Source organism: Streptomyces sp. NPDC088766 (assembly GCF_044750845.1).
Taxonomy (GTDB): Bacteria; Actinomycetota; Actinomycetes; order Streptomycetales; family Streptomycetaceae; genus Streptomyces.
In genome coordinates, this window is sequence record NZ_JBIVKQ010000010.1 from 54,731 (window position 1) to 107,515 (window position 52,785).

The 52,785-nt window shown below is 71.0% G+C and carries 60 protein-coding genes and 1 pseudogene (1 of these 61 running past the window's edge); 33 read left to right on the top strand and 28 right to left on the bottom strand.

Annotated features, from left to right (window positions below; all coding sequences use genetic code 11):
• The 3 genes from ACIP5W_RS16050 to ACIP5W_RS16060 all read left to right on the top strand — a co-directional run.
• Positions 1–5, top strand: partial view of an aerial mycelium formation protein gene (locus tag ACIP5W_RS16050; protein WP_401472783.1) — the 3' end only. 574 nt of this gene lie to the left of the window's left edge; the window shows 5 of its 579 coding nt (coding positions 575–579); its start codon lies off the left edge, out of view; it ends in the stop codon at positions 3–5.
• 97 nt (positions 6–102) lie between these two features.
• Positions 103–1,359 (top strand): GNAT family N-acetyltransferase, encoded by a 1,257-nt coding sequence (locus ACIP5W_RS16055; RefSeq protein WP_401472786.1) that lies wholly within the window; start codon positions 103–105, stop codon positions 1,357–1,359.
• Positions 1,360–1,784: 425 nt separating this feature from the next.
• A complete protein-coding gene (locus ACIP5W_RS16060) occupies positions 1,785–2,624 on the top strand; it encodes a winged helix-turn-helix domain-containing protein (protein ID WP_401472789.1) in 840 nt (279 codons plus the stop codon).
• Here ACIP5W_RS16060 and ACIP5W_RS16065 read toward each other — a convergent pair.
• Positions 2,614–2,796 (bottom strand): hypothetical protein, encoded by a 183-nt coding sequence (locus ACIP5W_RS16065; RefSeq protein WP_401473306.1) that lies wholly within the window; start codon positions 2,794–2,796, stop codon positions 2,614–2,616. The genes ACIP5W_RS16060 and ACIP5W_RS16065 overlap by 11 nt on opposite strands.
• 164 nt (positions 2,797–2,960) lie before the next feature.
• Between ACIP5W_RS16065 and ACIP5W_RS16070 the strand changes: the two genes are divergently transcribed.
• The 6 genes from ACIP5W_RS16070 (at position 2,961) to ACIP5W_RS16095 (ending at position 10,013) form a co-directional block, all read left to right on the top strand.
• Complete coding sequence (locus tag ACIP5W_RS16070; protein WP_401473309.1) at positions 2,961–3,848, top strand: winged helix-turn-helix domain-containing protein; 888 nt, start codon at positions 2,961–2,963, stop codon at positions 3,846–3,848.
• Positions 3,848–4,612 (top strand): HAD family hydrolase, encoded by a 765-nt coding sequence (locus tag ACIP5W_RS16075; protein ID WP_401472792.1) that lies wholly within the window; start codon positions 3,848–3,850, stop codon positions 4,610–4,612. Before ACIP5W_RS16070 ends, ACIP5W_RS16075 begins: the two co-directional genes overlap by 1 nt.
• A gap of 66 nt (positions 4,613–4,678) precedes the next feature.
• Positions 4,679–4,876 (top strand): hypothetical protein, encoded by a 198-nt coding sequence (locus ACIP5W_RS16080; protein WP_401472795.1) that lies wholly within the window; start codon positions 4,679–4,681, stop codon positions 4,874–4,876.
• Positions 4,877–5,079: 203 nt separating this feature from the next.
• Complete coding sequence (locus ACIP5W_RS16085; RefSeq protein WP_401472798.1) at positions 5,080–7,251, top strand: phosphotransferase; 2,172 nt, start codon at positions 5,080–5,082, stop codon at positions 7,249–7,251.
• A gap of 30 nt (positions 7,252–7,281) precedes the next feature.
• Positions 7,282–7,899: a TetR family transcriptional regulator gene (locus ACIP5W_RS16090; protein ID WP_401472801.1), complete on the top strand. Its 618-nt coding sequence runs from the start codon at positions 7,282–7,284 to the stop codon at positions 7,897–7,899.
• Positions 7,900–7,970: 71 nt separating this feature from the next.
• Positions 7,971–10,013, top strand: coding sequence for a HelD family protein (locus ACIP5W_RS16095; RefSeq protein WP_401472804.1), 2,043 nt, complete (start codon positions 7,971–7,973; stop codon positions 10,011–10,013).
• Between the two features lie 111 nt (positions 10,014–10,124).
• Here ACIP5W_RS16095 and ACIP5W_RS16100 read toward each other — a convergent pair whose 3' ends face one another.
• A complete protein-coding gene (locus ACIP5W_RS16100) occupies positions 10,125–10,967 on the bottom strand; it encodes a GNAT family N-acetyltransferase (protein ID WP_401472806.1) in 843 nt (280 codons plus the stop codon).
• Between the two features lie 44 nt (positions 10,968–11,011).
• On the opposite strand from ACIP5W_RS16100, the gene ACIP5W_RS16105 reads away from it, so the two are divergent.
• From ACIP5W_RS16105 to ACIP5W_RS16130, 6 genes and pseudogenes are all read left to right on the top strand, one after another.
• Positions 11,012–11,233, top strand: coding sequence for a type II toxin-antitoxin system VapB family antitoxin (locus ACIP5W_RS16105; protein WP_401473312.1), 222 nt, complete (start codon positions 11,012–11,014; stop codon positions 11,231–11,233).
• Positions 11,234–11,573: 340 nt separating this feature from the next.
• Entirely contained in the window at positions 11,574–12,311 is a 738-nt protein-coding gene (locus ACIP5W_RS16110; RefSeq protein ID WP_401472809.1) for a class I SAM-dependent methyltransferase, read from the top strand.
• 153 nt (positions 12,312–12,464) lie between these two features.
• A pseudogene (locus ACIP5W_RS16115) lies at positions 12,465–12,833 on the top strand (FAD-dependent oxidoreductase); the annotation flags it as partial.
• Between the two features lie 383 nt (positions 12,834–13,216).
• On the top strand, positions 13,217–13,669 hold the full coding sequence (locus ACIP5W_RS16120; protein ID WP_401472812.1) for a helix-turn-helix domain-containing protein: 453 nt from the start codon (positions 13,217–13,219) through the stop codon (positions 13,667–13,669).
• Positions 13,670–13,758: 89 nt separating this feature from the next.
• Positions 13,759–14,436: a hypothetical protein gene (locus ACIP5W_RS16125; RefSeq protein ID WP_401472814.1), complete on the top strand. Its 678-nt coding sequence runs from the start codon at positions 13,759–13,761 to the stop codon at positions 14,434–14,436.
• 161 nt (positions 14,437–14,597) lie between these two features.
• Positions 14,598–14,936: a DUF2516 family protein gene (locus ACIP5W_RS16130; RefSeq protein ID WP_398096701.1), complete on the top strand. Its 339-nt coding sequence runs from the start codon at positions 14,598–14,600 to the stop codon at positions 14,934–14,936.
• Between the two features lie 74 nt (positions 14,937–15,010).
• Here the strand turns inward: ACIP5W_RS16130 and ACIP5W_RS16135 are convergent, their stop codons facing one another.
• The 3 genes from ACIP5W_RS16135 to ACIP5W_RS16145 form a co-directional block, all read right to left on the bottom strand.
• Positions 15,011–16,378 (bottom strand): PP2C family protein-serine/threonine phosphatase, encoded by a 1,368-nt coding sequence (locus ACIP5W_RS16135; protein WP_401472817.1) that lies wholly within the window; start codon positions 16,376–16,378, stop codon positions 15,011–15,013.
• Positions 16,379–16,767: 389 nt separating this feature from the next.
• On the bottom strand, positions 16,768–17,856 hold the full coding sequence (locus ACIP5W_RS16140; protein ID WP_401472820.1) for an NlpC/P60 family protein: 1,089 nt from the start codon (positions 17,854–17,856) through the stop codon (positions 16,768–16,770).
• Positions 17,857–18,410: 554 nt separating this feature from the next.
• Positions 18,411–19,202: a class I SAM-dependent methyltransferase gene (locus ACIP5W_RS16145; protein ID WP_401472823.1), complete on the bottom strand. Its 792-nt coding sequence runs from the start codon at positions 19,200–19,202 to the stop codon at positions 18,411–18,413.
• A 288-nt stretch (positions 19,203–19,490) separates the two neighbouring features.
• Between ACIP5W_RS16145 and mshA the strand changes: the two genes are divergently transcribed.
• The 3 genes from mshA (at position 19,491) to ACIP5W_RS16160 (ending at position 21,687) form a co-directional block, all read left to right on the top strand.
• A complete protein-coding gene (gene mshA / locus ACIP5W_RS16150; protein ID WP_401472826.1) occupies positions 19,491–20,828 on the top strand; it encodes a D-inositol-3-phosphate glycosyltransferase in 1,338 nt (445 codons plus the stop codon).
• The gene (locus ACIP5W_RS16155; RefSeq protein WP_401472829.1) at positions 20,821–21,354 is read left to right on the top strand and encodes a YbjN domain-containing protein; all 534 of its coding nucleotides are present in this window, start codon (positions 20,821–20,823) and stop codon (positions 21,352–21,354) included. Before mshA ends, ACIP5W_RS16155 begins: the two co-directional genes overlap by 8 nt.
• Positions 21,355–21,453: 99 nt before the next feature.
• Positions 21,454–21,687 (top strand): hypothetical protein, encoded by a 234-nt coding sequence (locus tag ACIP5W_RS16160; protein WP_401472832.1) that lies wholly within the window; start codon positions 21,454–21,456, stop codon positions 21,685–21,687.
• Positions 21,688–21,899: 212 nt separating this feature from the next.
• Here the strand turns inward: ACIP5W_RS16160 and ACIP5W_RS16165 are convergent, their stop codons facing one another.
• Positions 21,900–22,751: an AraC family transcriptional regulator gene (locus ACIP5W_RS16165; protein WP_401472835.1), complete on the bottom strand. Its 852-nt coding sequence runs from the start codon at positions 22,749–22,751 to the stop codon at positions 21,900–21,902.
• Positions 22,752–22,800: 49 nt separating this feature from the next.
• Here ACIP5W_RS16165 and ACIP5W_RS16170 point away from each other — a divergent pair, with 49 nt between their 5' ends.
• A complete protein-coding gene (locus tag ACIP5W_RS16170; protein ID WP_401472837.1) occupies positions 22,801–23,226 on the top strand; it encodes a DUF2000 family protein in 426 nt (141 codons plus the stop codon).
• Between the two features lie 73 nt (positions 23,227–23,299).
• On the opposite strand, the gene ACIP5W_RS16175 is transcribed toward ACIP5W_RS16170, so the two are convergent.
• Positions 23,300–24,715 (bottom strand): MDR family MFS transporter, encoded by a 1,416-nt coding sequence (locus ACIP5W_RS16175; RefSeq protein ID WP_401472840.1) that lies wholly within the window; start codon positions 24,713–24,715, stop codon positions 23,300–23,302.
• A 161-nt stretch (positions 24,716–24,876) separates the two neighbouring features.
• Between ACIP5W_RS16175 and ACIP5W_RS16180 the strand changes: the two genes are divergently transcribed.
• Positions 24,877–25,638, top strand: coding sequence for a phosphoglyceromutase (locus tag ACIP5W_RS16180; RefSeq protein ID WP_363086845.1), 762 nt, complete (start codon positions 24,877–24,879; stop codon positions 25,636–25,638).
• 80 nt (positions 25,639–25,718) lie between these two features.
• Here the strand turns inward: ACIP5W_RS16180 and ACIP5W_RS16185 are convergent, their stop codons facing one another.
• The 12 genes from ACIP5W_RS16185 to ACIP5W_RS16240 form a co-directional block, all read right to left on the bottom strand.
• Positions 25,719–26,012, bottom strand: coding sequence for a ribosomal protein L7/L12 (locus ACIP5W_RS16185; protein ID WP_401472843.1), 294 nt, complete (start codon positions 26,010–26,012; stop codon positions 25,719–25,721).
• Between the two features lie 14 nt (positions 26,013–26,026).
• Positions 26,027–27,265, bottom strand: a complete 1,239-nt coding sequence (locus ACIP5W_RS16190; RefSeq protein WP_401472846.1) for a tyrosine-type recombinase/integrase — start codon at positions 27,263–27,265, stop codon at positions 26,027–26,029.
• On the bottom strand, positions 27,265–27,504 hold the full coding sequence (locus ACIP5W_RS16195; RefSeq protein WP_401472849.1) for a helix-turn-helix domain-containing protein: 240 nt from the start codon (positions 27,502–27,504) through the stop codon (positions 27,265–27,267). The genes ACIP5W_RS16190 and ACIP5W_RS16195 overlap by 1 nt, the downstream gene beginning before the upstream one ends.
• Positions 27,497–28,783, bottom strand: a complete 1,287-nt coding sequence (locus ACIP5W_RS16200) for a replication initiator (protein ID WP_401473315.1) — start codon at positions 28,781–28,783, stop codon at positions 27,497–27,499. The genes ACIP5W_RS16195 and ACIP5W_RS16200 overlap by 8 nt, the downstream gene beginning before the upstream one ends.
• 159 nt (positions 28,784–28,942) lie before the next feature.
• On the bottom strand, positions 28,943–29,188 hold the full coding sequence (locus ACIP5W_RS16205; RefSeq protein WP_401472852.1) for a SpdD protein: 246 nt from the start codon (positions 29,186–29,188) through the stop codon (positions 28,943–28,945).
• Between the two features lie 25 nt (positions 29,189–29,213).
• The gene (locus tag ACIP5W_RS16210; protein WP_359061766.1) at positions 29,214–29,408 is read right to left on the bottom strand and encodes a hypothetical protein; all 195 of its coding nucleotides are present in this window, start codon (positions 29,406–29,408) and stop codon (positions 29,214–29,216) included.
• Between the two features lie 16 nt (positions 29,409–29,424).
• Complete coding sequence (locus ACIP5W_RS16215) at positions 29,425–29,616, bottom strand: mobile element transfer protein (protein WP_401472855.1); 192 nt, start codon at positions 29,614–29,616, stop codon at positions 29,425–29,427.
• Between the two features lie 11 nt (positions 29,617–29,627).
• Positions 29,628–30,239 (bottom strand): DUF2637 domain-containing protein, encoded by a 612-nt coding sequence (locus ACIP5W_RS16220; protein ID WP_401472858.1) that lies wholly within the window; start codon positions 30,237–30,239, stop codon positions 29,628–29,630.
• An 82-nt stretch (positions 30,240–30,321) separates the two neighbouring features.
• A complete protein-coding gene (locus ACIP5W_RS16225; RefSeq protein WP_401472861.1) occupies positions 30,322–31,698 on the bottom strand; it encodes an FtsK/SpoIIIE domain-containing protein in 1,377 nt (458 codons plus the stop codon).
• Positions 31,698–32,054 (bottom strand): hypothetical protein, encoded by a 357-nt coding sequence (locus ACIP5W_RS16230; protein WP_359061773.1) that lies wholly within the window; start codon positions 32,052–32,054, stop codon positions 31,698–31,700. Before ACIP5W_RS16230 ends, ACIP5W_RS16225 begins: the two co-directional genes overlap by 1 nt.
• 161 nt (positions 32,055–32,215) lie before the next feature.
• Positions 32,216–32,515, bottom strand: a complete 300-nt coding sequence (locus tag ACIP5W_RS16235) for a hypothetical protein (protein WP_401472865.1) — start codon at positions 32,513–32,515, stop codon at positions 32,216–32,218.
• Between the two features lie 28 nt (positions 32,516–32,543).
• Positions 32,544–33,332, bottom strand: coding sequence for a GntR family transcriptional regulator (locus tag ACIP5W_RS16240; RefSeq protein WP_401472868.1), 789 nt, complete (start codon positions 33,330–33,332; stop codon positions 32,544–32,546).
• A gap of 110 nt (positions 33,333–33,442) precedes the next feature.
• Between ACIP5W_RS16240 and ACIP5W_RS16245 the strand changes: the two genes are divergently transcribed.
• The 3 genes from ACIP5W_RS16245 to ACIP5W_RS16255 are packed head-to-tail and all read left to right on the top strand — an operon-like array spanning position 33,443 to position 34,705.
• Positions 33,443–33,850: an NUDIX hydrolase gene (locus ACIP5W_RS16245; RefSeq protein ID WP_401473318.1), complete on the top strand. Its 408-nt coding sequence runs from the start codon at positions 33,443–33,445 to the stop codon at positions 33,848–33,850.
• Between the two features lie 46 nt (positions 33,851–33,896).
• The gene (locus ACIP5W_RS16250; RefSeq protein WP_401472871.1) at positions 33,897–34,328 is read left to right on the top strand and encodes an ATP-binding protein; all 432 of its coding nucleotides are present in this window, start codon (positions 33,897–33,899) and stop codon (positions 34,326–34,328) included.
• Positions 34,322–34,705, top strand: coding sequence for a hypothetical protein (locus ACIP5W_RS16255; RefSeq protein ID WP_401472874.1), 384 nt, complete (start codon positions 34,322–34,324; stop codon positions 34,703–34,705). The genes ACIP5W_RS16250 and ACIP5W_RS16255 overlap by 7 nt, the downstream gene beginning before the upstream one ends.
• Before the next feature lie 195 nt (positions 34,706–34,900).
• On the opposite strand, the gene ACIP5W_RS16260 is transcribed toward ACIP5W_RS16255, so the two are convergent.
• The 3 genes from ACIP5W_RS16260 to ACIP5W_RS16270 form a co-directional block, all read right to left on the bottom strand.
• Complete coding sequence (locus ACIP5W_RS16260) at positions 34,901–35,623, bottom strand: HEPN domain-containing protein (RefSeq protein WP_401472877.1); 723 nt, start codon at positions 35,621–35,623, stop codon at positions 34,901–34,903.
• A gap of 7 nt (positions 35,624–35,630) precedes the next feature.
• Positions 35,631–36,770: a DUF262 domain-containing protein gene (locus ACIP5W_RS16265; RefSeq protein WP_401472880.1), complete on the bottom strand. Its 1,140-nt coding sequence runs from the start codon at positions 36,768–36,770 to the stop codon at positions 35,631–35,633.
• A gap of 463 nt (positions 36,771–37,233) precedes the next feature.
• Positions 37,234–37,563, bottom strand: a complete 330-nt coding sequence (locus ACIP5W_RS16270) for a hypothetical protein (RefSeq protein WP_401472883.1) — start codon at positions 37,561–37,563, stop codon at positions 37,234–37,236.
• A gap of 247 nt (positions 37,564–37,810) precedes the next feature.
• On the opposite strand from ACIP5W_RS16270, the gene ACIP5W_RS16275 reads away from it, so the two are divergent.
• The gene (locus tag ACIP5W_RS16275; RefSeq protein ID WP_401472886.1) at positions 37,811–38,164 is read left to right on the top strand and encodes a hypothetical protein; all 354 of its coding nucleotides are present in this window, start codon (positions 37,811–37,813) and stop codon (positions 38,162–38,164) included.
• 330 nt (positions 38,165–38,494) lie between these two features.
• Positions 38,495–38,866, top strand: a complete 372-nt coding sequence (locus ACIP5W_RS16280) for a GIY-YIG nuclease family protein (RefSeq protein WP_366052493.1) — start codon at positions 38,495–38,497, stop codon at positions 38,864–38,866.
• A gap of 290 nt (positions 38,867–39,156) precedes the next feature.
• Here ACIP5W_RS16280 and ACIP5W_RS16285 read toward each other — a convergent pair whose 3' ends face one another.
• From ACIP5W_RS16285 to phoU, 3 genes are all read right to left on the bottom strand, one after another.
• The gene (locus tag ACIP5W_RS16285) at positions 39,157–39,405 is read right to left on the bottom strand and encodes an SCO4226 family nickel-binding protein (RefSeq protein ID WP_401472889.1); all 249 of its coding nucleotides are present in this window, start codon (positions 39,403–39,405) and stop codon (positions 39,157–39,159) included.
• Between the two features lie 222 nt (positions 39,406–39,627).
• The gene (locus tag ACIP5W_RS16290; RefSeq protein WP_401472892.1) at positions 39,628–39,780 is read right to left on the bottom strand and encodes a hypothetical protein; all 153 of its coding nucleotides are present in this window, start codon (positions 39,778–39,780) and stop codon (positions 39,628–39,630) included.
• Positions 39,781–40,058: 278 nt separating this feature from the next.
• The gene (phoU, locus tag ACIP5W_RS16295) at positions 40,059–40,760 is read right to left on the bottom strand and encodes a phosphate signaling complex protein PhoU (RefSeq protein WP_363086840.1); all 702 of its coding nucleotides are present in this window, start codon (positions 40,758–40,760) and stop codon (positions 40,059–40,061) included.
• 223 nt (positions 40,761–40,983) lie between these two features.
• Between phoU and ACIP5W_RS16300 the strand changes: the two genes are divergently transcribed.
• Entirely contained in the window at positions 40,984–42,333 is a 1,350-nt protein-coding gene (locus tag ACIP5W_RS16300; protein WP_401472895.1) for a sensor histidine kinase, read from the top strand.
• The gene (locus ACIP5W_RS16305) at positions 42,330–43,010 is read left to right on the top strand and encodes a response regulator transcription factor (protein WP_073941673.1); all 681 of its coding nucleotides are present in this window, start codon (positions 42,330–42,332) and stop codon (positions 43,008–43,010) included. Before ACIP5W_RS16300 ends, ACIP5W_RS16305 begins: the two co-directional genes overlap by 4 nt.
• A gap of 188 nt (positions 43,011–43,198) precedes the next feature.
• On the opposite strand, the gene ACIP5W_RS16310 is transcribed toward ACIP5W_RS16305, so the two are convergent.
• Positions 43,199–43,852 (bottom strand): DUF461 domain-containing protein, encoded by a 654-nt coding sequence (locus tag ACIP5W_RS16310; RefSeq protein WP_401472898.1) that lies wholly within the window; start codon positions 43,850–43,852, stop codon positions 43,199–43,201.
• A gap of 652 nt (positions 43,853–44,504) precedes the next feature.
• Here ACIP5W_RS16310 and ACIP5W_RS16315 point away from each other — a divergent pair.
• The 6 genes from ACIP5W_RS16315 (at position 44,505) to ACIP5W_RS16340 (ending at position 51,052) form a co-directional block, all read left to right on the top strand.
• Positions 44,505–44,987, top strand: coding sequence for a CarD family transcriptional regulator (locus ACIP5W_RS16315; RefSeq protein ID WP_003953493.1), 483 nt, complete (start codon positions 44,505–44,507; stop codon positions 44,985–44,987).
• 307 nt (positions 44,988–45,294) lie between these two features.
• Entirely contained in the window at positions 45,295–46,047 is a 753-nt protein-coding gene (gene ispD, locus ACIP5W_RS16320; protein WP_401472901.1) for a 2-C-methyl-D-erythritol 4-phosphate cytidylyltransferase, read from the top strand.
• Positions 46,037–46,543, top strand: a complete 507-nt coding sequence (ispF, locus tag ACIP5W_RS16325) for a 2-C-methyl-D-erythritol 2,4-cyclodiphosphate synthase (RefSeq protein WP_401472904.1) — start codon at positions 46,037–46,039, stop codon at positions 46,541–46,543. Before ispD ends, ispF begins: the two co-directional genes overlap by 11 nt.
• 171 nt (positions 46,544–46,714) lie before the next feature.
• Positions 46,715–48,115, top strand: a complete 1,401-nt coding sequence (gene cysS, locus ACIP5W_RS16330) for a cysteine--tRNA ligase (RefSeq protein ID WP_401472907.1) — start codon at positions 46,715–46,717, stop codon at positions 48,113–48,115.
• A gap of 111 nt (positions 48,116–48,226) precedes the next feature.
• Complete coding sequence (gene rlmB, locus ACIP5W_RS16335) at positions 48,227–49,168, top strand: 23S rRNA (guanosine(2251)-2'-O)-methyltransferase RlmB (protein ID WP_401472910.1); 942 nt, start codon at positions 48,227–48,229, stop codon at positions 49,166–49,168.
• 183 nt (positions 49,169–49,351) lie between these two features.
• Complete coding sequence (locus ACIP5W_RS16340) at positions 49,352–51,052, top strand: DoxX family membrane protein (RefSeq protein WP_401472913.1); 1,701 nt, start codon at positions 49,352–49,354, stop codon at positions 51,050–51,052.
• Positions 51,053–51,181: 129 nt separating this feature from the next.
• On the opposite strand, the gene ACIP5W_RS16345 is transcribed toward ACIP5W_RS16340, so the two are convergent.
• Positions 51,182–51,913, bottom strand: a complete 732-nt coding sequence (locus ACIP5W_RS16345; RefSeq protein ID WP_401472915.1) for an NDP-sugar synthase — start codon at positions 51,911–51,913, stop codon at positions 51,182–51,184.
• A gap of 143 nt (positions 51,914–52,056) precedes the next feature.
• The gene (locus ACIP5W_RS16350) at positions 52,057–52,512 is read right to left on the bottom strand and encodes a hypothetical protein (protein WP_401473321.1); all 456 of its coding nucleotides are present in this window, start codon (positions 52,510–52,512) and stop codon (positions 52,057–52,059) included.
• Positions 52,513–52,785 lie beyond the last annotated feature (273 nt).

The following is a 52,785-nucleotide window of genomic DNA, read 5'->3' on the forward strand; positions in this document are numbered from 1 at the left end:
TGTGAGACCGCCGGCCGGTCGCCGGGCAGGGACGAAAAGGGGCGGGCGGGGGCGGAAAAAAATCCCCCGCCGCACCGCCTCCTCCCCGCCTACCGTGGCCCCATGACGACCACCTCCGCCGACACGGACATACGCCGGATCACGGACGCCGAACTCCCCGCGTGGATGCGCGCCGCGAAGACCGGCTTCCTGCGCACCCCCACCGTCACCGAAGCCGACGTCACCGCCCGCCGCACCGCGCACGTCGGCTCCCGCACCTACGGCGCCTTCGACGCGGGCACGTGCGTGGCCACCTTCCGTTCCTTCCCCCAGGAGCTGACGGCGGTCGGCGGCACCGCCGTCCCCGCCGACGCCATCTCCAACGTCGCCGTCCTCCCCACCCACCGCCGCCGCGGCATCCTCACCCGCCTGATGACCGAGGACCTGACCGCCGCGAAGGACCGCGGCGACGTCGTCGCCACCCTCATCGCCGCCGAGTACCGCATCTACGGCCGCTACGGCTTCGGCCCGGCGACCAGCGCCGCCGAGTGGACGATCGACGTGCCGCGCACCGGCCTCGACCCGCACTGGCCGGGCCCCGGGGACGGCGGCCGCATCGACCTCGTCGGCCCGGAGGAGGTCCGCAAGATCGGCCCCGAACTGCACGAGCGGCTGCGCCGCAGCAGGCCCGGCGCGGTCAGCCGCACCGACGTGTGGTGGGACTCGGACACCGGTGTGCTGCGCGTGTTCGGCGAGTGGAGCGAGCCGTTCTACGCCGTCTACCGCTCGGCCGACGGCGAGGTGCAGGGGCTGGTCTCCTACAAGGCGGACGACCACTGGGGCGACGCCAAGCAGCCGTTGAACACGGCGACGGTGGAGTGGCTGATCGCCACCACGGCGGCCGCCGAGCGCGCCCTGTGGCACTACCTCTGCTCGATCGACTGGGTGGTGCGGGTCAAGTCGGGCCCCCGCGCTCCCGACGACCTGCTCCCGCATCTCCTGCCGGACCCGCGGGCCGCGAGCATCACCACGCAGACGGACTGGCTGTGGGTGCGGATCCTGGACGTCGTACGGGCCCTGGAGGCGCGCACGTACGGCGGGTCGGGCTCGTTGGTGCTGGAGGTGACCGACCGCGCCGGGTTCACCGGGGGCCGTTTCCTGCTGGAGGCCGGCCCCGACGGGGCGTCCTGCACGCCGACCGGCCGCGGCGCCGACCTCACCCTGGACGTGGCCGTGCTGGCCTCGCTGTGGCTGGGTGACGAGTCGGCGCCGCGGCTGGCGGCGCTGGGACGGCTCGGAGAAGAACGAGCGGGCGCCGCCCTGGAGGCCGACGCCCTGCTGCGCACGCCCGGGCGCCCTTGGTGCCCGGACATGTTCTGAAGTCTCCTCCCTGCCGCGACCGTGCGGCCGGCCGTCCTGCGTGGTTCTGCGTCCGTAGCTGTTCGGTTGTGGCTGTGCCGGTGGGGCTGTTCGGTTGTGGCTGTGCGCTGATGCCGTGTGAAGTTGTGGCTGTGCGGCGCTCTGAAGTTGTGGCTGTGCGTCGGTGTCGGCCGTCCGGGCTCCCGGCTCCCCTCCGGAAGGGAGCCCGACCGGCCAACCGTCTGGAAGTTTGACCATGTTGTGGAAGTTGGCAGCCAACTTCACTGTTCTTATGTCCGCTTGGAAGCGGCCTATAACCATCTCTCCGCGAACTGCCGCAAGATGGCGAGAAGTTGTACGGTTTTGCCGTGGAGCCGGAACATGCCTCCGTCAAGGGGCGGAAGAGACCGGAGCGGTCGCCACGACCGCAGCCGTCCCCCCGTGACGTGGCCGACGAGCTGCGCACCCGGATCAGGACCGGGGTGCTGCGGCCGGGCGAGCGCATGCCCACCCAGGCACGGCTCGCGGACGAGTTCGGCATCGAGCGCGGAGCCGTCCGCCAGGCCCTGCGCATCCTCCAGTCGGAGCACCTGCTCACCAACGTCTCCAAGGGCGCGCCGGCGACGGTGGCCCCGGACCTGGGTGCCGGCTCCCTCCTGACCGGCCCCGGAGCCTCGCCGCAGCCCACGATGGTGGCCCTGACCCCGCGCATCGCGGAGGCCTTCGCCGCCCCGCACGTGGAGATCGACGCGCTCTGCCTGACCGCCGTGTCGCTCACGCTGGCGATCGGCGAACCGCTGCGCCGGATCCACGCCGGAGAGCTGAAACCGGCCAAGATCGACGTCCGGGTCCTGCTGCCGTCGCGGAACATCGACCTGGCCTTCCCGGCGGCGGTGGACGGCGCGGCGACCGGACGGCTGCAACGGCACTGGCTCGCCCACCGCAACGCCCAGGGCCAGGTGCTGCGGCACAACCTGCTGACGCTGCGCGCCACCCACGGCATCGACGTCCGCGTCAGCTTCCGCGCGCTGCCCTTCACTCCGCCGGTCAAGCTCTACCTCCTCAACGGGACGGAAGCGCTGTTCGCCTACTACACGGTCGAGCGGCACGAGCAGCAGATCGACCACGAGCAACTGGAGATGTACGACGCCGAGGGCACGCGTTCGGTTCTGTTCGCCTTCGCGCAGGGCGCCGGGGCGCGTGACACGACGTTCGTGGAGCAGTCGCTGCTGTGGTTCGACGCCCTGTGGGAGACGATCAGTTCGGACCTGGTGCTCACGAGTTGACGGCGGGCCCGGTGACCAGGAGGGCGAGGATCACGGCGCCCGCGGAGCTGAGCGCCGGCCGTCCGGACCGGATGCCGGCGGTGAGCAGGAGCAGGCCGATGGTCCCGGCGGTGCCGTACTTCCACCGGACGGTCTGTTCGAGGACGGCGGAGACGAGGGTGAGGGCGGGCACGGTGTTCCTCCCTTCGGAGGCGGGAAGCGCGGGGGAGGTGCTGGGCAGAACGTCCGCCGACTCGTCCAAGTTGGCAACCAACTTCACTTATGTTGTCCCCTCTTGGTGACAACTGCTAAACAACTTCCGGGTAACTCCCGCCAGATGGATCGAAGTTGTACCGTTTGGTCGTGACCCAGGAGAACGTGGCAGCACACGTGGCGGTGAACGGCAGCCGCAGGCTTTCGCCCCAGGAGATCGCCGACGTCCTGCGCGAACGCATCCGCGTCGGGGATCTCAAGGCCGGCGACCGGCTGCCCACGCAGGCCGAACTCGCCGACGAGTTCGGCGTGGAGCGCGGTACCGTGCGCCAGGCCCTGCGCGCGCTCCAGGACGACGGTCTCCTCACCAACGTGAGCAAGGGCAGCCCGCCGCGCATCGCCGAACAGGCGCCGGCCCGGGAGGAACCCCAGCCCACCATGGTGGCCCTGGCCCCCCGGCTGACCGCGGCCTTCTCCGCCCCGCACGTCCGCATCGACGCCGCCTGCCTCACCGCCGAGAGCCTCATACCGGCCCTCGGCGAACCCCTCCGGCTGATCCACGGCGGCAGCCTCCGGCCGCGGAAGATCGACGTCCGTATCCTGCTGCCGTCCCGCGACATCGACCTCGCCTTCCCGGTCCCGGTGGACGCGAGCAAAAGCGGCGACCCCGTCCACGAGCGCTGGCTGGCCATGCGCAACGCCCAGGGGCACGTCCTGCGCCACAACCTGCTCACGCTGCGCTCGCACGGCATCGACGTGAGCGTGTCCTTCCGGGCGCTGCCCTTCACCCCGCCGGTGAAGCTGTACCTCCTCAACGGCGAGGAGGCGCTGCTGGCGTACTACATGGTGACGCGCCGGGAGGAGCCGACGGACACCGGAGTGCTCGACATGTACGACGTGCTGGGCACCGAGTCGCTGCTGTTCTCCTTCGAGAAGGCGACCGGCGCGCGCGAGGCCACCTTCGTGGACGAATCCCAGAAGTGGTTCGACGCCCTCTGGGAAACCATCACCTCGGACCTGACACTCTCCTAGTGACTTCTGATACGACGCGGACCGAACAGGTGGCATCCGAGACCGAGAACGACAGAAAGCCGGCGCTGGACGCACTGCTCGCGCCCGCCCGCGTGGTCCTCTGGGACTTCGACGGGCCGATCTGCCGGCTGTTCGCCGGGCACTCGGCGGAGCGGGTGGCCGTCGGCCTGGTGGAGTGGCTGGAGGGGCAGGGCCTGCGCGGCCTGCTCACCGAGAGCGAGCGGGAGTCCCCCGACCCGCACGCCGTCCTGCGCGCCGTGGACCTGCGCCACCCCGGCAGCGACCTGGTCGCGGAGCTGGAGGAGCGTCTCACCCAGGAGGAACTGCGGGCCGCCGCCTCGGCGATGCCCACGGCCTGGGCCGACCCGCTGATCCGCACCCTGACCGCGGTGGGCCGCCGGCTCGCCGTCACCACGAACAACTCGCCGCGCGTCGTCACCACGTACCTGACGAGCCGCGGCCTCACCTCCTGCTTCGCCCCCCACATCTACGGCCGCACCCTGGACCTGCACCTCCTCAAGCCCGACCCGGACTGTCTGAACCGGGCCCTGCGTGCCGTGGGCGTGGCGCCGTCCGCCGCGCTGATGATCGGCGACACCCCGTCGGACTGCCTCGCCGCCCGGCGGGCCGGTGTCCCCTTCCTCGGCTTCCTCGGCCACGCGCGCAACAACAAGAAGAAGGAGGAGCTGCTCAGGGCCGCGGGCGCGACCCACGTGGTGGACTCGCTGGAGCCGGTGCTGGCCTCGGTCAGACGTCACGCCTGAGTCGTCACCACCAGCACGGCGGCGGCCCCGACGGCCGGGTCGGCGCCGGTCGGGTCCGCCCCGGCCGTGCCGGGTTCCGGGACCTTCCCCACCCACCGCGTGAAGGACGAGGACGGCACGTCACCCGGCTCGGTCTCCGCCGACAGCCGGCGGGTCCGGTTCGACCCGGTGGGGGAGCACATCGCCGAGCAGGCCGGGCGGGTCGCCGAGCAGGCCGGGCGGATCGCCGAGGAGATCGCCGAGGAGGCCGAGCCGGTGCGCTAGCATGCCAGAATCGCGCGAGCCACGGCTTCCACTCCTCCGTGTGAGACGGCGAACCGGCCGGTCTCGGACGGCCGGCCCGGCGCGGACGAAGGGCGGACCACCCGTTCGGCTACTTCCCCGTCGCTCCCGGTCGTTCGGCGCCCCGTCCGGCGCTTAACGTTTGCCGTACCCATCCGATCGAGTGTGAGCAACCGGAGCGGCCAGTGGTCGAGCCCTTCGTTCCCCGTGACCTGCTCGGGGTTCGACCCGCCGGTGACCGGTCCGACGCCCTGCTCCGGCGGTTCGTCGCGGTCGCCGAGTCCACTCCCGCGACCAGCGGACACCACAACCGGAACCATGTGCTGCCCCTGACGGAGGACGTGGCGGCGCTGCTGGGCCGGCCGGCCGGAACACCGGTGACCGTGCGGATCCCGCGCGCCGGCGCCCTGCCGGTGGTGATCAGGACCTGGCGGGACGAGGCCGCGATCCTCGACGCGGTCCACGACGTCCTGCCCCACGTGCCCGAATGCCTGGTCAGGCGGCCGGGCTTCGCCCTCCACAGCTATGTGGAGGGTGTTCCGCTCTCCGCCGTCTGCGGGAACGGCAAGCCCGTCGACGCCCTGCTGATAGAGGCACTGGCCGAACTGCTGTGCCGGATGACCGAGGTGCGCCGGTCCGCGCTGCCGCCCCTGCCGGCCGACTGGCCCGGCAACCACACCGACAGCCAGGGCTTCCTGAAGTCCCTCGCCCACCTCGCCGACCGGCAGATCCGCCGCCCCAACTGGGAGCGGTTCGGCGGCCTCTTCAAGGCCCTCGGCATCCCCGAGGACGCCCTGCCGGCCCTCGCCGACCGGATCCCCCCGATGGCGCGGCGGCCGTACAGCCTGCTCCACGCCGACCTGCACCGGGACAACCTGATCATGTCCTACGACGGCTCCCCGCCGCTCGTCTGCGTCGACTGGGAACTGGCCACCTACGGCGACCCCCTGCACGAACTCGCCACCCACCTGGTGCGGATGCGCTACCCGGACAGCCAGTGGCCGGAGGTGGTGGAGGCGTGGGCGCGCGCCATGGGCCGCCACCGCCCGGCCGCGGTCAACGGCCTCGCCAAGGACCTGCGGCACTACCTCGACTTCGAACGGGCGCAGTCGGTCTACCCGGACGTCATGCGGGCCGCGCGCGCGGTCCAGGACACCTTCACCCAGCAGAGTCTGGACGAGGTGACGGCCGAGGTGGGCCGGGCCCTGGAGGCGGCGGCAGAACCGCTGCGGCTGCGCAGCGTGCCCGCCCGCGGGGAGATCGAGGGTGCCCTCTTCCGCTGGCTGGCGTCACGCGGCGACGTCAGCGGCCGGTCCTGGGCGGCGAAGGCCTACGACTGGCGGCCGGACCCGCGCCTGCCCGAGCGTGACGTCTTCCCGGCGTCCGCGGTCCGCGAGGCCCTGCTGGCCGAGGGCGCCGCTCCGGCCGACCGCGTCTTCAAGGGCACCGCCCACCTCAACTCGGTGGTCTGGGCCGGGAACCTGGGCGCCCCCGTCGTCGTACGGCGCAAGCTGCCCGACGTCACACGGCGCGAGCCCAGTTACCTGAGCGAGCACGCCGTCCTGGAGGCCATCCAGCGGTCCGGAGCGAAGGTCGCCGCGCCCCGGGTGCTCGCCCTGGGCGAGAGCTACCCGAACGAGCCGTTCGCGATCCACACCTACGTCGGCCCGCCCCGGCACCCGGTCAACGGCCTGCTCCCGCACGAGGCGGACGCCCTCGTCGACCAGCTCTGCGAGCTGACCAAGGTGGACCACGGCCTGGTCGAGCCCGACGCCGACCAGGTCGACTTCCACCGCTGGCTCACCGAACAGCTGGTCGGTCTGGTGCGCAGCCTGCCGAAGGAGTCCCTCCGACTCGCCCGGACGCTCGGTCTGCCCGACGACACCCGGCTGCGGCAGCTCCTGTCCCGGCACCGGCTGAGCCGCCGCGAGCCCGCCCTGCTGCACGGCGACCTCAACCCGTGGAACCTGGTGCGGCGCGAAGACCGGCTGGCGCTGACCCTCATCGACTGGGAGATGGCCCTCGTCGGCGACCCCCTGTACGACCTGGTCCGGCACATGCACCTGACCCCGACCAGGCCGGAGATCCGGGAACGCATGTTCTCGCGCTGGGAGCGGAAGCTGCCCGGCACCTGCACGAGGGACTGGCGCGCCGACTGGCGGGTCTACCGGTGGATCGAGATCGTCCGCTCGGCCTACATCGACCTCGACCGGCTGCGGACCGGCACCGGCCTGGACGCCCCCAACGTCCGCCGCGCCGTCGACTCCTACGCCGACACCCTGGCCGCCGCGACCGCCTCCCTGGGCCTGCCCGTGCCGGCCACGGCAAACCCCTTCCTGGCCCGGGCGCTGGCGTAGGCCCGCTCCGTCCGGTCGTAGGCTCGGCCCATGAGCGAGAGCGGGCTGCGCGAGCGCAAGAGGCGGCGGATGTACCAGGCGGTGTCGGACATCGCCGTCCGGCTCTTCGTCGAGCGGGGCTTCGAGGCGGTGTCCGTCGCGGAGGTCGCCGCCGCGGCCGAGATCTCCAAGCCGACGCTGTTCCGGTACTTCCCGGCGAAGGAGGACCTCGTCCTGCACCGGTTCGCCGACCACGAGCGGGAGGCGGCCGAGGCGGTCGCCGCGGGGCGGGTGGAAGGGGTCGCGCCGCTGACCGCCCTGCGCCGGAACTTCCTCGCCGGGATCGCCGCGTCCGACCCGATCACCGGCGTCAGCGACCACCCCGAGGTGCGTTCCTTCTGCGCCCTCCTCTACGGCACTCCGGCCCTGGTCGCCCGTCTCCACGCCTACCTGGAGCGGTCGGAGGCCGCGCTGGCGGAGGTCCTCGGCGACGATCTGGACGCGCGGCTCGCGGCGGGGCAGATCGTCGCCGTCCGGCGGATCCTCGCCCAGGAGAACTGGCGGCGGATCGAGGCGGGGGAGACGGCGGCCGACGTGCGGCCGGTGGCGCTGGCGGCGGCGGAGCGGGCGTTCGCGGCGCTGGAGGCGGGGCTTCCGGCGCTGGCATGAGGCTCGAAGGACACCTGTAGAACTCGGTAAGAAATTTAACTCGGTAACGATATTCGGGTAGTCTCGCCCGCATGACGTCACCCGACCCCGCCCCCGAGGACCCGGCCGACCTCCTCCGCGACTCCCTCCTGCAAGAACGCGCCCACCACGACGCCTGCCGCGCCGCGCTCGCCGCGATGCGCGCGGACGCCGGCCTGCGGGTCCTCACCGGCGAGGACGTCTCCGCCTCCGGTGCCGACGCCGAGGTCCTCGGACACCGGTTGCGCAGCCAGGCCAAGGCCCTGCACGAACTGCCCGACGGCCCTCTCTTCTTCGGCCGGCTCGACTTCGCCGAGGAGACCGGCGGAGAACACGCCGGCCTCGCCCACCACATCGGCCGGGTCCGCATCGGCGAGCACCCGGCCGTCCCGCCCCTCGTCGTCGACTGGCGCGCGCCCGTCTCCCGCGCCTTCTACCGGGCGAGCGTCCGCGACCCGCAGGGCGTCGCCGTCCGCCGCCGGTTCGGCTGGGCGCCGGGCAGCCGGGGCGACTCCGCCGACCTCACCGGCATGGAGGACGAACACCTCGGCCGCGGCGAGTCCCGGCACAGCGACCTCGTCGCCCGCGAGATCGAACGGCCGCGCGTCGGCCCGATGCGGGACATCGCCGCCACCATCCAGCCCGAGCAGGACGACCTGGTCCGCGGCGAGCCGTCCGCGTCGGTGTGTGTCCAGGGCGCCCCCGGCACCGGCAAGACGGCGGTGGGCCTGCACCGGGCCGCCTACCTCCTCTACACCCACCCGCAGCGGATCCGCCGGGGCGGACTGCTCGTCCTCGGCCCCCACCGCACCTTCCTCTCCTACATCGCCGAGGTGCTGCCCTCCCTCGGCGAGACCGGCGTACGGCAGTCGACGCTGTCCGACGAGATCGCCCGCCACCCGGTCACCGGCACGGACCCCGCCCCGACGGCCGCCGTCAAGCACGACGCCCGCATGGCGCAGGTGCTGCGCCGTGCCCTCTACGGCAGGGTGACCGCCGCCGCGGACGACCTCACCGTGGCGGACGGCTCCGCCCGCCTGCGGGTCACCGGTGCGGAGATCGCGCGGATCGTGACGGACGTGCTCGCGGAGGAGCCGCCGTACGACGTGGGGCGCGAGCGGGTGCGCAGCCGGATCGCACGGCGCCTGCTGGAACGTGCCGAACGGCACGGCGGGCCCCGCCCGGCCTCCTGGCTGCGCCGCACCGAACGGTCCCGTCCGGTGGCCGCGTGCCTGGACGCCGTGTGGCCCGGGGTGCGGCCCGAGGAGGTCGTCGCCGCACTCCTCGGCGACCCGGCCGAACTGGCGCGGGCCGCGGACGGCCTGCTGGACCCCAAAGAGCGGGAGGCCCTGCGCTGGGCCCGCCCGCCACGCTCGTACCGCTCCGCGCGCTGGTCGGCCGCCGACCTCGTCCTCCTCGACGAGGTGGCCGGCCTGCTGGCCCGGCCGCAGGGGTACGGCCATGTCGTCGTCGACGAGGCGCAGGACCTGTCCCCTATGGAGTGCCGGGCCATCGCCCGCCGGGTGCCGTTCGGTTCCCTGACCGTCCTCGGCGACCTGGCGCAGGGCACCACCCCGTGGGCGGCGCGTTCCTGGCGCGTCCAACTCGCCCATCTCGGCAAGCCCGACGCGAGCGTGGTCCCGCTGACCACCGGCTTCCGCGTCCCCGGCGCGGTCCTCGCCCTCGCCAACCGCCTGCTCACCCGTCTCGACACCGACGTGCCGCCCGCCCGCTCCCTGCGCCGCGACGGCGAACTCCGCGTCCGGCGGGCCGACGGCGACCTCACCGCCGCGGTCGTCTCGGCCGTACGCGACGCCCTCACGCACGAGGGCTCCGTCGGCGTCGTCACCGCGGACACGGACACCGCCCGCATCCGCCACGCCCTCACCACGGCCGGCCTCGACACCGACCCCCGCCTGACCGTCGTCCCGGCGACCCTGGTGAAGGGCCTGGAGTACGACCACGTCGTCGCCGTCGAACCCGCGGCCGTCGCGGCGGCCGAACCACGCGGCCTGAACCGCCTGTACGTCGTCCTGACCCGAGCGGTCTCCCGCCTGGACGTCGTACACGCGGAAGGGCTTCCCTGGGAGGGGTGAGGGGCGACGCCTGCCGGCCCGCTCCCGCGTTGCTGCACCGGATGGTCCCTCAAAGGGGCCTGGCGAAGGACGACTTCGAAACGGTGGCGGCCTGGCTGTCGCGGGCGCCGGTCAGGAGAAGTCGTACACCGTGAAGTCGGTGACCGGGACGTAACCCAGGCGCTGGTAGAGGGCGTTGCTGGTGGGGTTGGCGGCGTTCGTGTACAGCACGACCTCCTCGGCGCCCGCGGCGAGCGCGGCGCGGCTGACCTCGGCGGTCACGGCGCCCGCGTAGCCCCGGCCGCGCAGGAGGGCCGGGGTGTGGACGGGGTCCACCCGCGCCTGGCCGCCGACGGTCGGGTTCACGCCCGCCATGGAGACGGGCGTGCCGTCCGGGGTCTCCCAGAAGGTGTAGCGCTTCTCGGCGAAGCGGGTGCCGGCCCACGACCCGGCGTCGACGGTGACGTCCTCGCCCACGTCCGCGGCGAACTCGCGGCACCAGCGCACGATGTCCTCGTGGTCACGCTCCCCCGCGAGCCGGGCCCGGCCCGCCGGCATCGGCTCCGGCGGGGTGAGCGTGCCGAGGCGGTGGAGGCGGAGCCGCACCCGGACCGTCGGCGTCGCGCCCGTGTGCCGCCGCCAGGCCTCGGCGAACGCCGTGGCGGTGCCGTCGTCCGCGGTGACCCACGGGAGGGAGTGCCCGAGGGCGGCCAGGTGGGCGGCGAGCGTGTCCGCCTGCCCGGGAGTGAGGGAGGTGACGCTCAGACCGCGGGACGGGAAACGGAAGAAGGTCGCCTCGACCTCGCCCCCTCGCTCCAGCCGGCCGAACACCACGCCTTCGGTGCGTTGCGTCCGCAGTTTCTCGGTCACCGACAGCGGCGTGGTGTGCAGGGCGGGGCGCGAGCGCAGGAAGTCTCCGGCGCGGGCGAGGAATTCATCGACGTCTTCGGTGAGACGCCAGTCATCGGTGCGCATGCCCCATCCTTGCGCGGCCCACCGACAGCGGCCGGATCACCCGGCTGCGACCCGGCAGGACCGACCTCGATGACGATGTGCTGGAGAAGGCCATGCGTGTCGCCGGGGGCGGCACCAAGAAAGACGTGGTCGATGCCGCTCTTCGCGGGTACGCCGAACGCCATGGGCGGGCCGCGCTCGTGGCCAAGCACTTCCACGCCGCCCAGCAGTGGGACTACGAGGGCTGGCAGCAGCGCCGCGTCGAGGACGAGCAGGGCGGCGTGTGATCCACTGCCTGCTCGACTCCTCGGGGCCGTGGAGCCTCCTGCGCGAGGAGCGTTTGAGGGACGCGTGGTGGGAGACCACCACCCTCCGGGCCATCGGGTCGTGCGCAGCCCAGTGCGCTCTCGCCGAGAAGGGGGCCCTCGGTGCGGCCGGGCCGCTCGACCTGATCATCTGCGCGACCGCCGTGCATCATGGACCGATCGTCGTGCACGACGACGCCGATTTCGTCACCGTGCCCGCTTCCTGCCCGACGTCAGCGAGCGGAACGTGCGCAACGCTCCAGGTCTCCAGCACCCCCGATCGACGAGGTGGGCGACTCGGCGACTCCCTACGATCGGCCGCATGACTGACGAGTGCTTCGGGCATCCACGGCTGGCCGCGATCCACGACCCGCTCGACCCCGATCGCGGCGATCTCGACGCGTACGTCCGGATGACGGAAGAGTTCGGGGCGCGTCGGGTGCTGGACATCGGCTGCGGGACAGGCGTGTTCGCACTCCTGCTGGCTGAACGCGGGATCGAGGTTGTCGGCGTCGATCCCGCCAGGGCGTCCGTCGACGTGGCCCGGGGCAAGCCGGGCGGCGAGCGGGTGCGCTGGATCTGTGGCGATGCGACCGCACTCCCGCCGCTGCGGGTCGACCTGGCGACCATGACGGCGAACGTCGCCCAGCAGATCGTCGATCCGCGGGCGTGGCGGGAGACCCTGCGCGGCACGTACGAAGCACTGCGGCCCGGCGGCCGTCTGGTGTTCGAGACCCGGGACCCGGCCGGGCGCGCCTGGGAGGAGTGGAACCGCGAAGCCTCGTACCGCGTGACGGAGATCCCGGGTGTCGGCGCCGTCGAGAGCTGGGTCCAGGTGATCGAGGTGAGTGAGCCGCTGGTGACGTTCCGCTGGACCTACGTGTTCGCTGCGGACGGGCAGGTGCTGACGTCTGACTCCACCTTGCGCTTCCGCGAGCGGCGGGAGGTCGAGACGGAGCTGATCGCGCGGGGCTATGAGGTGGAGGGCGTTCGCGACGCGCCCGACAGGCCGGGCAAGGAGTTCGTCTTCGTCGCGCGACGCCCACAGGCCGGCCCCTGACAGACCGCGCCGCGCAGCTCGATCGGGACTCGATCACATCGCCGGGCAGATCCAGCGGGATGGGCTTGATCCGCTTTGGCGGACATCCGAGATCAGGGGGTTCAGCCCCGGGAGGACGTTCATCACGGGGAGCAGGGGGAGCAGGGGGAGCAGGACGGCTGGGCCGCTCCCGTCCTCGGCCTCCTCCGCCACGGCACCGCTTTCGTCCACCGCCCGCTTTACGCACTGCCCGTGTCCCACACCTGGACCCACGCCTTCGGGGTGACGCTCCTGGGCGACGCCGCCCGTCTGATGCCCCCCTTGGGGGCGGGCGCGAACCTCGCGATGCTGGAAGGCGCCGAACTCGCCGAGTCCGTCGCCACCGGCCCTGAGCACTTGGACGAGACCGTCCGCGCCTTCGAGGAACAGATGTGGGCACGGGCCGCCAGGTGGGCGAAGATCACGACGGCCGGTCTGGAACGCCTCGTGAGCCCGGACCCCGCCGAAGCCCTCGCCCTCTTCGACCAGGTCCAGCCGTCCTGACCGCCAAGCGGGGGGCGCCGGCACCGACAGCTCGCCACGGCTTCACGGGACGGTACGGCACCGCCGCGGTCCCTTCCGGCACAACCACCGTCGGACGAAGGCACGGACGCCCGCACTGAGCGCACCTCAACCCGCCACCGCCACTGGCCCGATCCTCCTCGCGGGACGGTGGGGCGACTCGCTGCACAGGTCGTCCGGGACCCGTTCGCTTCACACCGCAGACCCGGCGGGAAACCGCAGAGCGACACCGCAGAGCGACACCGTAGAGGTACATGGGGGTGGACAGGGGCCGTTGAGCGGACCGGGTGGTCTTCGGCGTGGCGTGGCGCACTTTTGCAAGCGGGTGCTTGCAATTGTTAGCGACAGTGGGGCACTGTGGAGGCATGGCATCGCTCAACGTCGGCAATCTCGGTGAGTACCTGCGCGAGCAGCGGCGAAACGCCCAGCTCTCGCTGCGGCAGCTCGCCGACGCCGCCGGGGTGTCCAATCCGTACCTGAGCCAGATCGAGCGCGGGCTGCGCAAGCCGAGCGCGGAGGTGCTGCAGCAGGTCGCCAAGGCGCTGCGGATCTCCGCCGAGACGTTGTACGTCCGGGCCGGCATCCTCGATGCCGAGCGCGACCGGGACGACGTCGAGACGCGGGCCGTCCTCCTCGCCGATCCCGCGTTGACCGGGCAGCAGAAGCAGGTGCTGCTGCAGATCTACGAGTCCTTCCGCAAGGAGAACGGGTTCGCGGGCGGCGACGGCGCGGTGGACGCCCAGCACGGTGAGGACGTCGTACCGGGCACCCGCACGGTCGGCGGCACCGACACCGATCCGCAGCAGACGGCCGGTTGACCGGTCCAGGGGACCGGCCGCCCGACTGCGGACCCGCACCAACCGACATCGACGAACGCGACGAACGCGAATACGGGAGGACCATCACCATGGCCATCAACGACGACCTGCGCAAGACCCTCAGCGACCCCACCCCGTTCTACTTCGCCGCCGGCACCGCCGACCTGGCCCTCAAGCAGGCGAAGAAGGTTCCGGGCCTGGTGGAGCAGCTGCGCACCGAGGCGCCCGCCCGCTTCGAGGCCGTCCGCAACACCGACCCCAAGGTCGTCCAGGAGCGGGCCGCCGCCCGCGCCAAGGAAGCGAGCGCCAAGGCGAAGGAGGCGCAGGAGACCTTCCAGACGAAGGTCACCGAGTTCATCTCCTCCCTCGACGGCGACCTCAAGAAGCTCGGCACCACACTCGACGCCGACCTGAAGAAGCTCGGCGAGTCCGCCCAGGACATCGCGCTGCGCGGCGTCGGCGTCGCCGCCGAGTACGCCGTCAAGGCCCGGGAGACCTACGAGAAGGTCGCCGAGCACGGCGAGCAGGCCGTGAAGACCTGGCGCGGCGAGGCCGCGGAGGACATCGAGGAACTGGCCATCGTGGTCGAGGGCAGGAACGAGCCGGTGACCGAGCCGAAGCCCGGGCCGGTCGCGGTCAAGGACGAGCCGAAGCCCGCCGCGGCCGCCATGGCCGACGTGGACGCCGCGGCGAAGAAGACCCCCGCCAAGAAGGCCCCGGCCGCCCGCAGGACCACCGCGAAGAAGACGACGCCCCCGGCCAGGTGAGACCGGCGGCCGACACGCGGTGCGGACACGGAGACGGCGACGGGCCGGGCACTCTGACGGTGCCCGGCTCGTTGTCCGGGTAGCGCGAGCACGGTTGCGGGTACGGTGACCGCGTAAGGACGAGCGATGTCGTGCCGAGTCGGGTGGTGGACGTAGTGCTGATGCAAGGTTTCGCCGGGTTCATGTCTTTGCTGAGCCTTGCCCTGATCGTGTTCAGCGGCTTCGCCCTGTTCGACGCGGCGATCCGCCGCGAGGACGGCTACCGGGCCGCCGACAAGCAGACCAAGCCGTTCTGGATGATCATCCTCGGGATCGCCTTCGTGGTGAACCTGATCTTTCCCATCCTGTCGTTCCTGCCGATCATCGGCCTGATCGCGACCATCGTGTACATGGTCGACGTCCGGCCCGCCCTGCGTTCCCTGCCGGGCGGCGGCCGCAGCCGCCGGGGCGGCGGCTCCAGCAGCGACGGACCGTACGGGCCGTACAACGGCGGACGCTAGGCCCCGTCGCCACCTGCCGTAAAGGCCGGCGATGAGCACCTGCCGTGGCACGGCAGGCATCGAGGCCTGCCGCGCTACGGCAGCCGGTCCAGCAGGACCACCGCCACGTCGTCCGTCAGCTCGCCGCCGTTGAGGTCGCGGACCTCGTTGACCGCGGACCGCAGCAGATCCTCGCCGCGCAGCCCCGCCGCGAGCTGGCGGCGGATCATCTCCACCATGCCGTCCTGGCCCAGCCGCTCCCGGCCGTCGCCGACGCGTCCCTCTATCAGGCCGTCCGTGTAGAGCATCAGGCTCCACTCCGCGCCCAGCTCGACCTGCATGCGCGGCCAGCGGGCGCCCGGCAGCAGCCCGAGCGCCGGGCCGTTGTTGTCGTACGGCAGCAGCCGGGCCGGCTGGTCGGGACGGGCGATCAGCGGCGCCGGGTGCCCGGCCAGGCACAGTCCGGCGCGTCGGCCGTCGGGCGCGATGTCCACCGTGCACAGCGTCGCGAAGATCTCGTCGTCGTCGCGCTCGTGCTCCAGCACCTGCTGCAGCGTGTTCAGCAGTTCGTCGCCGCACAGTCCGGCCAGCGTCAGCGCCCGCCAGGCGATCCGCAGTTCCACGCCGAGCGCCGCCTCGTCCGGGCCGTGCCCGCAGACGTCGCCGATCATCGCGTGGACGGTGCCGTCCGGGGTGCGGACGGTGTCGTAGAAGTCGCCGCCCAGCAGCGCGCGTGAGCGGCCGGGGCGGTAGCGGGCGGCGAAGCGCAGCGGGGAGCCCTCCAGCAGGGGCGTGGGCAGCAGACCCCGCTCCAGGCGGGCGTTCTCCTGCGCGCGCAGTTTGCCCTCGGCGAGCCGCCGCTCGGCGGAGTCCGACCGCTTGCGCTCCACGGCGTACCGGATGGCACGGCTCAGCAGCCGCCCGTCCAGCTCGTCGCGGAACAGGTAGTCCTGGGCGCCGACGCGCACCGCCTCCGCGCCGCGCTCGGCGTCACCGGACGCGGTGAGCGCGAGGACGGCGTGCCGGGGCGCCAGCTCCAGGACGTGCCGGAGTACGGCCAGCTCGTCGTCGTCGGCGGCGCGGCCGGGTGCCGGCAGGGCGAGGTCCAGCAGGATGCAGTGGACGTCGTCGGTGAGCAGCCGTCCGGCCTCGGTGAGGTTGCGGGCGGTGCGCACCCGGATCGGCTTGCCGGCCGAGTCGAGCAGGTCGGGCACGATCGGGGCGGCCGTGGGGTCGTCCTCGATGAGCAGCAGTGTGAGGTTGGTGTGGCCGGGGCTCGCTCCGTGCGGGACGCCGTCGCCGGGTGCGGCGTTGTGCTCGACCTTCGCTTCCTCGCGATCGTCGGTCCGGTCGTCCGTGCGCGGGTCCACCTCCGGGGTGGGGCTCCCGCCTGCGGGCGCGGCCTGCGCCTGACCACACTCCGCGGCCGGGATCGCTCTCTGCCGCGGTACGGGTACGGGCATCGTTTCGGGTTCCTTCCCTCCCCCCGAGGGCATGGCGGGGACGAGGGACCTCGACCCACCGACGGGGACCATAGCGGCAGAAGGCGCCGCAGCGGAATGGTGCAGGGCACGTCGCTTGACCTCTGGCCAATGTCATATGCCGCGATCCGTACCGCAGTTGGGCAGGCCGGTACGGGGACCGGGATGACGAAGGTCACGTCCGTGGGGGGTTTGGCGCCGGGGGGACGTGCCGTGGGTCACGTGGCCACGGTCACGCGGGCGGGGACGGGGTTCCGGCGACCGGCCGGTGCCGTGTCCGGGCCTCGCCCGGTGCCTCGTTCGGGTCCGGCCCGGTGCCTTGCCGGGCGCCTCGTGTCGGTGCCCCCGCGCGTCACCCTTTGGCCGGCGTTCTACGCGTCGGGCCGCACCACTCCGAGGATCGGCATCGAACCCGCTCCCGCGAGGGTGACCGTCCGGCCGGGGCGCGGGGCGTGGACGATCATGCCGTCGCCGACGTACATCCCGACATGGCTGGCGTCGTCGAAGTAGATGATGAGGTCGCCGGGTCGCATGTCCTTCACGGCGACCCGCTTCAGCTGCCGCCACTGCTCCTGCGAGGTGCGCGGAACGGCGACGCCGGCGCCGGCCCAGGCCCGGGAGGTCAGGCCGGAGCAGTCGAAGGAGTCCGGACCCTCCGCGCCCCACACGTACGGCTTGCCGATCTGCGCGGTGGCGTACCGGACGGCCCTCGTGCCCTGCGCGGTGCCCTCGCCGGCGGTGACGCCGTCGAGCACCCCGGTGTCCAGCCAGGCGGTCTGAGCCCTCTGCGCGGCCTGCTCCTGGAGGCGGGCGAGGCGCTCCTTCTCCTCCTTCTCCAGCTCCGACTCGAGCTTCTCGGCCGCCGCGATCTGCTTCTCGATCTTCTTCTGGGCGGCGGCTTTGGCCTTGCGCTGGGCCTCCAACTTCTGCCACTGGGCGGAGGCGTCCTTGGTGTACTGCTCCAGATCCTCCTGGGTGCGCGTCAGTTCGCCGAGCAGGCCCTCGGTGGCGCGCTGACCCTGGATCACCCGGCCCGCACCGTCGAGGAACTCGCCCGGATCGTCGCTGAGCAGCAGCTGCGCCTCGTCGGGCAGACCACCGCCGCGGTACTGGGAGCGGGCCGCGGCACCGGCGCGATTCTTCAGGTCGGCCAGCTTCTCGCGGCCCTCGACGATCTTCTTCGCCAGTTCGACCAGCTCCGCGGACTGCTTCTTCGCCTGCTCCTCGGTCGCGTTGTAGGCGTCGGTGGCGACGGCGGCGTCGTGGTAGAGGGTGTCGAGCTTCTCGCGGACCGCCTCGAGATCCTCGTTGGTCGCGGGCGGCGGGGTCAGGTCGGGGGCGGTCGTCGGTGCCGGGGTGGGGCTCGGACTCGCGAACGCCGTGCCCGGCACCGCCAGGACGGTGACCGCGCACACCACGGTCACGGCCGTCGCGAGCAGTCCGCGCTTGCCCGTACGCATAACGTCCCCCAAAAACTGATTTACCGTCAGTAACTTACGGTCGCCCGGGGGATCGTGCCACGCTGCGACGGAAAACGACAGAGGCAGTACTTCCCCGGCCTCCTCCGGCGTCCCTCCGGCACGACGATCTCCCCGCTTTTGTGACGAACGCCTCACGGGGATCGTTCCCGGGGTGGGCCGAGGGTGGGCCGGAGGTGGGTCGGAGGTGCGGCGGCCGGGGTGCCGGAGGCTGACGAGGGGTCACCGGGGGAGTTCCGTCCGGCGCCGTCCGGGTTCCGCCCCGGATGCGACGACGGGCCGCGCGTGAGATCCCGTCGTGCCCCCGTCACGATCCCTGTCGTGACCCCCGTCCTGCTCCCGGTCGCGGTTCCCGTGTGCTAGGGCGTGTTTCGAAAGTGGCGTCGTCTGCCCGAAGGGCAGGCCCGGCGGCGTCTGGTGCGTGCGATCGCAAGGCGGAGGGTCGCCCCGATACTGGTTGTATCGGGGTGATCCCGACAACGCGGCGAGCGTGCGTGCCAGACGCCGCCGGGCAGACGGGACTTTCGAAACACGCCCTAGCCGCGCGGCGCCAACGCCTCCCACGCCACGGTCACCTCTCCCTGCCGCCACCGCACCGGCCCGTCCGTCACAGGCCAGTCGGCGGTCAGGGCCCGCGCCGTGCGGATCCACCGCTGGCGGGCGCCGTAGGAGGCGTAGGGGGCGGCCGCGGCCCAGGCGCGGTCGAAGTCGCGCAGGAAGGCGTGCACGGGTTCGCCGGGCACATTGCGGTGGATCAGCGCCTTCGGGAGCCGTTCCGCCAGGTCCGAGGGCCGCTCCAGGGATCCCAGCCGGGTCGCGAAGGTGACCGTGCGCGGCCCCTCCGGTCCGAGGGCGACCCACACGTGCCGCCGCCCGATCTCGTCGCACGTCCCCTCGACGAGCAGCCCGCCCCGGCACCCGCTCGCGGGGTCGGCGGGGGCGAGCCGGGAGCGCAGCCGCTCCCAGACCGCGGCGACCTCGTCCTCGTCGTACTGGCGCAGCACGTTCGCGGCGCGGATGAGGTGCGGCGGCCGTGCCACCGGGACCTCGAAGCCGCCGTGCCGGAAGACGAGCCCCTCGCGCTCGTACGGCTTCGCCGCGGTGACCCGGGCCGGTTCGATCTCGACGCCCACCACGCGCGTGCGCGGTGCGACGGAGCGCAGCCGGGACAGCAGCTCGACGGCCGTCCAGGGCGCGGCGCCGTAGCCGAGGTCGACGGCCACGGGATCGTCGGCGCGGCGCAGCTCGGGGCCGTGGACCGCGGTGATCCAGCGGTCCATGCGGCGCAGCCGGTTGGGGTTGGTGGTCCCGCGCGTGACCGTGCCCACGACGGGGGTCCCCCCGCTCGAGCGAAGCCGAGAGCGGGGGAGGGACGGCGTGCGGGGAGGCATGCCCACGAGGGTATGCGGTACCCGGCGGGGGAAGCCCCACCGGCCGCCCGCACCCCGGACGCCTCCCGCTGTCGAACGGTTGAGCGATGAACGGTAACGGCCAGGCAAAAACCACCCGGCAGTACATCCGTACGGAATGGGACCACCTCGCTCCGGCGTTGCAACCCCTTGGAGGGCGCCCCACACCCTCCGTCCGGCATGCCCGCAGCAAGGAGGAAACGCCACGTGAGCCAGTACGTCAGCAGGCTCGGGCGTCGCTCTTCGGCGGCCCCCTCACGACTGCGGCTGCACCGCCGCCCCCGGCGTGTCGCCATGCTCTCCGTGCACACCTCGCCCCTCCACCAGCCCGGCACCGGCGACGCCGGCGGCATGAACGTATACATCGTGGAGCTGGCGCAGCGCCTCGCCGCGATCAACATCGAGGTCGAGATCTTCACCCGCGCCACCACCGGCGGCCTCCCGCCCACCGTCGAGCTGGCGCCGGGAGTCCTCGTCCGGCACATCGACGCCGGCCCCTACGAGGGCCTCGCCAAGGAGGAGCTGCCCGCGCAGCTGTGCGCCTTCACGCACGGCGTGATGCAGGCCTGGGCCGGACACCGCCCCGGCCACTACGACCTCGTCCACTCGCACTACTGGCTCTCCGGCCACGTCGGCTGGCTCGCCGCCCAGCGCTGGGGCACGCCCCTGGTGCACGCCATGCACACCATGGCCAAGGTCAAGAACGCCAGCCTCGCCGACGGCGACACCCCCGAGCCCGCCGCCCGCGTCATCGGCGAGATGCAGATCGTCGCCGCCGCCGACCGTCTCATCGCCAACACGGCGGAGGAGGCCGGCGAACTCGCCCGGCACTACGGCGCCGACCCCGGCAAGGTCGCCGTCGTCCACCCCGGCGTCAACCTCGACCGTTTCCGCCCGGCCGACGGCCGGGCCGCCGCCCGCGCCCGCCTGGGCCTCCCGCAGGACGCCCTGGTCCCGCTCTTCGCCGGCCGCATCCAGCCCCTCAAGGCCCCCGACGTGCTGCTGCGCGCCGTCGCCGTCCTCCTCGACCAGCGTCCCGACCTGCGGTCGAAGCTGGTCGTACCGGTCGTCGGCGGCCCCAGCGGCAGCGGCCTCGCCAAACCGGAGGGCCTGCAGAAGCTGGCCGCGCGGCTCGGCATCTCCGACGTCGTGCGGTTCCGTCCGCCCGTCGGACAGGATCAGCTCGCCGACTGGTTCCGGGCCGCGTCCGTGCTCGTCGTGCCGTCCTACAGCGAGTCGTTCGGGCTGGTCGCCATAGAGGCGCAGGCCACCGGCACACCGGTGCTCGCGGCCTCGGTCGGTGGGCTGCCGGTGGCCGTCCGCGACGGTGAGACCGGCTTCCTGGTGCGGGGCCACGAACCGGCCCACTACGCGCGCGTGCTCGCCGAAATCGCCGACCACCCCGAACTGCCCGCCCGCATGGGCGCGGCAGCCGCCCGGCACGCCCAGTCCTTCGGCTGGGACACCGCGGCCGCCGCGACCGCCGACGTCTACACGGCCGCCGTACAGTCCCACCGCCGTCACGTACGCTCCCAGCATGGGTGACGCCAGCACGAGTGATGCCAGCAGGAGCGATGCCGAGAAGACGGCCGCGCGAGTCATCGAGGACGTCCTGAAGGACGCCGAGCTGGAGTGGGAGAGCCCCGGTCCCGGCAGCTACGTCGTCCAGCTCCCCGGCACCCGCAAACTGAGGACGACCGTCTCCCTCATCGTCGGCCGCCACTCCCTGTCGCTGAACGCCTTCGTCATCCGCCACCCCGACGAGAACGAGGCGGGTGTGCACCGCTGGCTCCTGGAGCGCAACCTCAAGCTGTACGGCGTGAGTTACGCCGTCGACCCCCTCGGCGACGTCTACGTCACCGCCCGCCTGCCCCTCGCCACGGTCACCCCCGAGGAGACCGACAGGCTCCTCGGCCAGGTCCTGGAGGCCGCCGACGGCGCCTTCAACACCCTGCTGGAGCTGGGTTTCGCCTCCGCGATCCGCAAGGAGTACGCCTGGCGCGTCTCCCGCGGCGAGTCCACCCGCAACCTGGACGCGTTCCGCAACCTGACGCAACGACCCTCCGAATAGCACCCTTGTGACCTGCTGCCAGCTCTGACCTGGTGTCAGCTCTGACCTTCTGCCAGCCTGCCGCGACCCGATCCCCACCGGAGAAGGACGAGGTCACGCATGCGCGCAGGCAGATCCACCACCGTGGCCGCGGTCGCGGGAGCGCTCGCCCTGACGGCGTTGGCCGCACCGGCCGCGCAGGCGGCGGACACCGGCATCACGGTGCCCGGCGTGGTCGTCAACGGCGGCAGGCCCATCGTCGTCGGCACCACCAAGGAGGCCACCCCGGTCTCGGCCACCGCCTCGATTCCCACGGCGACGCCACGACCTGGAAAGCCGCGTCCCACGCGATGATCCGGGTCCCGGAGGACGACGTCCAGAACCAGGAGTACGTCACCGGTCTCGGCACCGCCCAGGTCGAGCGCGCCGCCAAGGCCACCGCCAACGCCTAACCGGAACCGGTCGTCAAGGGCAAGACGCTCACCGTCACCGGCCGTCCCACGCGCGCGGACCGGGGCAAGCACGCCTGCGTCGGCCACGACCGGCGGCGCCTCGGCGGCCGGCGACTACGCCGACGTCAGGTAGCCGCCACTGGGGCCGGGGGTGGCCGAGGCACCGTACCGTCCCGGTGTCACCCCCACCAACCTGCGGAAGTGCCGGGTGAGATGAGCCTGGTCGTAGAAGCCCGCGGCCACCGCGACCTCACCCGGCGGCAGCCCGTCGAGCAGCAGCCGGCGGGCCCGGTCCACCCTGCGGGCGGTCAGGTACTGGTGCGGCGCGATGCCGTACGCCCCGCTGAACGCCCGCACCAGATGCGCCGGATGCGCCTGGAGCAGCCCGGCCGCCGTGCCGAGCGTCAGCCCCTCCGCCACGCGCGCGTCGAGCAGTTCCCGCAGCCGGCGCGCCAGCACGGGATCGCGGAACGGCGGCCGTACGGCCCGGCCGGGCCGCAGCAGGCCGCGCAGCCGCTCGCCGACGAACGTCAGCCGGCTGTCCGCCTCCAGTTCGTCACCGGGCCGCGACAGCGCGCCGTGCAGCTGGCCCACCCGCCGCCGCAGCACCGGATCCCGCAGATCGGGCCCGTCCACGGCCGGCCCGATCAGCTCCTCGCCGAGCACGCTCGCGTCCAGGTACAGCACCCGCTTGCGGAAGCCGTCCGGGGTGGCGGCGGAACCGTTGTGCGGCACGTGCGGCGGCAGCAGCGACACGGTGTCGTGCGGGGTGCCGTGCTCATGCCGGTCGAGGTCGTACCGTACGGCCCCGTCGTCGACGATGAGCAGCGTCCACGCCTCGTGCACGTGCATCGGATAGGCGTAGCCGGTGAAGTGGGCGTGGAAGACCTCCACGACACCCGGGACCTGCGGGCGCCAGGCGGAGACGTCGGCGGTCGGCTGCCGGGCCGGGCGGGAAGCGGCCATGCAAAGAACGTACAAGACGCCTCCGCGCGCCGTACGGCAGTCTCAGGGCATGAGCACTGAACCGTTCCGCTTCGACACGAAGATCGCCGTCCTGCTGCGCGAGGACCTGGAGACCTGGCAGCGCCTGAACGTCACCGCGTTCCTGGTCAGCGGCCTGGGCACGGAGGCGCCCGAGGTCGTCGGGGAGCCGTACGAGGACGCGGACGGCGTCCCCTACCTGCCCATGTTCCGCCAGCCCGTGCTGGTCTTCGAGGGCACCAAGGAGACCCTGACGGCGGCCCACGCGCGCGTGCTCTCCCGGTCCCTCCCGCGCGCGGTGTTCACCGGCGACCTCTTCACCACCGGCAACGACCGCGACAACCGGGCGGCGGTACGGGCCGTGCCGACGGGCGCGCTGGATCTGGTGGGCCTGGCGGTGTACGGGCCGCGGAACGCGGTGGACAAGGTGCTGAAGGGAGCGCGGATGCATCCGTGAGGGAGGAGGGAGGCGGCCGGGGCGGCGCGGGGCGGCGTGGGGGCGGGGCTCGGGGCCGGGGGAGGGGCGCCGCTCAGGCGGTGCTGGTGGCTTCCGCCGGGGGCGCGGCGGGGCTCTCGGCTGCGGTCCCGGGCCCGGCGGCGCGTCCGGCCGCAGGGCGGGCGGGGCGCTCGGACCCGGGCCGGGCGGTGCGGTCGGCCGAGGGCTCGGACCCGGCCGTGCGCTCGGTCACGGGCCCCTCCGCCGACCCCTCCGCGGGCAGGCGCCGCATCAGCACCGCGTACCCGACACCCGCCAACGTCCCGACGACCGCGCACAGTCCCCACAGCCACTCCGCGCCGTACCGGTCGATGACGACACCGGACATCAGCGGGGCGACGAGCGAGGCCACCGCCCACGACATGGTGTACATGCCCTGGTAGCGGCCGCGTCCGTGGACGGGGGAGAGGCGGACGACGAGCCCGGTCTGGGTCGGCGCGTTGACGATCTCGGCAAGCGTCCACACGCAGACGGTGAGCGCGAACACGCCGACCGATCCCGCGAAGGCGGTGAGCCCGAAGCCGTATCCCGCGAGCACGGACGAGACCACCAGCAGCCGGCCCGGATCACGGTGCTGGATGAAGCGGGTGACGGGGATCTGGAGGGCGACGATCAGGACGCCGTTGACGGCGATCGCCATGCCGTAGTCGGCCGGGGTGAAGCCGGCCGCGCCCATGGCCACCGGCAGGCCGATCGCGCCCTGCTGGAAGATGAACGCGACCAGGAACGACAGCCCGACCACCCCCATGAACCGCCGGTCGCGCAGTACGGTCCCCAGCCCGACGGCCTCCTCCGGCGCGCCCTTGCCGCCCGCACCGCCCTCGCGGCCCGCGCCCCGCTGCTCCGGCCGTGACTCGGGCAGCTTCAGGAAGACGACGATCGCGCAGGCCAGGGTCATCCCGGCCTCGATCAGGAAGCCGGCCAGATAACTGAACTCGGCGATGAACCCGGCACCCATGGACGAGATCGCGAAGCCGAGGTTGATGGCCCAGTAGTTCAAGGAGAACGCCCGGACCCGGTCCTCGGGCCGCACGATGTCGGCCATCATCGCCTGCACGGCGGGCCGGGATGCGTTGGAGGCCATGCCGACGAGGAAGGCGACGCCGGCGATGGCGAGCGGGTGGTGCACGAAGCCGAGAGCCGCCACGGACAGCGCGGTGGCGGTCTGCGCGACGAGCATCGTGGGACGCCGCCCCAGCCGGTCGGCCATGACGCCGCCGCCGAGGGACGAGACGACCCCGCCCAGCCCGTGCAGCGCGGCGACGAGACCGGCGTACGAGGCGGAGTAGCCGCGGTCGAGGGTGAGATACAGCGCCATGAAGGTGGCGACGAAGGCGCCGAGCCGGTTCACGAGGGTGCTGATCCACAGCCACCAGAACTCGCGGGGCAACCCGGAGACCGTCTCCCGGGCGGCACGCCGGAAGGATCTGACGGAGACGACGGACGACATGACGGATCCCCCGGGTGTAAGCGGCGCAGGCGGTTCCTAGAACTTACGAGGGGCCCGGTTCCGGCGACCACTCAATTAACAGATCCCGTCAACTGTCCGCCGGCTGTCCGCTCCTCGGGCGGGGGCACCGGCCCCCAAAACCTTGGATTACGCTCATAGCCATGGCCGACGCACCGTACAAGCTGATCCTCCTCCGCCACGGCGAGAGCGAGTGGAACGCGAAGAACCTGTTCACCGGCTGGGTGGACGTCAACCTCAACGAGAAGGGCGAGAAGGAGGCGGTCCGCGGCGGTGAGCTGCTCAAGGACGCCGGCCTGCTCCCCGACGTGGTCCACACGTCCCTCCAGAAGCGCGCGATCCGCACCGCACAGCTGGCCCTCGAGGCCGCCGACCGCCACTGGATCCCGGTCCACCGCTCCTGGCGCCTGAACGAGCGTCACTACGGCGCCCTCCAGGGCAAGGACAAGGCCCAGACGCTCGCCGAGTTCGGCGAGGAGCAGTTCATGCTCTGGCGCCGCTCGTACGACACCCCGCCCCCGCCGCTGGACCGCGACGCCGAGTACTCCCAGTTCGACGACGCCCGCTACGCGACCCTGCCGCCGGAGCTGCGCCCCCGTACGGAGTGCCTGAAGGACGTCGTCGTCCGCATGCTCCCGTACTGGTTCGACGCCATCGTCCCCGACCTCCTCACCGGCCGCACGGTCCTGGTCGCCGCCCACGGCAACAGCCTGCGCGCCCTGGTCAAGCACCTGGACGGCATCTCCGACGCCGACATCGCGGGCCTGAACATCCCCACGGGCATCCCCCTGTCCTATGAACTGGACGCCGACTTCAAGCCGCTCACCCCGGGCGGCACCTACCTCGACCCCGAGGCGGCCGCAGCGGCCATCGAGGCGGTCAAGAACCAGGGCAAGAAGAAGTAACGCGACGCCGGTAAGCCCCCGACCTGCGAGTTTCTCGCGGGGCGGGGGCTTTTTGGTGGGGCTGGGCCGTCTCTGGGCCGTCAGGGCGATGGGGCCATGTCTCCGGGCTCCGGCTCCTGTCTCCACTCCGCTCTGGCGCCGGCGCTCTGAAGCACAGCGACAGTGGACTGAGCCCTGTACGCAGACAGCCCCTCAAGGAGGGTGACGGGCACTTGGCGTGCCAGCACTCGGCTGTGCCACAAGCTCAGTCCGGTCACCTTTCGCACGGCTCGGATCACATCCATCTCGCGGGGCCCGCAGTCGATGAGCACCACCTCGTGGGACGGGTCGTCGCAGAGCAGCGTGTAGTACTCGGGGGACTCTTCGTCGGACATCTCGCCCTCCTGCCTCAGCGAACGGGAGCGTATGCGCCCTCGAAGACGGCAGCCACGGCTTTTCGGGTGCGCTCCTGGCTTGACGGCATGAGGTGCGCGTACACGCGGAGCGTCAGGCCCGGGTCCGAGTGGCCGAGGTACTCGGCGAGGGCCTTGACGTTCTCCCCGGCGTCCAGCAGCACCGAGGCGTAGAAGTGGCGCAGGGCATGCATGCCGTTCTCGCGTGACTCGGCGTACGGCTTACCCGGATTCCGCTCGGGGATCACCCCAGCCGAGGCAAGAGCGCGCTTCCACGCCTCCTCGTTGAGGGACGTCCGCCAGACGTGACCGCCGCGCGGCCCGGTGAAGATCAGTCGCTTGGTCACCGGAGGCCCGTCGGCCACCTTCCACGGCAACGTGACGTCGACCGGCGGGAACCGCTTCATGTGGTCCCGGAGGGCATCGGCGACCGGGCGGGGGAGAGGCACGTCCCGCAGCTTGCCGCCCTTGGGCGGGGCGAAAACGGGTTTGCTGCGGCTCAGCTTGAGCTGCTGGACCACGTGCAGCGTGTCCGACGCGAAGTCGATCGCGTCGACGGCCACGCCGAGGATCTCGCCCTGTCGCAGCCCGCAGCCGCCGCCCAGGTCGACCATGGCCCGGAACCGCTCGGGCATGCCGGCCCGCACGGCGAAGACCCGTTCCGGAGTCCAGGGGACGACGCGCCTGTCATCGACGGTCGGCGGCCGGACGGAGCGAGCGGCACACGGGTTCCGCGGAAGGTGCCCGTCGTCCACGGCCGCACTCAGGACGGCACGGACGTTGGAGTAGATGGTGCGGGCGTAAGAGCCGCGGATGCCGTTCTCGCTCAGCTGCCGCACCCAGTCGCGGATGTGCGCGGGCTGGAAGGAACCGAGCGGGCGCGATCCCAGGTACGGGAACGCGTGCAGCCGAAGCTGTGACTCCATCGAAGCCTGGGTGTTCGGGTCGGGCGCGTGAGTCACCCACTTCTCCGCGTACTGCTGGAACGTGATCCGAGCCGCACGCGGGTCGATGTACTGCCCGCGCGCCATGTCCGCCTCGGTCTGTGCCAGCCACTGATCAGCAAGACGCTTCTGCCGGTCGGGGAAGCTCTTGGACTTCTCCGTGCCGTCCGGGCCGACGTACCGCGCGCGGTAGCGGGCGCCCGAGCCATAGCGGTCGCTCTTCACTCGGCGGGTCTTGCCGTCCGGACCGACCTCGGTCTTGTACCAGCGGTCTTGGATGTGTCCAGCCATCAGGCAGCCGCCATCTCACGCTGGGAGTCCACCCAGGCCCGCACGTCGTCCGGGTCGAAGCGCAGGTGCCGGCCGGCGCGGAAGCCACGGGGGCCGGTGCGCTTGCGGCGCCACTGGTAGACCGTCTCGACGCTGGGCAGGTCGAAGATCTCCACCAGGTCCTCGGGAGTCAGGTACCGCGCGGGCAGGGGGCGCGGTTCGGTGGCCACGTCGGCCAGGGCGAGGCGTCGGTCAACCACGGGTGGGTTCTCCTTCGGTTCCGGGGGCGGGTTCGAGTGATGCGGCCAGCCAGGCTTCGGTGTCCGAGAGGCCGGTGCCGGCGAAGACCCAGTGGGCGAGGACGTACGTCGTCTCGGGCACGGCGGCGGGGTCGTCCGCTGCGGCTTGTGCTCGTCGCCAGTCGGCGCGGGCGGTGCGGAGGGCGCCGAGGGTGGTGGAGTAGCGGCGGGATTTGGTGGAGAAGTGGCCGCGGAAGCCGAGCATGTGGGCCCAGGCGCGCAGGCGGAGGTGTTCGAGGTCCTTGCGCGCACCGAGGGTCCAAGCGGTGCGGATGAGGCGCCGGGCGTGGTCGCTGATGTCGAGCTGGGCCAGCTCGGCGGCGAACTTCAGCGGGCGGTCCAGAGCTCCCGTCGCGGTCTCGGCGCCCTTGGTGGCGTACTTGGCGATGTACGCAGCTACGGCCCGCTCGGTCAGTTCCCGGCCGCCGTCGAAGTCGGCCGAGCGGATCGTGCGGACGTCGAGCTGACGCCCGAAGGCGAAGGTGTGGGCACGGCCGTCGACGACCGGGCCGTCGACACGGACTTTCGAGGCGGCGGCTCCGATGGCGTCGGTGAGCAGTTCGGCGGTGGCCCAGGCGGGCGGCGGAGTGTCACCGCCGCCGGGGCCGTCGAGGCGTATCACGGCGTGGAAGTGGACGGCACCGCGCCTCTGGTACTCGGCGACCTTGGCGAAGGAGACGCGGGCGTGGTCGCGTAGCTCCCGCTGTGACAGTCCGGCGCGCTTGGCGACCTCGCGGCGGAGGTAGATCGAGAAGCGCCGCCATAGGGCCCCTGCGTGCGCGTTCCACAGGACGGCCGTTTCGTAGTCGTAGCGGTCCGGGTCGAGCGGGGTGCCGAGCGCCTCGTCGTCCTGGTCGTGGCGGGCGCCGCAGCGGCAGGGGCGGCCGTCGGTGCGGCGGTTGTGGACCGCGCCGAAGCCGGGGGCGGTGAAGGTGGCGAAGACGCGCGGGTGGGTGGCGACGTGTTCGGGGGTGCCCTTGCCGCCGCGCAGTCCGGCGGTGATCAGTTGGAAGGTGTCGCGGCGGTAGACCTCGGAGCAGGCCGGGCAGCGGGTGGTGCGGCGGTTGTTGCAGCGGACGAGGAGTTGGCCGGCCGGGAGGTCGGCTGAGTCGAGGTGGCGGAGGACGGACCCGATCTCGCCGGTCGTGGTGTCGACGCCGTACTCGGTGCGGTGGCCGTCGAGGCGGATGGGGCGGGTGCAGCCGCCGAGGCCGGAAAGCTGGCGGAGGATACCGGGCAGGGTGCCGCCTGCGGCGAGATTGCCGAGTTCCCGGAGCGGGGGCGGGGTGGTGCTGGCGAAGATGGCTTCTCTCCTTCTGACGGGCACTTCCGAGGGGGAGGGCCGCCGGGGCGGCGGATGCTTGGCCGTGTCGCGCCGCCCCGGAGGTCTGGCCGCTGGTCAGCGGCGGTGGTGTTCGCGGAGCAGGGAGCGCAGGACCACGGCGGCGATGGCCACGGAGACGGCCGTGACGGCGATGGCGGCCAGGAGCGCGGTGAGGACGACGCCGCCGACGAGTACGGCCGCGACGGCCTTGTGGTCGAGGGAGACCGAGAGCGACGAGCGCTGGACCGGGGCCGGGCTGGTCGGGGCGTGGGTGTGGGCGGGCGGCGGTGTCGGGCTGTCCGGGTACTTGGGCCGGAACACGGCAGGGATCTCCTTATCTACTCGTCTAGTCATGTGAGCCGTTTACGACGTCGACCCCGGTACGCGTGCCGGACTCGATGGCGGGGGCGAGGAAGGTGTGCGAGAGCCAGAAGCCGAAGAGGGCGACCAGGACGACGATCCAGGTACGGACGCCGAGGTACTTGACCGCCGCCCAGGCGAAGAAGCCGAGGACGACGACGAGCGGCAGGTTCAGGGTCACGGGGTGCGGGGTCCTTTCAGCGCACGGGGCAGCGGTGGGTGCGGGCGGCGAGCTCGGCGGCGGCGCGGCTGTCGTAGTCGGCGGAGAAGTTGCAGCGCGGGGCGGTGCAGGCGGCGGTGTGCTTCTCGCGGCCGCGGGGGTCGTAGGCGGTGCCGACCTGGACGGGGCCGATGCGGGTGACGTTGCGGAAGCGGCGGTTGGCGGTCATCGGGACTCCTTTCAGAGACGGGCGGCGATGGCTTCGGCCATGGGCGCCGGAACGCCGAGGCGGGCGCGCAGGGTCGAGACGTCCATGGGGGTGCCGGTGCGGGTGTGGTGCTCGGCGGCGACCTTGCGGGCGTGCTCGATGAGGGCGGTCGGGACCGGGACGGCGGGGCGTTCCGGGGGTGCCTCGATGGCGGGTGGGGCGGGCGGTTGGAGTGCCGTTTCGGGTTCGTCCTCCTGGTCGTCGACGCCGTCGGCCGTCTTGGGGGCCGAGTGGGCGAGGAGCGTTCCGCCGAGGAAGGCGACGGCGGGCCAGCCCGCGACGAGGATGCGCAGCCAGGCCGGGACGTCGCCGAGGTCGAGCAGGCCGGCGGTGGCGACGTTCGCCCCGAGGGACGCGGCGAGGGCGATGACGAACCAGCACCAGGCCGCCGTCCTGGACGTACCGGAGCGCAGTCGGCGCCAGGCGGCGACGAGCAGCAGGTCGACCGAGACGGGATAGGCCCAGGCCTTCCAGCCGTCCTGTCCGGCCGCCACGGCGACGTCGTGGAGGTGGGCGAAGGACAACGCGGCGGCGATGAGTGCTTGTACGAGCACCGCGTCGACGCGGGCCAGGTGGGCGCGCATGGTGCGAATCCTTCCGGGGCCGGGCATGGCGGGGTAGGGACGTGGCGCGAGGCGGTCACGCCGACCGTGGAGGGTGGGTTCGTCAGTCGGTGACGGGGTGCGGCTTGAGGATCGGGGCCGAGATCTCGACGGGCCGCACGGGGACGTCGGGCCGGAAGGGCTTGAGCGCGGGCAGGTCCGGCACCAGGTGGGCCGACTCGCGGCAGACATCGGCGGCCGCGCCGAGGGAGAGGTACGGCGTGCGGATGCGGGACCAGCCGCCGGACGTGTCACCCGCGACGGCGAGGCCGGGCCGTTCGGGCGCGATGGCGCAGGCGGCGAGGACGGCTTCCGGCGCGATGTCGCCGAGGGCCATTTTCGCGGAGGCTTCGTCGTTGACGCGGTGGCAGACGCGGCCGGTGAGCTGGGCCCGGAGCATGGTGGCACCCTTGCCGAGTTCGGCGCCGAAGCGCTGTCCGCACACTTCGAGGTAGATGCCGGCCGCGCGGCCGAGCTGGGCGAGGCGGATGAGCTGGGTGACCATCTCGTCGCGCCGCTCCTCGTCCTTGCGGGTCGCGGTGAGGAAGAGTTCCGCCACCTCGTCGACGAACAGGACGACGGGGGTGGGCCGTTCGCTGTCGGGCAGCCCCCAGATGTCGGACGTGATCTCCTCCTCCGGAGTCTCCGGGGCGATGCCCTGCCGGGCCTTGATGAGGTCGTACCGGTCCTCCATTTCCTTGACCAGCACGGGCAGCAGCTCGGCGGCTTCGTCCGGATCGGTGGCCAGAGCCGACAGGCGTGAGGCGAACGGCGCCAGCTCGACGCCCCGCTTGCAGTCGACGCCGACGAGGGCGACGTCCTGCCGGGCGAGGCCGGCCACCAGGTGGCGCAGGTACATGGACTTGCCCGAGAGCGTTGCCCCCAGGGTGAGTTGGTGCGGAACGGCCCGGTAGTCGCGCACGAAGGGCATGGCATCCTCCCGCAGCGCGACCGGCACCTTGAGGAACCCGCCCTCGACCTTGCGGGGCATCCGCACCTTGCGCAGGACGTCGAAGCCGACGAGTCGCAGTTCGACGACACCGGGCTTGACGGTGGTGACGTAGACCGCGTGGACGCCCCAGGCGTGCCGCAGTCGCTCGGCTGAGGCGGCGACGTCGGCGGGTTCCTGCCCCGGAGCGAGACGGAGTCGGAGCCGTAAGCCGGTCGTGGTGGGCCGGATGATGCCCCGGCGGGGCGGTACGGGCCGGACCTCCCGTCGGGTGGTGGCCTTGACGGCGAGGACGCGCAGCCGCGACGGCGCAACCGTCAGACCGCAGGCCTCCATGACCGAGGCGTACGAGCTGAGCAACCGGACGGTGGATATCGGCGCACCGACCGTGGACCAGTAGAGACCCGGGTGGTTCGCCCGGGCGTAGGCGGCCCCACCGCCGAGCGCGGCGACAGGACCACCCACCTCCAGGAGCGTCGTCAGGTCGGACATCAGGCCGAGGCCCCCATGGCAGCCGGGAAGGCGGCCGGGGTGACGGCGGCGGCGCGGTAGGCGATGCCGTGACGCTGCTGCCCGTTGAACACGGACTCCCACGGCCGGGCGACCAGTCCCGGCAGCGAGACCGGGGCCCCGAGGTTGAGCCCTTCGGAGACCCCGCCCTCCGGGACGGTGACCTTGATGAGCGAGGACTCCCCGTCCTCGATGTAGACGACGCCGATGGTCATCAGTGCTTCACCGCTGACGGCGTCCTTGGCGATCTCACCGGTCTGACGGTCACGAACCTTCGGCTCGGGCGCCTCCGTCAGGAGGATGGTGGCGGCGGAGGTCTCCACGCGGATGGTGCGCAAGGCTGCGTTCCTATCTACTCGTCTATACAAGATGCGACCTGCGGACCCGATCTTCCAGGCTCGCGATGATCACCTTGCCACACAACTTGCCCACTCGTCTATACGAGTAAGCGTGTTGGGGTGTACGAGTTCGTGGTGCCGGCGAGAAGGGAGCCGCGAGGTCACCACCGAAACCGTGCTTTGCCCCCGTTGATCCGGATGAGGAAATCCGTGATCGCCCCGCTCTCTTCGCTCCCGACGAGGATGAGGCCCGCTGCGTGAATGCGCTGGTCGGCCGCCGCGGCAGCCTCTCCGTCTCCCCGCACCCAGGCGTCACGCGAGGCGTCGAAGAGCGGACGAAGCGCTTCCCACTCAGGCCCCGGCTCGAAGGCGCAGTCCGTCCAGAACATGTCGATCGCCTCCATCCGGAGGGTTCCGACGAGCCGATCGCCGTGCATGAGCTGCCAGCTTTGCTCGGGCACGCGGTATCTCCCTTCTGACGCCAGGGACTCATGTGGCGGGGAGCTGGTACGACAGGACGTAGGCGTCCGCCGCCATGACCGTGTCGCAGACCTCGACGGGCCGCTTCTCCGTGTCGAAGGCGGTCCGGATCAGGTGGATGACGGGGACGCCGGCTGCCAGGTGGAGCGTCTTCACTTCTGCAGGGGAGGGCATCCGGGCGCGGATCTCCTCTTCGAAGTGGTCGAGGCGGTGGCCCAGTTCTTCGAGTCGCGCGTAGATGCCGCCGGGACCGGGGTTGGGTTCGGCGATCGGTGTTCCGCGGGCGATGTCGAGCGGAAGGTAGGAGGTCGCGAACTCGACCGGACGCCCGTCGAGGAGGTACCGGCGCCGACGGGCGAGGACCCGCCGCACGGACCCGAGCCGCGTGGAGATGTCCTGACTGGCCTTCTCTTCCTTCACCTCAAGGCTGTCGACCTGCGGATAGCTGCCGACGGCATCCGCCTCGACGATGAACGCGGACTTCCCCTGCTCGCGGTGACGACGGGCGAACCGGTCGGAGGCGAGCCGGCGCACGGGCGGACGCGGCCGGACGAACACGCCCTTGCCGTGCTCGGCGTGCACCAGGCCCTCGCCCTGGAGGATGGAGAAGGAGTTGCGGACCGTCATCCGGGAGACCCCGTAGTGGTCTACCAGCTCGGCTTCCGAGGGGAGCTTCTCGCCCTCCCGGAACCGCCCACGGTCGATGGCCTCACGCAGTTGGTCGGCGATCTGCCGGAAGACCGCACGATCACTCGTGGGGTCGAGATCGCCGAGCAGGCCCGAAGAAAGAGGACTCACGCGTGTACTCCTTTAGGTATCTAGACGAGTGGGCGAGTGCTTGTTGCTACGGTGGAGAGCCTAGTCATCCGAGAGGGCCGAGGAACGTGAGCACAGAACGCCCGCACTCCGTGAGCGTGGCCGGGGTCGTCGTCGACACCCATGGCCGGGCCCTCCTGATCCAGCGCCGCGACAACGGCCACTGGGAACCGCCGGGCGGCATCCTCGAACGCGAGGAGACCGTCCCCGAAGCCCTTCAGCGCGAAGTCCTCGAAGAGACCGGCATCAAGATCGCGCTTCCCGCGACCCTCACCGGCGTCTACAAGAACATGACGGGCTTGATCGTCTCGCTGGTCTTCCGCTGCGAGGCGGCCGACGGCACGCCGACCACCGGCGACGAGACCCGCGCACTGCGCTGGGTGACCCGTGAAGAAGTCTCCGAACTCGCCGACGAGGCATACGCGATCCGCGTTATAGACGCACTCGACGCGGCGTCCCCGCCGGCCGTCCGCGCCCACGACGGCGTGAAACTCGTCTAGCCCGAACCCGCTGCACATGGCGGCCTACCAGCATGAAGGAACTTGTATGCACGAGTATACGAGTACAGCTCGGGTCTGGGGACTGTCTTGCCCAGGTTTCCCCGAAGAGGTCAGCAGGGCCCGCCGCTGGACCCGCGACATCCTGCGCGGCTCCCCTTTGGCGGACGACGCCGAACTGATCGTGAGCGAGCTGAGCGCGAACGCGATCCTCCACACGGCCAGCGGCCAAGCCTTCGGCAGCTTCCATCTGGCCGTGGCCGTCTCGGCGCAGGTGGTCGCCGTGTCGGTGATGGACGACGGAGGCACCGGCACGGCCCCGAAGGCCGAGCACGACCAGGACCAGGACGCCGAACACGGCCGCGGCCTGGAAATGGTCAGCGTGATCGCCCACCGGGTCGTCGTCCACGACAGCGACCACGGCCACACCGTCACCGCGGAACTGTTCACCGACACCCAGCCAGGAGGCCACCCGTGCTGACGAAGGAACTCCGACGCGGCTACTGGTGCGAGTGCTGGACGGAAGACCTCAGCGAAGGGGAAGCGCCGACGCTACGCGCATCCTTCGATGCCTACTCGGCGCCCCAGGCGGACCGTTGGGTGGCGGTCACCCTCCGCACGATCTCACCGGCGCTCGACGCAGACGCCTCGAACGAGGCATGGCACTGGCTGTACGACGGCCGCATCGAGACCCGACGAGCCCTGCTGAACTCCGAACCCTGCACGGTCTCGGTGACCCACGCCGGCACCCGCATCACCTGGACGATCCGCCCAGTGCTCTACCTGCCGCTCGCACACCGCGAACAAGCTGGACTTCCTTCCTGTGCGCACGAGTTCAAGCCCCACCGAACAGACTGAGTTACAACTTTCTCTACTGGTTCAAGGCGGCTCGCTCCGCTCCCCGCGCGCGGCCCGGCCCCCGGCCAGGCCTGCGCTCCTGTCTACGCCCCGCTCCAGCCCGGCCGGCGCCCAGGCCGCGCTCAGAACATGCAGCCACCTGATGTCAGAGGAGAGACGCCAGGCAAGGACATCCGGGCTCCGCAGATCGTCACCTCAAATTACAGGTGAAGTCATCTGCGATTTCTGTGCGTCAGCGATGATTCCATCCACATACTTACTCAACTGCCCATGCAGTACTCGAGTAAGAACCTCAACGAATCGTAGATTATAGCTGAGTTCAGGTCTTGATATGTGCATCGCTTGCGCTGTATGCGCTACCTGATGTCTAGAGTCTAGAATTCCGTCAAGCTTCTGGCTTTCAAATCCAGAGACCTCCGCACGCCCCCAATGCGCAATAAATTCTGCATTGCATTTCTGGAAAACATCAGAAATGCCAACCGCCTTAAACATGCGCTTAACGCAGGCCGAGTCGGGGTTACTGTTCGTGGCGGCCAAGGCCTTCGGGTCAAAACTGTCCCGAGCCAAAAGCTTTGCGGCCGTGAGAACGTTGCCCAATCGAAGTTCGCGCTCCATGCCCTTGTTGGAGAAATCTCCTTTTAGCGCAAGCTCGAGAGAAGCGAATGACGCCTCCACTTGCAGTTTCTTAGGAAGGGAACTAACGGAGATCTTTGCAATACGAAGGCGATCTAGTTCTTCTTCAAACAGATCCCTAAGGAACTTCTCGAAAGAGGCCACGGTGAGCACCGTGCAGGCACCTCGAAGCGCAGATACTTTAGGAAAATCCAGATTGTCGGGTGGGTCCGGGTATACGGACTCAAGAGAAATCAGAGCTTGAACAGACTTCGCTCCAGCATCGAACGTTGCCAGCGCCCCCATCGCGACATCAACCAATCTTTTCGCTGATCATGTCCCGCATCATAGTGATTCGATCGCGGAAGTAACTAGGGGTGTTGGTGGCAGCGTCCACAGCGCGACGGAATTGCGAGTCCGTGAAGAGAGATTGCACGCCTTCGATGATTTCGCCGCTGTGTTCACGCAAGCTCTCCTCAGAGAACTGGCCGACCGCAAAAATTTCAGCATCATACAGCGAGGCAAGCACTTGGCGACGCCATGACCCCTTTTCAGGCGACCAACGCTGGAAAGCATTCTCTCCAAAAGCTGCCCTCGCCTTTCTGACAGCAGTTCGGAAAGAGGAGCGCGCTTCCTCGACGCTAGCTTCGGGCATATTATGATGCTCGGCCATGAAGTTATCGAGCTTCCGCCCCATTCCGCCAGCAAAGGTGTCCCAGTTGTTGCGGAAAGTGAGATAGCGCAAGACGAACTCGGCGTCGCGCATCTCGCTATAAATGGCAGATCGATTCTTGTCGCGAATCCCCAGGAGTTTATGAAACTCGCTCGTGAGCGACTCTTCCAGGATCATGTCATTCAGCTTGCCCGGCCAGGCGCTGTTTCTGATTTCCTGGGGATTGAGCCGGATGCCGCCGGTGTTCAACCGCTGGAAAACCTGGTATTTAATATCCGGATCGGATTGACGCAGAATAATAACAGCACGCAAGTTGGCGCGCGTCTCCAAGATGGTTTGCAGTGTCGCAGGTAGCTCATCAAACCTTAGTCCGTTGGCTTCACCAAATACCTGCAAACCCGTAAGCGCGAATCGACCAAAAAGAAAGTCGCTGATCGCAGTCAGGCGCTGCTTTCCGTCGATAACCGAGTAGTGGCCGTAAGCATCCTCATTCAAAAAAATATTTGGGATTGGGACGTTCATAAGAAAGGATTCGATCAGCTGAGACTTTCGATCATCCTTCCATCTGTTTCGGCGCTGATAGTTAGGAGAGAGGTCGATCTGCTTATTTTTTACCAAGTCTGTGAGGGAACGAAGATTGTAGTCGAGGACACTCGTAAGCAGATCTCGCTGCTTCGATTCCCAAAATCCAATGGGGTCCTCTTCGTATTCAGTGTCGAGTTGCTCCTCTGTCTCCTCGATATCCCGCTTACCGTCGGCATCGAACTCGATCTGTTCCACCGTTCCCCCTTTATTGCTAATCGCCTCATCAAAAGTGATCAACATGATAGGGCACCAGGGCTCACGGTGCAGCAGAACTATCATTCTTCTCGAGAGGCTGTCGCGTAGAGGGCTCAGTTGGCTGAGAGTGAGCCGCACCCGCCTCCCAAGCTCAGGGCTCAGGCACCGTCAGCACGTGCCGGCCGTCGTGACTTGCTCTGGTCGACGGCACTGGCAGCGTGGCGGAGGCCGGTGGGGGTGCAGCGAGGCACACGCGTGCGTGGTCGGTTGGCGTGCCCGCCATCGTGGCTGACTGTCATCGGCTGAGGTTCGTGCCACAACCGTGCCAGATGCAGGGGTTAGCCACGGTCAATACCGGTGCCCTGCGGTCGAGTAACCGTCCGCTTCTCGGTCGGCGAAGCCGCAGCTCAGGCCCGAGATCACCCAGCCTCTCTCCTAAAGTGGTGCTCACTCTCTGCACCGCTCAGAACGAGGGCGTGAAGTTGGCGGACTGGTCGAGGTGGAACGCCGAACCCGGAGCCGTCGGGGTCCAACCATCACTGAGGGCAAGTCGAACAGCCGCGGCCACACGAGACGGCAGCACAGGCTCAGCCTCACGACCGATCCAGTTGCTCGGATGCGGCTGGTCGGTGGTGACCACGAGCGTCGACCCCGGAGTGTCCGCATGCTCGACCGCGAACGAGCACGGTGACCAGGCCAGGCCCTGGAAGTAGGTCGGCCTGCCTCGCAGCCGCCAGCGGTAGACCGTGTTGTCGACAACGATCCGTCGTGATCCCTTGCGGACCAGTCCCATGACGCCCCTTTCAACAGCCCCGATGCTAGTGAGCCCGGCCCCGCCGTCCGTCTCAGTTTCCTTCTCAGTCAGCGCCGTTCAGACAGGGCCGGAGGAGGTGGCCGCTCCTGCGGTCAGCCTCCCGTGAACGCAGGTGAAGGGCCCCCGTCCGAGTTGCTCAGGAGCACCACCACCGTTGGAAAGCGTGTTGGTCTTCACGGCAACGCCAGCCCACGACACCGCCAGTCGCGGCAGCTAGGTTGAGAGCGTGAACGAGGAAGCGATCACCATCAGGCTCACGCGCGATCAAGCGTTCGTGCTGTCGGACTGGCTCTACCAAGTCATGTTCCAGTCCGACGACCTTGAAGGGATCGTGCACGACCGAGCCGTCTGGTCGCCGATCTACGCGATCTCCGGAACGCTGGACAAGACGCTGAGCGAGATCTTCATGCCCGACTACGACCTACGCCTCGAAGCGGCCAAGGAGCGTCTCCGCGCCGATCTGTACGGCGGAGCCGATGAGTCGACGGCACCGCGCCAGGACACGACCGACGCACCACAAGTGCACCAGATAGAGCGGGGAACTACGGGGAACCACGGTGAAAGCGACCGATGGCAATGAGATCTGGTGTCAGGTAAACGCCCAGTTCAGCAGCCCTACCCGCGCCAAATGCCCGCAGCTTCCCAAGCTGATGTCACGAGCCACGCATGCCCAGGACGCTCAGTCAGCGTCGACCAGTAACCTGCGACGATCAGCCGTGGCACGTCTGGAGGCTTCGTGGAAGCTACCGCTCTCGTCAGTCCCGATCGGTTGTGGTCGGCGCAAGAGGTCCTCGTGCGTCCGAGCCCTGTCCCTGCGCTGCCAGGGGTCTACGGGTGGCACTTCAAGCAGCCGCCCCACCCGGACCTAGAGGCCGGGCGCCTGCTCTACGTCGGGATAGCCCCGAGGTACATGGCGAACCGGACCAGCACGCAGAACCTGCGTAAACGGGTGCGCTACCACTACCGGGGCAACGCGGCCGGCTCGACGCTGCGGCTCACCCTCGGATGTCTGCTCGGACTTGAGCTGCGCCGCGTGGGCAGCGGCAAGCGGATGACCTTTGGCAAGGCCGGGGAAGCCACCCTGAGCCAGTGGATGGCGGACAACGCGCGGGTGTGCTGGATCGAGCAGAGCGAACCGTGGGATTTGGAGTCGCGGCTCATCTCTCAGCTCGACCTTCCGCTGAACCTCGACCAGAACCGCCACAACGCGTTTCACAGTCGCTTGAAGGAGCTACGGGCCCAAGCGCGCCAGCGAGCACGGGAGTTGGCCATCAGCTCGTAGGCGCCCTCCGATGGGCAACGGGCCGCTGTCTGGGCCGTCCCTGGGCCGTCCGAGGCCGCTCAACAGTGGCCGATGACGACCAACGACGACCACCAAGCGCACAATCCCACCGCCCCTGACCAGCAAATACCCAGGTCACCAAGATCCCCGACAAGACCCAGGGCAAGAAGTAAGCGCCCGCCTTAAAGCCCCCGCGCCGCGAAGAACTCGCGGCGCGGGGGCTTTTGGGTGGGGCTGGGCGCCGTCCTCGCCGGCTGCGGCCGGCACCGCCGCTGGTGGCCGGGGCCCGGTCACACCGACAGCGGTACCGCGTGGATCTCGTCCGCCTTGTGGCCCGTGCGTTCGTGGACGCGTTGGACCGCGTCCGCGGAGGGGCCCTCGGACAGGCAGTAGATGGTGCCGGACTCCGGGTCCGCCCAGGCACCCTCGAAGTGCACGCCCTCCTCCGCCTCGTTCGCGAGGTCGGCCTGATGGGCCTGGTGGAGTTCGTCGGCGGTGATGCCCTTCATGCCGTGATGGACGTCCATGAACCTGGTCATGACCGCATCCCCTTTCTCATGCGGGCACGCCGCGCATGAGGGCCTGCCCGCCGTCGCTCTCTCCATGCTGCGCCTGTGCGCACGCGCTCGCGCGGGCAGGGGACGCGTCATGAAAGGAGCCAGAAGAAGGAGAAGAGGAGCCAGGAGAAGGAGAAGGAGAAGAGGAGCGTGAAAAGAGGGGGCCGGCGCGTCCCGCGGCCGGCCCCCTCTCGTCGTAGCGTCTCAGCCGCACTGGCAGGGGCTGCCCGACTGGCAGCCGCAGCCGCACCCCGAGCCGCAGCCGCACGCCGCGATCAGGGGCAGGTTCCTGATCTCGGCGGGTTGCTCGGTGGGGCGTTCCTGGGTGGGGTCGGGCTTGCTGGGGGCTTCGGCCATGGGTTCCTCCTGGAGGCCTGGAGGCAGGAGCGCCTGTTGCCCAGTTCATGCCCGTGGGGGCGGGCGCATCAACGGCGCACAGGGGCTTCCGGGCGTCCCCGACCTGTCCCGGAGAGGGCGTGGCACGCCCCCTCGGATGCCGCGTCGCGGGCGCGTCACGGGACGGAACGCATCCCTCCGGGAGCCTCGCCGAGGGGGACGGGACGGAGCGTGCCGTCTCCGGGCGTGTCACCGTGGAGCGGACCGCACCGCCCCCGCACCCCCCACCGCCGGGCCGGCTACACCTCCTCCGGCCCCGTGACCGGCTGGATCTCGGTCGGCAGGTCCTGCTGGAGGTTGTCCGCGTGTTCGCCCGTCACCAGGAACACGACGCGCTTGGCGACCGCCACCGCGTGGTCGGCGAAGCGCTCGTAGTAGCGGCCGAGCAGCGTCACGTCGACGGCCGTCTCGATGCCGTGCTTCCAGCGGTCGTCGATCAGGTGCTGGAAGAGGGTGCGGTGCAGCAGGTCCATCGCGTCGTCGTCGGTCTCCAGCTGGAGCGCGAGGTCGACGTCCTTCGTGATGATCACCTCGGCCGCCTTGGCCATCAGGCGCTGCGCGAGCTGCCCCATCTCCAGGATGGTGGCGTGCAGGTCCTGCGGCACCGCCCGCTCGGGGAAGCGCAGCCGGGCCAGCTTCGCCACGTGCTGGGCGAGGTCCCCGGAGCGTTCCAGGTCGGCCGACATGCGCAGCGACGTGACGACTATGCGCAGGTCCGTCGCCACCGGCTGCTGGCGCGCGAGCAGCGCAATGGCCCGCGCCTCGAGGTCGTGCTGGAGTTCGTCGACCTTCTTGTCGGCCTCGATCACGCTCTCGGCCAGCTTGAGATCGGCATCGAGGATGGCGGTCGTGGCGCGCCCGATCGCCGACCCCACCAGCCGGGCCATCTCCACCAGACCGTCGCCGATCGAGTCCAGTTCCTCGTGGTACGCGTCCCGCATCAGGGTTCCCTCTCGTACGTGGTTCTCGGGGGTTCAGGGGGCCGGTACCGGCCGTGGAACCGGCGCTGCGAACCCCACGGTGCCACGGTCCGCCCCGTACGCGTCGGATTCCGTCACCCCAAATGAACCACCCCTGGCTCCAAGGTGAACTCTGGGCGACGAGTGTTCGAGGTCGCACCTCGATGGCTGTGGCCAGGTCGTATCGCATGCCTAACCTGGACGCATGGACGTGAACGCGGCGGTCGCCGCAGCGGCAGCGATCGCCGGGGTGCTCACCGGCGTCATCGCCATGCTGGCGTTCCGTTGGAGCGAACGCGACCAGAACCGACCCACCAGGACCTCCTTGCACACCGATCCCGTCCTTCCGCCGGGCGTGGACACCGTCCTGTCCGTGCTCCGTTCCTCGGCCGTCGTCCTCGACGAGGCCGACGCTGTCGTCAAGGCGAGTTCCGCCGCGTACGCCCTCGGGCTGGTCCGCGGCGGCAAGCTCGCCGTCGAACCGATGCTCCAGATGGCACGCGACACCCGGCGCGACGGCGAGATACGGCAGGTGGAGCTGGACCTGCCCCGGCGCGGCACGGGCAGGGGCGAAGCCCTCGCGGTGTCGGCCCGGGTGGCTCCGCTCGGCTCCCGGCTCGTCCTCCTGCTCGTCGAGGACCTCACCGAGGCCCGGCGCATCGAAGCCGTCCGCCGCGACTTCGTCGCGAACGTCAGTCACGAGCTGAAGACCCCGGTCGGCGCCCTGTCCCTGCTCTCCGAAGCCGTCATGGACGCCTCCGAGGACCCCGAGGCGGTGGAGCGCTTCGCCGGCCGGATGCAGATCGAGGCGACCCGCCTGACCAACCTGGTCCAGGAGCTGATCGACCTCTCCCGGGTCCAGAACGACGATCCCCTCGAGGACGCCGAACCGGTCCGCGTCGACGAACTCGTCGCCGAGGCCATCGACCGCTGCCGCCACCAGGCCGGCGCCAAACAGATCACCATGGCCGCGAACGTGGGGGCGGCCGAAGGGCTCGAGCCCGGTGCCGGTCAACGGGCGGACGGCATCGCCGACCTGCGCATCTGGGGCAATCGTGGTCAGCTGGCCGCGGCCCTCGGCAACCTGGTCGAGAACGCCGTCAACTACTCACCCGCCCGCACCCGCGTCGGCATCGCCGCCCGCAGGGTCACCATGCACGGCGGGGAACTGATCGAGATCGCCGTGACCGACCAGGGCATCGGCATCTCGGACAGGGACAAGGAGCGCATTTTCGAGCGCTTCTACCGGGTCGACCCCGCCCGGTCCCGTGCCACCGGCGGTACGGGCCTCGGGCTGGCGATCGTCAAACACGTGGCTGCCTCGCACGGCGGGGAGGTCACGGTGTGGAGTGCTGAGGGACAGGGCTCCACGTTCACGCTGCGACTGCCGGAGGCGGGCGCCGCCCGTGACCGCGCCCAGCAGCCCCCCGACCTCGACGACGACGTGGAGGGCGGGTCCGCCGCCGGCACCCCCCATGCCTCATCTGCCTCACCTGCCTCACACCCCGAGTCAACCGCGTACCAGACGCTTTCCGCCCCGGAGGCCCATCCGTGACCCGAGTGCTCGTCGTCGAGGACGAGGAGTCCTTCTCCGACGCCCTGTCGTACATGCTCCGCAAGGAGGGCTTCGAGGTCGCCGTCGCGACCACGGGTCCCGACGGACTCGACGAGTTCGAGCGCAACGGCGCCGACCTCGTGCTTCTCGACCTGATGCTGCCGGGTCTGCCCGGCACGGAGGTCTGCCGCCAGCTGCGCGGCCGCTCCAACGTCCCCGTGATCATGGTGACCGCCAAGGACAGCGAGATCGACAAGGTGGTCGGCCTCGAGATAGGAGCCGACGACTACGTCACCAAGCCGTTCTCCTCCCGCGAGCTGGTGGCCCGCATCCGCGCGGTGCTGCGGCGCCGCGGCGAGCCGGAGGAGGTCGCCCCGGCCGCCCTGGAGGCCGGCCCGGTCCGTATGGACGTCGACCGCCACGTCGTCACCGTCTCCGGCTCCAAGGTCGACCTGCCCCTCAAGGAGTTCGACCTCCTGGAGATGCTGCTGCGCAACGCGGGCCGCGTCCTGACACGCATGCAGCTCATCGACCGTGTCTGGGGCGCCGACTACGTCGGCGACACCAAGACGCTCGACGTCCACGTCAAGCGCCTCCGCGCGAAGATCGAGCCCGACCCGGGTGCCCCGCGGTACCTGGTGACGGTGCGGGGCCTCGGCTACAAGTTCGAGCCGTAAACCGCCGGCCGTGAACCGCCGGCCGCAGACTGCCGGCCGCAGACTGCCGGCGGCTGACGGTCAGCCGCAGACCGTCAGCCGTGAGCGGTGATCCGTGAGCGGTGATCCGCCGGGACTCACGGCGAAGGGGCGGCACCCCCGCGGGGGTGCCGCCCCTTCGCCGTACGTACGTGGCAGGCGTACGGCGCTCAGCTTCCGGCCGTCTCCGACTGCGAGGCGCTCGGGGAGGCCGTGTCGGTCGGGCTCCCGCTCTCGGTGCCCGGGGCCGCGGAGGCCGACCCGCTCGCGGACGGCGACTCGGAGGCGGACTCCGCCGGGGCGCTCGGGATGTCGCTCGGGCCCCACTCGGCGAAGTAGTGCTCGGCCGGGACGACGAAGGCCCGCAGGCTGACCTCACCGGTCTCGCTGAAGGTGAAGGTGACCTTCTGGGCGTTGCCGTCCTGGATCGCCTCGGGGGTGCTGGAGAGGCTGGCGGTGGCGTTGTTCTCGCCGCCGATGACGACGGAGCCGCCGGCCGGGACGGTCAGCTTGCCGTCGCCCTCGGCGGGCTTGATCTCGGCGGTGCCGTCGGCACCGTCCACGGCGATGGACTCCAGGGTCTGCGCCTTGTCACCGCTGTTGAAGACGGTCGCGGAGATGGCGGCGGGACCCGTGGCCTCCGGGTCGGGCTGGGTGATGATGACGACGTTCTGCAGCTTGATGTCGCCCACGCTGGTGGCGGCGTTGTCCGGCTTGATCTGCAGTGTCTGAGCGTCGTTGCCGGCGCCGCAGGCGGCGAGCGTGGCGATCGAGAACACGAGGGCGGAGGCGGCGAGGGCGCCGCGTCGAAGGCTGCTGCTCACGGCGGCGGCAACTCCTTGGGAACGCAGGGGCAGCTCCTTGGATAAAGCCGCCCTAAGGGTCTGTCGGCGGCCTTAGGTTACCGAGCCGTTCCCACGCGCCCGCACCCGACCCGCCTCTGGAGCGGTCCGGGCGCACATCGGCGGCCGCGTGAGGTCCACTCGTCACAGCGGTCGCAACTGCCCCGACAGTCACAAGCGGCCCGCGAGTCACATTGGCTTCCAGGTGATCGCCGGGATGTGGTCGTGCATTCACATAAGTGCCGCTCACCGGGGGGGCGCGGATTTTCCGTGCGGGAATGCGCGGGCGTCAGGAGAATTGATCACCGCCTGTTCGGCCGGTCGCGTGATCAATTCCGGAAACGGCTCGGATCCCGCTCCGGGCACCGAACGGAGTAGCGGAAGTCGCACATCCGGAAGCGGACATTTGGGGATGTTCGGCCACCCTGAGGGGCCTCCGGACGGGTGTGACGTGCGTGTTTCGCGCCCTGCGGAGAGCCGCTCCGACCTGCGAATACCTGCTTCCGCCGCCCGGTCGCAGCACGTTCCTGTTGCTGTTGTCAAGCCCCGAGATATGCCCTGACCTGCGAAAACGTCATTCAGAACCCGCAGTTTCCGTGTTACCCTGGATAGCCACGGAAGGGGTACCTGTCACATGACGTTCAAGGTTGGCGACACCGTGGTCTATCCCCATCACGGGGCCGCGCTGATCGAGGCCATCGAAACTCGCCAGATCAAAGGCGTGGACAAGACCTACTTGGTGCTGAAGGTCGCCCAGGGTGACCTGACGGTACGTGTGCCAGCGGACAATGCGGAGTTCGTGGGCGTGCGTGATGTGGTCGGTCAGGACGGGCTGGACCGGGTCTTCGAGGTGCTGCGCGCGCCGTATGCCGAGGAGCCCACGAACTGGTCGCGTCGTTACAAGGCAAATCTGGAGAAGCTCGCCTCCGGCGACGTCATCAAGGTCGCGGAAGTCGTGCGTGACCTGTGGCGCCGTGAGCGTGAGCGCGGACTCTCCGCCGGTGAGAAGCGCATGCTCGCCAAGGCCCGCCAGATCCTGGTGAGCGAGCTCGCGCTCGCGGAGAACACGAACGAGGACAAGGCCGAGGCCCTGCTCGACGAGGTCCTCGCGTCCTGACGCCGAGACCCGCCGGCCTCAGCTCAGCTCGCTCAGCGCAGTGAAAATGCCGTGGTGCCCGATGACGTATTACCGTCGCCGGGCGCTGCGGCATGTTCATGCCCGAAATATCGACGCGTGGACGCGCCTGCGCCCATGGCCGTGCCCTACGTGTTCACCTCGGATGCAGACCCCCGGAACCCGGCGTGCCGGGTCCGGGCCGCTCACTGCCTCGACCGGTGTCACGGAAGGGTCCGGTCAAGGCGTCGCACCCGGCACGCTGTCTCCGTACCCACGTAGGCCGAGCACACAAACCTGACAGGAACCGATGTCTGACGATTCGCTTCCCGCCCCCGCCCCCGCCCGCACGGCCGCGGTGATCCCGGCCGCCGGCCGGGGCGTACGCCTCGGTCCGGGCGCCCCCAAGGCGCTCCGCACGCTCGGCGGGACCCCCATGCTGATCCACGCGGTGCTGGCCCTGGCCGCCTCCCGGGCCGTCTCCCTCGTCGTCGTCGTGGCCCCGCCGGACGGCGCCGCCGAGGTCAGGTCGCTGCTCGACACGCACGCGCTGCCCGACCGCACCGACTTCGTCGTCGTCCCCGGCGGCGAGACCCGCCAGGAGTCGGTGAAGCTCGGCCTCGACGCACTGCCGCCCGGCTACGACATCGTCCTCGTGCACGACGCCGCCCGGCCGCTGGTGCCCGTCGACACCGTCGACGCCGTGATCGAGGCCGTCCGCGACGGCGCCCCCGCCGTCGTGCCGGCGCTGCCGCTGACGGACACCGTCAAGGAGGTCGAACCGGCCGAGGTCCCCGGCGCGCCCGAACCGGTGGTCGCCACGCCCGAGCGGGCGCGGCTGCGGGCCGTGCAGACGCCGCAGGGCTTCGACCGGGCCACCCTCGTGCGCGCCCACGAGACCGTCACCGACGACGTCACCGACGACGCCGGCATGGTCGAGCGGCTCGGCCTGACCGTCGTGGCCGTCCCCGGTCACGAGGAGGCCTTCAAGGTCACCCGTCCGCTGGACCTCGTCCTCGCGGAGGCGGTCCTCGCCCGCAGGAGGCTCAACGATGGCTTCTGAGACGGCCCCGGTGCCGCCCGCGCTGCCCCAGGTCGGCATCGGTACCGACATCCACGCCTTCGAGGAGGGCCGCGAGCTGTGGTGCGCGGGCCTGAGGTGGGAGGGCGAGGGACCGGGTCTGGCCGGTCACTCCGACGCGGACGTCGTCGCGCACGCCGCGTGCAACGCGCTGTTCTCCGCCGCCGGACTCGGCGACCTCGGGCAGCACTTCGGCACCGGCCGCCCCGAGTGGTCCGGCGCCTCGGGCGTGACGCTGCTGACGGAGGCGGCCCGGATCGTGCGCGCCGCCGGCTTCGGCATCGGCAACATCGCCGTCCAGGTCGTCGGGCCCCGCCCCAAGATCGGCAAGCGCCGCGAGGAGGCGCAGAAGATCCTCTCCGAGGCGGCGGGAGCGCCGGTGTCGGTGTCGGGCGCGACGACGGACGGGCTGGGTTTCCCCGGCCGGGACGAGGGCCTGATGGCGGTGGCGACGGCGCTGGTGGTGCGACAGGGCTGAGGACGGCGGGGCGGCGGGGCGGCGAAGCCGGCGTCCCCGTCGTCCGGCCCGTCCGGCCCGGCTTCGTCGGCCGGGCGGGTGCGGACTCCCCGGCCCCACCGGCTGCGGGCACCCCACCGGCAAACCGGTGGAAGGTGTCGGGCACCCGCCCACGCCCACTACCCTGGAGTGGTGACCATTCGCCTGTACGACACCAGCGCCCGGCAGATCCGTGACTTCGCCCCGCTCACGCCGGGTTGCGTCTCGATCTACCTGTGCGGTGCCACCGTGCAGGCGGCCCCGCACATCGGGCACATCCGCTCCGGCCTGAACTTCGACATCATGCGCCGCTGGTTCTCCCACCGCGGCTACGACGTCACGTTCATCCGGAACGTCACCGACATCGACGACAAGATCATCGCCAAGTCGCGCGACCAGGAACGCCCCTGGTGGTCCATCGGGTACGAGAACGAGCGGGCGTTCGACGACGGCTACCAGGCCCTCGGCTGCCTCCCGCCGACCTACGAGCCGCGGGCCACCGGGCACGTCCCCGAGATGATCGAGATGATGCGCGGGCTCATCGAGCGCGGCCACGCCTACGAGGCCGATGGCAGCGTCTACTTCGACGTGCGTTCCTTCCCCGGCTACCTGGCGCTGTCCAACCAGGACATCGACGACCTGCGCCAGCCGGCCGAGGACGGCATCACCGGCAAGCGCGACCCCCGCGACTTCGCGATGTGGAAGGCCACCAAGCCGGGCGAGCCCGACTGGGAGACCCCGTGGGGCCGCGGCCGTCCCGGCTGGCACCTGGAGTGCTCGGCGATGGCCCACAAGTACCTGGGCTCCGCCTTCGACATCCACGGCGGCGGTCTGGACCTGATCTTCCCGCACCACGAGAACGAGATCGCCCAGGCCAAGGCCTACGGCGACGAGTTCGCGCGGTACTGGGTGCACAACGCCTGGGTCACCATGAGCGGCGAGAAGATGTCCAAGTCGCTCGGCAACAGCGTCCTGGTCTCCGAGATGGTCAAGCGGTGGCGTCCCATCGTGCTGCGCTACTACCTGGGCACCCCGCACTACCGCTCGATGATCGAGTACAGCGAGGAGGCCCTGCGCGAGGCCGAGTCGGCGTTCGCGCGGATCGAGGGCTTCGTGCAGCGCGTCGTCGAGAAGGCCGGGGGAGTCGTCGAGCCCGCCGCCGACGTGCCGCCCGCCTTCGCCGAGGCGATGGACGACGACCTGGGCGTTCCGCAGGCCCTCGCCGTCCTGCACACCACCGTCCGGCAGGGCAACTCCGCCCTGGCCGCCGACGACAAGGAAGCCGCCGTGGCCCGCCTCGCCGAGGTGCGCGCCATGCTCGGCGTCCTCGGCCTGGACCCCCTCGACCCGCACTGGGCCGGGGAGACCGACCGGGGCGAGGACCTGCACGGCGTCGTCGACACCCTCGTCCGCATGGTCCTCGACCAGCGGGAGGCGGCGCGCGGCCGCAAGGACTGGGCCACCGCGGACGCCATCCGCGACCAGCTCAACCAGTCGGGACTGTCCATCGAGGACGGCCCCCAGGGGCCGCGCTGGACGCTCGGCCCGCGCTGAGCGTCCCCTTGATCGATCCTTGATGCATTCTTGATCGATTGTGCCGCCCGGGTGTCCGGGCGGCACACTGCATTACGTACGCACGCACGCTTCACGACAGACGGGTAGGTCATGGCAGCCAACAACCGCCGCATGTCCGGCAAGAAGGGCGCGCAGGTCGGCAGTGGCGGCCAGCGGCGCCGGGGCCTGGAGGGCAAGGGCCCGACCCCGCCCGCCGAGATGCGCAAGGGGCACAAGAAGAACCGCCTCGCGACCGCGAAGGCCAAGCAGTCCGCGCGCCGTCCGGTGCCGCGCGGCCGCGGCGGCAAGTCGCCCTCCGAGCTGGTCGTCGGCCGCAACCCGGTCGTCGAGGCGCTGCGCGGTGGCGTGCCCGCCTCCACGCTGTACGTCCAGCAGTTCATCGACAACGACGAGCGGGTGCGCGAGGCGCTCCAGCTCGCGGCCGAGCGCGGCGGCATCAACCTCATGGAGGCCCCGCGCCCCGAGCTGGACCGCATGACCAACGGCCTCAACCACCAGGGCCTGGTCCTCCAGGTCCCGCCGTACGAGTACGCGCACCCCGAGGACCTGGCCGGTGCCGCCTACGACGACGGCGAGGACCCGCTGATCGTCGCTCTCGACGGCGTGACCGACCCGCGCAACCTCGGCGCCGTCGTCCGCTCGGTCTCCGCCTTCGGCGGCCACGGCGTCGTCGTCCCCGAGCGGCGCGCGGCCGGCATGACCGCCGGCGCCTGGAAGACGTCCGCCGGCGCGGCGGCCCGCACGCCGGTGGCCCGCGCCACCAACCTCACCCGCGCCCTGGAGGCCTACAAGAAGGCCGGCATCACGATCGTCGGTCTGGCCGCCGACGGCGAGACCGAGATCGGCGAGCTGGCGGCCCTGAGCGGCCCGGTCGTCATCGTCGTCGGCAGCGAGGGCAAGGGCCTGTCCCGTCTCGTCGGCGAGACCTGCGACCACCGGGTGCGGATCCCCATGCCGGGCGGCGCGGAATCGCTCAACGCCGGTGTGGCGGCGGGGATCGTGCTGTACGAGGCGGCTCGGCGCAGGAACTGACACGGGCCGGGACAGGGGCCGGGACCGCTCCGTCCCGGGGTCGGCGTCCGACGGCGGACGGGGCGCACGCCCGTCCGTCGGCTCACCCGTGCGGGGTAATCCCGGCGCGTCGGGCAACCTTGACGCTGTCCGGACAGATCCGGCGGGTCAAGGCAGTGTCCTAAGCACACGTCACTCGGTTAGATGAGTGTGGACACCAGAACACCCCGCACACCCACGGGGGACCTCTCGTCGGGCTTCGACGACGCTCCCGCGCTGAGCATGGTGAAGGTGCCGAGCGACCCGGCGCAGATCATCGTCAATCACGCGAGTTTCCGCGTGCAGCTGGGAGCGTCGGCACGGCGCAGCCAATCCCCGCGGATCTCCCGGCACGCGAGCGTCGCCGAGGACACCGCGCGCGTCCCCGTCGCCGGGGCCCGTGCCGCCCGTCGTCGGCCGGTCGTCTGGAGCGGCCGGTCCGCACCGGACGACACCGGCGCCCACCGGCTGCTCCAAGCCGTGCGGGCAGGCAGCGTCGGCCACGGCGAACCGCCCGCCGCCGACGCCGGAGCCACCCAGGTCATCCCCCGCGTGGGGATCGACGACGGCTACGGCGGCGACCTCACCGCGCACACCCTCGAAACCCCCCTCGTCGGTGCCCAGCGCACCCACGGCGACGGCGAACAGCGGCTCCTGCCGCAGATGCGCACCGTCGGCAGCGCCTACGACGAGCCCGGCTACGACGAGCCCGGCTACGACGAGCCCGGCTACGACGAGCCCGGCTACGCCCCGTCCGGTTACGACCGGACGGCCCACGACGACGGCAGGTTCGAGGAGTTCGCGGAGGCCGCCGCCGCGGCAGACACCGGCTCGCGCGGCAGACGGCAGCACGGCGACCCGGCCCGGCACGCCTACTACCCCGGCCGCCGGATGAACCTCGGCGGCGTCCTGCTCCCGCTGCGCATCCTCCTCGGCTTCATCTCCATCTACGCCGGCATGGGCAAGCTGTGCGACCCCGTCTACTTCGACGGCGGCAAACGCGGCTCCATGGTGAAGTGGCTCAACACCCTGCACCCGTGGGAAGTCGCCGAGCCGCTGCGCCAGTTCGCCCTGCACCACCCCGTCGGTTCCGGTCTCGTCATCGCCTTCCTCCAGGTCGTCGTGGGCGTCCTCACGGTCCTGGGCTGCTGGCAGCGGGTCGCGGCCGGTTTCGGCGCGATGCTCTCGGCCGCGCTCCTGCTCACCGTCAGCTGGAAGACCGTCCCGGTCTACGAGACGCCCGACATCATCTACCTCGCCGCGTGGTCGCCGCTGGTCATCGCCGGCGCCCCCGTCTACTCCGTCGACGGCCGCCTCGCCGCCGGTGCCTGGCGGCGGCTCGGCCCGCGGTCCGACCTGTGGGAGCTGCGCCGTTACGTGCTGCGCCGCGGCACCCTCGTGACCGCGATCGTCGTCGGGCTCACCCTGCTGACCGGGTCGCTGCTCGGCGGTGCCGTCCGCGACGCCGACCGCGTCGTCGTGCCCGGCCCGGGCGAGGCCCCACGCAACGAACTGCCCGGCTCGCCGCTCCCCGAGGAGTCCGACGGGCGCCGGCCGAGCAGGACGCCGTCCGCGTCCACCTCGCCGACCCGGGGCAGCACCTCCGAGGCGCCGACGCGGGACGAGGAATCCGCTCCGGGCGCCACGCGGGACACCGAGAACGCCACGAGCGGCGCCCCCAGCCAGACCCAGGGCACCGGCGGCGGCGAGGCCCCGCCGGAGCGGTCCAGCCCGGTGGAGGAGGCCCCCAGCACCACCTCGGGGCCCACCTCCGGCGGCACCAGCACCTCCGGCTCCACCGGCGGCCCGGACGGCGGCTCCCCATCGGCGGACCGGCCCGGACTGGTGGGCGGCCTGCTGGGCTAGCCATTTCCGCCCGTACGACGACGACGGGGTCCCGCTCGCGCGAGAAAGCGAGCGGGACCCCGTCGTCGTCGTACGGATTCGTGCTGATTCGTACGGAGACGTGCAGATTCGTACGGAGGTGTCCGGCCGTCAGCGGCCCAGCGCCGCCAGCTCCTTGGCCGCCTCCGTGAGGTCCTTCGCCGTGTCGATGGCACGCCAGTACGCGCCCTGCGGGATCGGGAACCCGGCCAGCCGCAGCTCGCGGGCCAGTCGTGGGAACGTGGTCCGCTCGTGGTCCCCGCGCTCGGGCAGCAGTCCGGCGAACCCGGGGGAGAAGACGTAGACGCCGGCGTTGACCTCGTACGTCGTGGGCGGGGCCTCGATGAAGTCCGTGATGTGGCCGAAGCCGTCCGTCTGCACGGCCCCCCACGGAATGCGCGGCCGGGCCAGCGCGAGGGTGGCGACCGCGTCGCGCTCGGTGTGGAAGTCCGCCATGTCGCGCAGCGAGAAACGGGTCCAGATGTCGCCGTTGGTGGCGTACCAGGACCGCTCGGGGTGGGGAAGGCGGGCGGCCGCGTACTTCAGGCCGCCGCCGCGGCCGAGAGGTTCGGTCTCGACGACCGTGGTGACCTTCAGCGGCAGGTCGGCGGAGCTCAGCCAGTTCTCCAGGACGTCGGCGAGGTGGCCGCACGAGACCACGACGTCCGTCACGCCCTCCTCGGCGAGCCAGCCCAGCTGGTGGCCGATGATCGGCGTCCCCGTCCCGGGGATCTCGACCATCGGCTTGGGCCGGTCGTCGGTGTAGGGACGCAGCCGGGACCCCTGGCCACCGGCCAGGATGACGGCTTGCGTGGGTCGGGACGCGGCGCGCGGATCGGTCATGCCCGAACTGTACGCGGCGCCCCCGACCCGTCGAGAGGCTCCCCTGTGAGGCCTACGACGCCCTGCGGTCCGCCGTTCGGACCGGGCCGAGCCCGGCCTGATCCGGGCGGCCTGATCCGCCCGGCCTGATCCGAACGGAACGCCTAGCTGTGCGCCGCCAGGACGCCCGAGGCGAAGGACGTGTCGCACACCGGACGGGTGTAGGACTGGGCGCGCGAGGGGCCGTAGATGCGGACGGCGGCGCGGCCCAGGGCGCGGGCGATGGAGGTGCAGTGCTTCGCCAGGGACGGTTTGCCGTTCACCGCGGCCTGGAGGTGCGTCAGCGCGGTGCCCGGGTCCTTCTCCTGGAGCTCGGTCAGCAGCTGGTCGCGCAGGACGTCCTGCGGGGCCTTGGCGGCGCCCTGCGCGGTGCGGTGGACGGTGGAGACGTCGGAGGCGGTGAGCACCGAGTCCGATGGGTTCCCCGACCAGTTGACCCGGGTGACCGCGAGGGTTCCCGAGAGCACCATGACGACGGGCAGGACGAGGGCGAGCGAGCGGCCGATCCGTCGGGCGGGGCCCTGGCCGCGGCGCGACGGTTGGGTGGCGGAGTGGTTCACGGAGTGCTTCACGCGTGTGAGGGTAGCGCGGGGTAATGATTTGGCGACATTTAGTCACCCGGTCGGGGGATGGAGTGGTGCCTCTTTTTGGGTAAGGCGTTGACGCGCACTGCTCGAAACGCCCGTTGTGCCGGGGTTTCCGGCGTCCGTGCGGACCCCGGACGGGAAGGGGCCCCCCGGCCGCCGGCCCCGGGGCCCCTCCCCGCGGGGGGGGGGGGGGGGCCCGGCCGGGGGGCGCCCGGGGGGGGGGCGGCGGGGTGGGGGGCCCCCCCG

Bases quoted from the DNA above. Each gene is read 5' to 3' on its own strand.
- ACIP5W_RS16055 (WP_401472786.1), top strand. From the start codon at position 103: ATGACGACCACCTCCGCCGACACGGACATACGCCGGATCACGGACGCC.
- ACIP5W_RS16090 (WP_401472801.1), top strand. From the start codon at position 7,282: ATGAGCGAGAGCGGGCTGCGCGAGCGCAAGAGGCGGCGGATGTACCAG.
- ACIP5W_RS16095 (WP_401472804.1), top strand. From the start codon at position 7,971: ATGACGTCACCCGACCCCGCCCCCGAGGACCCGGCCGACCTCCTCCGC.
- ACIP5W_RS16100 (WP_401472806.1), bottom strand. From the start codon at position 10,967: ATGCGCACCGATGACTGGCGTCTCACCGAAGACGTCGATGAATTCCTC.
- ACIP5W_RS16110 (WP_401472809.1), top strand. From the start codon at position 11,574: ATGACTGACGAGTGCTTCGGGCATCCACGGCTGGCCGCGATCCACGAC.
- ACIP5W_RS16120 (WP_401472812.1), top strand. From the start codon at position 13,217: ATGGCATCGCTCAACGTCGGCAATCTCGGTGAGTACCTGCGCGAGCAG.
- ACIP5W_RS16125 (WP_401472814.1), top strand. From the start codon at position 13,759: ATGGCCATCAACGACGACCTGCGCAAGACCCTCAGCGACCCCACCCCG.
- ACIP5W_RS16130 (WP_398096701.1), top strand. From the start codon at position 14,598: ATGCAAGGTTTCGCCGGGTTCATGTCTTTGCTGAGCCTTGCCCTGATC.
- ACIP5W_RS16135 (WP_401472817.1), bottom strand. From the start codon at position 16,378: ATGCCCGTACCCGTACCGCGGCAGAGAGCGATCCCGGCCGCGGAGTGT.
- ACIP5W_RS16140 (WP_401472820.1), bottom strand. From the start codon at position 17,856: ATGCGTACGGGCAAGCGCGGACTGCTCGCGACGGCCGTGACCGTGGTG.
- ACIP5W_RS16155 (WP_401472829.1), top strand. From the start codon at position 20,821: ATGGGTGACGCCAGCACGAGTGATGCCAGCAGGAGCGATGCCGAGAAG.
- ACIP5W_RS16160 (WP_401472832.1), top strand. From the start codon at position 21,454: ATGCGCGCAGGCAGATCCACCACCGTGGCCGCGGTCGCGGGAGCGCTC.
- ACIP5W_RS16165 (WP_401472835.1), bottom strand. From the start codon at position 22,751: ATGGCCGCTTCCCGCCCGGCCCGGCAGCCGACCGCCGACGTCTCCGCC.
- ACIP5W_RS16170 (WP_401472837.1), top strand. From the start codon at position 22,801: ATGAGCACTGAACCGTTCCGCTTCGACACGAAGATCGCCGTCCTGCTG.
- ACIP5W_RS16175 (WP_401472840.1), bottom strand. From the start codon at position 24,715: ATGTCGTCCGTCGTCTCCGTCAGATCCTTCCGGCGTGCCGCCCGGGAG.
- ACIP5W_RS16180 (WP_363086845.1), top strand. From the start codon at position 24,877: ATGGCCGACGCACCGTACAAGCTGATCCTCCTCCGCCACGGCGAGAGC.
- ACIP5W_RS16185 (WP_401472843.1), bottom strand. From the start codon at position 26,012: ATGTCCGACGAAGAGTCCCCCGAGTACTACACGCTGCTCTGCGACGAC.
- ACIP5W_RS16190 (WP_401472846.1), bottom strand. From the start codon at position 27,265: ATGGCTGGACACATCCAAGACCGCTGGTACAAGACCGAGGTCGGTCCG.
- ACIP5W_RS16215 (WP_401472855.1), bottom strand. From the start codon at position 29,616: ATGACCGCCAACCGCCGCTTCCGCAACGTCACCCGCATCGGCCCCGTC.
- ACIP5W_RS16220 (WP_401472858.1), bottom strand. From the start codon at position 30,239: ATGCGCGCCCACCTGGCCCGCGTCGACGCGGTGCTCGTACAAGCACTC.
- ACIP5W_RS16225 (WP_401472861.1), bottom strand. From the start codon at position 31,698: ATGTCCGACCTGACGACGCTCCTGGAGGTGGGTGGTCCTGTCGCCGCG.
- ACIP5W_RS16250 (WP_401472871.1), top strand. From the start codon at position 33,897: ATGCACGAGTATACGAGTACAGCTCGGGTCTGGGGACTGTCTTGCCCA.
- ACIP5W_RS16260 (WP_401472877.1), bottom strand. From the start codon at position 35,623: ATGGGGGCGCTGGCAACGTTCGATGCTGGAGCGAAGTCTGTTCAAGCT.
- ACIP5W_RS16270 (WP_401472883.1), bottom strand. From the start codon at position 37,563: ATGGGACTGGTCCGCAAGGGATCACGACGGATCGTTGTCGACAACACG.
- ACIP5W_RS16280 (WP_366052493.1), top strand. From the start codon at position 38,495: ATGGCGAACCGGACCAGCACGCAGAACCTGCGTAAACGGGTGCGCTAC.
- ACIP5W_RS16285 (WP_401472889.1), bottom strand. From the start codon at position 39,405: ATGACCAGGTTCATGGACGTCCATCACGGCATGAAGGGCATCACCGCC.
- ACIP5W_RS16290 (WP_401472892.1), bottom strand. From the start codon at position 39,780: ATGGCCGAAGCCCCCAGCAAGCCCGACCCCACCCAGGAACGCCCCACC.
- phoU (WP_363086840.1), bottom strand. From the start codon at position 40,760: ATGCGGGACGCGTACCACGAGGAACTGGACTCGATCGGCGACGGTCTG.
- ACIP5W_RS16300 (WP_401472895.1), top strand. From the start codon at position 40,984: ATGGACGTGAACGCGGCGGTCGCCGCAGCGGCAGCGATCGCCGGGGTG.
- ACIP5W_RS16315 (WP_003953493.1), top strand. From the start codon at position 44,505: ATGACGTTCAAGGTTGGCGACACCGTGGTCTATCCCCATCACGGGGCC.
- ispD (WP_401472901.1), top strand. From the start codon at position 45,295: ATGTCTGACGATTCGCTTCCCGCCCCCGCCCCCGCCCGCACGGCCGCG.
- ispF (WP_401472904.1), top strand. From the start codon at position 46,037: ATGGCTTCTGAGACGGCCCCGGTGCCGCCCGCGCTGCCCCAGGTCGGC.
- rlmB (WP_401472910.1), top strand. From the start codon at position 48,227: ATGGCAGCCAACAACCGCCGCATGTCCGGCAAGAAGGGCGCGCAGGTC.
- ACIP5W_RS16340 (WP_401472913.1), top strand. From the start codon at position 49,352: ATGAGTGTGGACACCAGAACACCCCGCACACCCACGGGGGACCTCTCG.
- ACIP5W_RS16345 (WP_401472915.1), bottom strand. From the start codon at position 51,913: ATGACCGATCCGCGCGCCGCGTCCCGACCCACGCAAGCCGTCATCCTG.